Below are 57,671 nucleotides of genomic sequence, written 5' to 3' on the forward strand. Positions count from 1 at the left end.
TGGCAGTTACACAGAATCTGTTACAGGCTCGAACAGAGGTGCCGCCGCATAGGGTTTAAGCTTCTATGTCGAAGAGCGTTGGCGGCTCCTAATAGCATTTAGGTCAAGTTTTACAACAAGTGCATACGGATTGATTCTAATAAACGCAAAAAAAGGGAACCTAGCGGCTCCCCTTTTTCCTGGAATTTTGAGTATCCTTCTCCGCGATCCTTTGCGACTAAAATCTTCCCGATTAAAATCCGTATACGCCCCTTTCCATCTACTCTCGCGCCTTCCTGTGCGAGCTACACATCCATGCGTAGGTCCCTTTCCTTTTATCCTAATTTACTGTACATCCTTCATACAGTGTTCCTCTTCCTGAGGCTGTCCTTGTCAGACTCCGCTGACGTTCCCTTCCCTCATTCCATTATTTGCTGCACATCCTGCTACAGCTTTGCCAATCCCTTAGCATGTCCCTCTTTCGTCCTTGGTTTGCTCGTCCATGCAAACTAGAAATTCCTTAAAGGCTATCCTGCCGTTGGCTCCTTGCCTCTAGCTCCTTGCTAGCTCTCGTCCATTTTTCCCTGCTACATCCTGTATGCGAAGTCCTTTCACGTTTTACGTCCCTGAATCCCTTTATATCCTTTAGAATCCGTTTCTAACATCCTGTTAATGCAGTGTCCTATCTGCTTTCCTTTCCCTTTCCCCACTGCCTTGTGGGAGTCTCATCCTTAAGTTGTCCTAACTTATTCCGTTGATGATCCTTGACTCAATCCGTGACTCGTCGTGTTTCCTTGTGACATGTTCATAGTATCCCTTCCAATTATTACCGCCATATTGAATTACAGAGATTTAAGAAAGATTCTTGTACGACTTTTGACTAATTTTTAGAAACTTCAATATAATCAATGACTTTATACTTTAGTATAAATTAATCTTTCATCATTTAGGTAAGATCACTCACAGCGTTTGTAGGAAATGTCTTACAAACGCTGTAGTAAATTTGGTGTAAAAATTAGAACTGCCACTGGTGAGGTTTTGGTAGGAGTATCACATCGAATAAAAAAGCATCATTTTAATCTGAACATTACCTCACCGTTCACATGAGAGAGGCTTAATTGTCCTACAACCTGATAATTGTCATCGTTAAAGAAAGCCCGATGTTTTTCTATGGTCACGAATACCGAAACACCCTCACTTTTTTCATCTTCCTCTACCACGCTATCAATAGCGCCAAGTAAAATATGCCCAAGCCCATGATGTTGATAATCTGGATGTACTGCAATGAAACTCAGCATGTGGAAGTTATCGGCGGGAACTAATGTTCGCACTTTTTCTTCTTTTTCTAGCATTTGCTTTGTACCGAACAAACCTGCCGTCAAAAGCATCCGCAGTCTCCAGTGCCAGTAACGTCCTGAGCCAAATGCTGCATCGGGCGCGGTCAAGCATGCAACGGCAACAAGCCGCTCATCATCGAACAGGCCAATCATCGGCTGCTCTGCAACCCAAAATGCATTGAGCTCTTCACGGATAGCTGACCGTAGACGGCTCTCATAACCTTCTTTTTCTGCTTGGAAAATGTCAATGAACAATGGGTCATCTACATACGCATTGTAAAGAATAGAGGCGGCAACTTTGAGATCATCTACAGATAGATAGATGGCTTTAACCGTGTCTTGCAAGGGGGCTATTGCATTATTAATAGCATCAGTATTCATCAGGGGCTCCTTGTACGCAAAGTTATACAGCTGCTTTTACCCACTTAAATAAAATGGGAGAAGTGGACACTACCGCACAACTTTTATCATTGCGCCAACCACCCACTTAAACTGATTAAACTTTAGCCTACGCGAAAAACCCCTAAATGTTAACTTTTTATTAACATTTAGGGGTAGTAAGTAATGCCTACTTTCGTAATCAATTACCAACTAACGATTATTAGTGCATTAAGCTATAAGCACTGTCACCCCAGCCAACTAAGTTTCCATTTCTGAAAACCAACGGCGTACACTCGTCTTTTGTGGTGATACCATCGCCCATCGTTTTTTGAGTTCGGTAGTAAAGTACGCGATATGTGCCGTCTTGCTTTTCGAACAGTTCGTTGAAATCAGCAACGCCCATTTTTCTCAATACACTTTCGTAAGTAGTCCCTGTTTCAAGATTCGCAATGTGTTTACGATTGTTAAACTCTCTGTCTTCCCAATCAGCACCATAGTGACTGTCTGAACCGCCACCTACTGACACGACACAACCTGAAAGCAAAACTGAAGATGCCAAAGCTACTGAAAGAAGAACCGTTTTCATGTGAATTCCTTAATTATGTGTGTTGTTTTTATTCGATACTACGCCTACTTTGTGAACCGACACTGAATAGGACATAAATACGCTAACGTAAGCACCACTGCGTTTATGCGTGATAATGTAATTTATGATTGATAAACAAGATTAAAGCCAAAAATTAAATTATTGATTTTTATACTAATCTTAATAACACCAATCTACGCAGGCTTTGAAAAATAGTGAAATTAGTAACTTATTAGTGAAATTGACTACGTAGACAAGCTACACTGCTACTATTCATGACTTTGAACCATTTTCGTATTATGAGTAACGCTAACCTGCAGCAACTTCACGTTTTGTGCCTTCAAATGCATAAAGAAGGAAAAACACCGTCCGTAGGCATTTTACGTGCAAAAGCTCCCTTTAAGGTATCGGTAACCGAAGCTATTGAAGCGATTAAGCGATTTAACGCACACAAACCTAAGCTAGAGGTATCTAACGAAGAAAACGTAGCGCAACAAAATCCTGTCGCCACAACTGATGAGCCGTGCAATTTGCAAGCACGGGTAGAGACGTTAGAAAAAGAAGTGGCGGAATTGAAGCGGGCGCTACATCAAATTATTAACGCCCAATAGCTTTTAGTCTTGCAGGCCGGGAATTTTAGGTCTGATTGACGTCAGTCAACGCATTAACGTCATATAGCAGGTGTAAGTTGCTCAATAAACACCGCAAGAGAAGGCGCAAGAATTTTGGCAGGCTCTCTGCCAACCTGCTCGAGTGCCACTTCGCCACTTTCGTTGACAACGGTTAAAATAAAATCTTCTTCGTCGGTTAAACCAAAAAACAATGTTGGCGCTTGCCTAAGTCTTTGCTTCATCAACAAATGCCCAATCAAGTTTTGCTGAAGTCGCTCGAAATCTTCGGAATTGAAAACTTGAAGCAATTCACAGCAACCTTGCGGGGCGTTAGCCTTTAAATTATCGCTGTAGTAACGAGTAAAATACTCGCAGTAGTCAGGATTTAGCTTTAGCGATAATGCCTCTTCAACATTGCTGAAAGACTGCACAGGCGATTGAAGTGTAGGAGACCATCTAACAAGTTCACCGTCTTGCGCCGTCGTCTCATAGCACGGCGAGGGCCATTCGCTATCAAATGCTATCTTGAGCCCCTCGCCCTGTTCGACATAAGATGATACAAATTTATCTAATTGTGCTGAAATTGTTAGAGCCATAATGACGTTACCTGCGTATTTTTGGGGTACACTATACAACTAAACAGTTAAGTCAATACTGTGGTTAATTCTACTGTGCTGTAAGACTGTGTCGCTGTGCAGTTCAACAATTTAAATCCCGCGTAGATGCATAAAAGGTTCTTATGTCGACGGACAACTCACCTCAAAAAATTACTATTTCTGCACCTGATGACCTCTCTTTGGGTAAACAGGTTGACTATGAATTTGAATATAATCCTGACTTGTTGCAAGGCGTGCCGCGCAGTCTAAGTCGTGATACATTGAACTTGGCTAGCTCAGGTTTACCTTTTGATGGTATCGACACTTGGACAGGATACGAACTTTCTTGGCTTAATTTAAAGGGTAAACCTAATGTGGCAATCTTAGAATGCCACGTTCCTATTACCTCAAAGAACCTAATCGAATCAAAATCATTTAAGCTATATTTGAATAGCTTCAACCAAACAAAATTCGCTTCAGCAGAGGACGTACGACAAGTGCTTCAAGCGGATTTGTCAGCGTGCGCAGGGGAGCCTGTCGAAGTAAAACTAATTCTTCCAGAGCAGTTTTCTTCGCTACAATTCCAAGAATTTAACGGAACCTTGTTAGATAGTCTGGATGTAGAAATCGATCAATATTCCCCTAATACTCAATACTTGACTGTTGCGAAAAATGTAACAGGAGTTCAAGAGACGCTTGTTTCTCATTTACTTAAATCTAATTGTTTAATCACAAGTCAGCCAGATTGGGCTAGTATTCAAATAAGGTATGAAGGAAAAGCTATTGAACACGAAGGGCTTTTGAAATATCTAATTAGCTTTAGGCAACACAACGAGTTTCATGAGCAATGCGTTGAGCGCATTTACAACGACATCATGCAGCATTGTCAGCCAGATAAGTTAACCGTTTGTGCGCGTTACACACGACGAGGAGGTTTAGATATCAACCCTTTCCGTTCAAATTATGAAGCGCCTTATGCTAATCATCGTCAAGCACGTCAGTAATATAACGGTGAAGTACATACCAACGCTACCTGAGCCGCGGCAGTAATAGCGAATTAGAATAAAGACGAGATTATGGAAGCAAAACAACTACAAACCCTAAAACAAAATAACGCGCTTCTTTGTCAGTTTATTGTGAAACTCTCAGCATTTTATGAGGGCTTCTCGGATAAGATCGATACTGAACTTAAAGTGTTACGAGGCCACCTTTCTGGCACACCTAATTTTAGTCTTGCCGCTGTGAGCATAGAAAAACTCAACAAATCACTTCAGCATCAAGAAATAACGCTTAGAAAGTACAGTATTGATACTGTTTCATCGCTAGAAGATGCAATGAAACAACTACAGAAAATTGTATTTGAAGATACTGAATTAAAAGGGTTAACCACGCAGGAATTGATTAAGCTAAATCAACCTGTAGGTGATATTTTCAGTATTTATAAACTCTATTCAAAAGCCATCGCGCTTCACCGCATTGCGCTCAACAAGGAAATGGTTGGACTTGAGCCATCTGAAATTACAGAAACTAAGTCCACTAGCAATGAAAGCACATCGGCTCATTCGATTAAAGATGATAACCCTCACTACCGTTCTATTTTGGTTGAGCTTAATCACCTTATTGCTTCTTATGCGCAAAAAAAACCTAACGATCAGCAACTCAACGATATAAAGCAACGTCTTGATGAAGGCATGGATGAAGACCAACTGCTTAAAAGCTGCGTTGTAATTTTACGCATGATCGTTCAAGACGCTATGTCAGAGGCGAGCTTAACAGGAAGGGTGATTCAGAGTCTGCACCGTTCATTAGGTCAGGTGAGTAGCGACGTAAGCAATACGATCCAAGGTAGCCAAGCCCAGTTCGAGCAGCGCCAAGCTGGTAATGAGCAACTTAAACGTGACATTATTCACATTGAAGAAGCCGTATCGGAAAGCAGTTCTTTAGAAGCACTTAAAGAGCAGACACAGTTTCGCGTAGAAAAGCTTGTGACTACGTTAAGCGAGCAACAAAGCAACGACCAGCAAGGTCAAGAAGCGTTAATGGCACTGCTCTCCTCTATGCAATCGCGAATAAATACACTTCAGCAGCAAACCAGCGTTTATAAAAAGAAGCTGGCCGAACAAGCAATGCAAAGCCGCACTGATCCGCTCACTCGGCTTCCAAACAGACAAGCGTATAACGAGAGACTAAAAGCCGCTTTTACCAAGTTTAAAGAAAATGGTGACTTGCTTGCGGTTGCCGTTGTGGATATTGACCATTTTAAGTCAATCAACGATAGATTCGGGCACGCAGCAGGCGATAAAACCCTTCAGGTAGTGAGTAAATTCTTAAAACAAAGTTTGTCCGAAAATGATTTTATTGGTAGGTGGGGAGGAGAAGAGTTTGTAATGCTACTGCCGCAGGCGCAGATGGCAGATATAGATAAAAAGCTTAATGAAGTAAGAACTAAACTTGCTGCAATGCCGTTTAAATTCAAGCAAGAAAAAGTAAAAATCACCGCATCTTTTGGCGCAACCTGTTTCAATGACAATGATACTACCGAAACTGTGTTTGAACGCGCCGATGAGTACCTCTATAAGGCAAAACGGAACGGCCGCAACCTCGTAGTCACTGATTTAAGCACTGACTTATAGGAAGTAAAAATATGAAGAAAGTGCAGCTTAACCCTGTTGGCTGGATGAGCCAGTTATCACAAGTAGAAGTTTCTCGCCTTCAAGACGCCACTAACAGCGAGCTCTTTGCTATGTTCAGAAGCTGTTGCCTTGCAGTATTGAACAGCGGCGTTGACGAAGACAATTTCGAAGCACTTTTTGCTCCTTATGAAAATTTTGAAATAAAACTCATTCGTCGTGAGCGGGGCGTAAAAATAGAACTCGTGAACCCACCTGAAGTGGCTTTCGTTGACGAAAAACTCGTTCGTGGTGTGCACGAACATTTGTTTGCGGTCCTTCGCGACCTGCTTTATATGGGCAACAAGTACGCGTTTCTTCACCAAACTGCACCGGCTGAAGGTAGCGACATCACAGACATGGTGTTTGACATGCTACGCCACGCTAAAGCGCTTGAAGGGAACGATGGCGTAAACACAATTGTCTGCTGGGGCGGCCATTCCATTAATCAAGTTGAGTACAAATACACGAAAGAAGTGGGCTATCAGCTCGGCTTGCGTGACATGAATATTTGCACAGGATGTGGGCCTGGAGCGATGAAGGGCCCAATGAAGGGCGCCACCATCGGCCATGCAAAGCAACGCCACAAGACAGGTCGTTACATTGGCATTTCTGAGCCGAGTATTATTGCCGCCGAGCCGCCCAATGCCATTGTCAACGAGCTCATTATCATGCCTGATATTGAAAAGCGTTTAGAGGCGTTTGTTAGACTCGGACATGGCGTTATCGTGTTTCCAGGCGGTGTAGGCACTGCCGAAGAGTTACTGTATCTGCTTGGCATTTTGATGAATGAACGCAATGCGCAGCAACCTTTTCCTTTAATTCTAACAGGGCCTGCTGGTAGCGAAGAATACTTTGAAGCCATAGACGCTTTTGTTGGTGCAACACTGGGTCCAGAAGCACAATCAAAATATCAAATCATTGTAGATGACCCTGAAGAAGTAGCACGTACCATGAGTAAACAGCTTGAAAAAGTAAAGAAATTCAGAGGTGCAATGGGTGATGCATTTAGCTTTAATTGGTCATTAAAGATTGAGCAGGATTTCCAACAGCCCTTTATTCCTACCCATGAAAGTATGGCTGCGCTTCAGCTGCACTTAGACCAGAGCAAAAGTGATCTAGCGGCCAATTTGCGCAAAGCGTTTTCAGGCATTGTTGCGGGTAACGTTAAAGCGGAAGGCATTGCTCAGATCAAAAAACATGGTCCGTTTGAGCTCACCGGTGATAGTACACTGATGGGGAAGGTTGATACGCTACTTGAGTCGTTTGTAAAACAACATAGAATGAAGCTACCTGGCAGTGCTTACGAACCTTGCTATGTTGTGAAAAATGGCTAAAAAAGCAAAATCATTGGCGACGCATTTGCTTACGTTTACTACTTATGTTTAGTGGGCGTTTTAAGGTACACTTACCTAGAGTGTATTTAAACGAAAAAATGTTACATGCAGCGAACTTCCTTTGTCTAATGCTTATGCTTTTGACATTGATATCCCTCACTAACATTTGAGTATAGAAAACGAGAAGTAACGGTCATGAATACCAAGGTTATTCGTCTAATTTTAGCTGGCGTCGCTTTATATGCGGTGTTTGTTTTTATGATTATCGCTTTTTATCCCGATAAGCCTGAAAATATGGATTGGAAAGACCGTGAAGAATACAACCGCGTTCAAATCACAAAATTAAAATTGGGCAGTACCCGAGAAGAAGTGCTTGCTTTGCTAGGCTCACCTGATATTACAGAAGCCAAGCGACAAGGTACTACAGCAATTCAGGTTATGTTTTTTAGAACTCAACATGTGCGCGCAGATGGATTAACGACACAAGACGAATGCACGCCTTTATTGTTTGAGAATGACAAACTCATTGCATGGGGTGAAGGGGCTTACTCCAGCTACCAGAAAAGTTAAAAGGATGGGGAATGACAGGCATCATTTCCACACTTAAACGCCTGATACATGTAGGCGAGGCTGATTTATCGGTCGAGCAGCGTATTAATCATTGGTTAAAAAACGCAAAGCGAATATTAACCTTGGTTAACGCCAATCCAGCGCTATCTGCAGCCACCCTTCACATCGATAATGACTTGCCTAAAGGCACACAGCAACTTTTATTACTCGCACTATTCGGCAAGCTGTGTCGATTTAACGATCATTATTTACAGCACGTTCTCGCATCTATACTCGCCACCCTTTGGCTGTCAGATAGCAACACGCCGCGCGATACGATACCAGATGTACTTCGCTTTTTGCGTAAGCACAATCTGGCTGTTTGGTTAGATACAATAAAGTTACAAAAAGCGTTTCGGGGTGAGAAACATAGTCAATATATCGCCGACAGCCGGCTCAACTTAGCGCAAAGACTTTGTCTTCTGGCAGGTGTTTTCGCCAATGGAAAGAAGAAAGCTGACTACAAAATAGTGTTCTCACGCGTAGCAGTTCGCCTACCCGCGCACCATAGGCATCATTTATCTCATCTTATCCCTCTTTTCAACGGCTTACTTCCCGGCGCAAAAGTTTATGCTGAAGGAGTACCGGGCGCTTTGGTAGATATTCAGCAAAATCATGGATTTGTTTTCATGCTGAGTAAGGATGATGAGGATGGTAAGTGGCTACCTTTATCGTCTATTAGCGCTCCCGTTTCTCTCTCGCTACCTTTTGAACACTTCGTTGCGCTATATACAGACACGGCCCACGCCAGAGTAAACCAAGGCGGATCACCATTTCTACCGTCCACATTTGCAATACAGCACCCACCAAAAGCTCTCATTACTATTATTGATGAGTTGAAGAAGCGAGATGTTGTTATTGATGAGTTGTGTGAGAAGATTCAAAAAGTGCCCACTTTTAATCACTTTTTAATCCATACTGCGAGCCAAGACAACAGATTACAATTGCCGGTTAAGAGCATAAAACAGGCGGTATTAACGTATGGTATAGAGCGCGTGGGCGATATGCTCATCCAGTTTGCTCTGTTAGAACGGCTTACGCAAAATCAATTCCCTTTGATGGGAATGTGCAAACAAATCACGCTTCTTGCGTGTTCATTTGCAAGTCATTTTGCTCAAGTTGCAGATTCAAAATTTACGCCACAATCAGCGGCATTAACAATGACGTTTATTTGCACACCGCTGTTCACACTTCCCGGCTTTAAGGTGTCTCAGTCCTTGCCTGTCGACCTAACCAAAACCGTTTCAATCAACAACGCATTTAAGGTGAAAACCGACACGACGTGGCTCGCAATAGCTTCTGAACTTGCCGGAAGTTGGCATCAGAGCTCGACATGGCGTGCTGTTATACACCAATGCGGGAAGTTGAGCTCTGACGTTCCAAAATCAATCCAAAAAGAACAAGCGATTTTGGTGTTAAGTTTTGCCCTGACAAAAGCCTGTTTGTTTGATCAAAATATTTACTCTCTCCTTCAAGATACAAAGGTAAAAACGCTTTTAAATATTCTTGGTATCAAGCACGAAGATATATCTGCAGCACTCGAGTCCAATGGACACTTGCTTTTTTGCCCTCTGGCCGTCTAGCGCTTTTGGACCTTTATCACCCGCATTACTCCCAGATATCAATATTTATCCCTCACCGCTTCAATTAATCTTTACGAATGGCTATAACTTGCGCCGGCTATCATATAAAATACGGCAACTTTTGCAGTGCTTTACCCTTTTTCCCTACATTTTCCATTATAATAAGTAAGCAGGCAGAATTTGACGCTTTAAGCGTCACCCTAAAAATTGAATAAACCTAACGATTTTGACAACAGAATTACCAGAGGATCCCTCCACATGACTCAGCAACGTATTACAGTCATTCGCGGTGACGGCATTGGCCCGGACATTATCGATGCAACCACAAAAATTCTAGATAAGGTTGGCTGTGACTTTGCCTATGACTATGCCGATGCGGGCTTAGTTGCACTGGAAGAACATGGCGAGCTACTACCTCAAGAAACATTAGACCTGATCGCTAAAAACAAAGTTGCCCTAAAAGGCCCTTTAACCACCCCCGTTGGTGAAGGCTTCACATCTATCAACGTAAGTCTTCGTAAGCAGTTCAAGCTGTACGCAAACCTTCGTCCAGTAATGTCTTTCAAAGGCACTAAGGCACGTTACGAAGATATCGACATCATTACCGTTCGTGAAAACACGCAGGGTATGTATTCTGGCCTTGGCCAAGTTGTTTCAGAAGACGGTAATGAAGCTGAAGCAATGAGTAAGATTACTCGTGACGGCGCTGAAAAAATCGTAACTTTTGCTTACGAACTCGCCCGCCGCGAAGGCCGCAAGAAAGTCACTGCTGTTCATAAAGCTAACATTCTTAAATCAACTTCAGGCTTATTCCTAAAAGTTGCTCGTGAAGTTGGTGAGCGTTACCCAGACATCGAATCAGCGGAAATGATTGTTGATAACTGTTGTATGCAGCTTGTTATGAATCCGCACCAGTTTGACGTTATTGTTACAACGAATCTTTTCGGTGACATCCTATCTGACCTGTGTGCCGGTCTTGTCGGTGGTCTTGGTATGGCACCTGGCGCGAACATCGGTGAAGATTGTGCAATCTTTGAAGCGGTTCACGGCTCTGCACCAGACATCGCAGGTAAGAACCTTGCTAACCCGACGTCAGTAATCTTGGCTGCGGCACAAATGCTTGAGTACCTAAACATGGGCGATAAAGCAGAGAAAATTCGCGCAGCACTGAAAGATGTGATCGAATCTGGCGACCGCACAACTCGTGACCTTGGTGGTGAGGCTGGTACAACAGAATTCACACAAGCGCTTCTTGACCGCCTATAGGCTTCATATGCGTTCACGCAGACATTAATTCAAAACGGGCTTTTAAGCCCGTTTTTTATTTATTCTCCCGCTTTTTTTAATAAAAACTGTACTAAAACTGGACTACCGCTTTTTCAACCCGTCTTTATCATCTTATGTGTACACGCTGAAGTATGCCGAATTCTGTAACTAGGTAATTATGTGAGGCGTATGCCGTCTCGACTTAGCCTATTTGTTGTTAAGAATTAGAAAATCTGTGTGCTTCAGGTACACCTTTTAATCTCAATTAGCTAAATAGCAGCGCCGATAACGTTTATGGCGCGTTTAGCCACATACAAGGAAAGATGATGAAAAAATTAATCTCAGGTTTACTCGTACTATCTGCACTAGCCATTCAAGCGCCAGCGGTTTGTGCTCAACCAGCGGATAGCGAAAATGCTCGGTTTAATCAAGGTACGGACCAGCAACAACGTATCGATTTAAACTCAGCGACCGTAGAGCAATTGATCACCCTACCCGGCGTTGGACAATCTAAAGCGAAAGCAATTATTAAATATCGAGAAGAAGTGGGACCGTTTCTTGAAGTCGCACAGCTAACCCAGGTCAAAGGTATTGGCGAAAAAATGCTTAACAAAATTGAAAGCTATGTACAGGTAAGATAGACGAGCTAAAGCGAATAAGCGGTACGCTGGCTCCTCGCGTAAAAAATGCGCCGTAAAGGCGCATTTTTTATCGTTTTAAGCTATTTGATTGCCCTAGTCTGTTGTATCTTGATATATAGTACCGATCAACAAACTCTAATAATACTATTTTAAAACAGAAGCTAAGTACTCTTTAAATTCGTCGCCTAACGACGGGTGACGTAACGCGTATTCAACGTTAGCTTTCATGTAACCTAACTTACTGCCACAGTCGTGACTCTTACCTTTCATGTAGTAGGCATCAACTTGTTCAAGTTTCATCAGTGCATCAATAGCATCAGTCAGCTGTACTTCACCACCCGCTCCTGGAGGAGTAAACTCTAACAGATCCCAGATTTTTTCTGACAGAACGTATCGACCTACCACAGCAAGGTCAGAAGGTGCTTCGTCGCGAGGCGGCTTCTCTACCATTTTGTGTATCTTCGCTGACTGACCTGGGGCAATAGCCGCGCCGTCTAGATCTGCGATACCGAATTTAGAAATATCTTCGTCTGGGACCTGCTCAACCATAACCTGACTTACTCGGCTGGTGTTAAATTTGGCAACCATGTCTGCAAGGTTATCTTTCTTAGGATTACTTGCTGCATCATCAATAATAACGTCAGGTAGTACTACCGCAAATGGCGCATCGCCAATCAGAGGTCGAGCGCAAAGTACTGCGTGACCAAGCCCATTCGCAACGCCTTGGCGAATGTGCATGATAGTTACATCTTTTGGACAGATTGACTGTACTTCTTCTAACAGTTGGCGTTTTACACGCTTTTCTAGCGTGGCTTCTAGCTCAAAAGAGGTGTCAAAGTGGTTTTCAATGCTGTTTTTACTCGCGTGTGTTACTAGGATAATTTCTTTTAGCCCTGCGGCAACACACTCACTTACTACATATTGAATTAGCGGCTTATCAACCACTGGTAACATCTCTTTAGGGATGGCCTTTGTTGCTGGAAGCATTCTGGTCCCTAGACCTGCTACAGGGATTACCGCTTTTTTAACCTGACTCATTAGTTAATATCCTTCTTAAAATCCTAATTACACGCTCAAGTCGACATCACGTCGTCAATTCTTCCTTAAGCTGGTTATATTCGATGCTGTTATCTAGAGTAATGCAATCGATGTTCCAATTACCTTTTTAGAGCATTAATGTCTTGAAAGTGGGCATTACAGCTTTTAATCACCGTTGAACGCACAAAATTTGGGATAAATAATATCTAATGCACCAAATTAGTGAAAGGGGGACGCGAAGATTTTTCACTGTATCTGCTCGTTAACTAGCGACACGTTGCTAAATGCCGACGCTATTTAACAACTTTATCGGGTTGAATCGGGCCACTCCGATGTTTGAGGCCATCTTTTAGCCCTAAACGCATGTATTTGCCTCTCTCATGTCCCTGACCAAAACAAAATCTATTAACAATGTACCTTACGGGTATTGCACAAACATGACGAAGCTTCCAATAAAGTGGAACATAACGACGTCTTGCTAGAATTAACACATTCCGAAATTGGTAGTAGAGCCTAATGGGTGCCCCTTGCTTAAAGGTAATTCCACACACCTTTATTCTGTCATCGCCCTGCCGATGAGGCATGCAGGCGCTAAGCGACTGATAAATAGTCATGCCCTTGGCTCGTGCACGCCAGCACCATTCGTGATCGACGCCGTCAATAAATAGGCCATTCTCTTTTTCTCCTACCCGTTCAAAAGCGTGGCGAGAAAGGAGCATGCCTGAAGCTATTATTTGTTTTACTTCTTTTAAGCTCTCAGATATTTTTTTGCCTTTTTGTAAAACACCTTGGTCAACGCAATCTGAAAATTGACAGTAAATAGAGGGGCCTATGGCAGCAATGGAAGAGCTTTTCTCCATAGTTTTAAACTGCTGCAATAACTCAACGGCAATAGTGGGCGTAAATAGACTATCTTGGTCTAGCAAAAACGCATATTCAACGCCTCTATCAAAAAGCGTTTTCAAGCCAATATTTTGAGCTTTAGCAATGCCCACATTGGTACCACAATGAATGTACTTGAAACGGGGATCACTAAGGCGGTCGTCAGCACCGGCCGTGTTATCAACGACCACTAAATCCCACTCAGGCGCACTGAAAGCCTTAATGACCTCAGCGACGTGACTAAAATCCGGATTATAGAGTATTACGACAACGCCTGTTTTCAATGCTTACCAAACCTCTCTAGCAAGTGACGGTCGAGTTTATACGCTAGTTTCACAACTTTACCGGGCATTAAACGCAACGACAATACTCCGCATGCATAGAAAAAATTATAGGGAGAATATTGCTTTAGCTTGGTTATCGCGTAAATTCGCGCTTTGAATTCATTAAGGGACTTGCTCAGTCCTCGGCGCTTATAGAAGTTATTCACTCTCCTAAATTTTAACAAACGGTCCTTTAAATTCCTGAAAATATACCCTTGTGAAGCAAGAGTAATCCAGAAAAAATAATCTTGAGTGTTAAGTAAGTCATCATTGTATCTGTGCCCATCGAGAAACACATTGTACCGAATAATTACGGTAGGGTGATTGAGAGAACAACGCCTTGGTAATATGCGCGTGATCTGCTTGTGAGATGCCGGCATTACACGTGCTCCCACCTTCTTACCACTTTCGTTGATTTCAGTCAGCGCTGAGCCTAGCACAGAGATGTTGCTGTGCTTTTTAAGGTAAGTGATTTGGCGCGAAAGGCGGTGCTGTTCAGAGATATCGTCTGCGTCCATCCTAACAAAAAAAGACGGTTCAAACGCTAAACCAAAATCGATGGCTGAATTCATACTGCTTGCAAGTCCCATATTGTGACTATTTTGCGCTAGAACAATCCTATTATCACTCATAGTTGCAGTGTTGAGGACTTGAGTTATCGAGCCTGGTACAGGCCCATCAATAACTATAATAAAAAGGAAATCGGTATAACTTTGGCTGGTTATGCTCTCAATAGACTCCTCGAGCCACTTAGCATTGTCTGCTTGATAAACCGCCATTGCGACAATCGATTCAACGTGCTTTTTTTTATTTTCGTTGTGAAGAATAGAGAATTGATTTATCAAGAATATTTTTACCAGCCTAAAAGAAACAGAGAAAATAAAAGCGCTCTTACGCGCCTTTATTTAGGAAGGTATGTTACAACTATTTCGCGCAACCTGCTATGGGGCTCACCAAATTTACGACGAGAACCGCTTGATAAAGCGAAGGACGCTCCATATATGTTGGATCACTAAACTGTAAATAATCAAAAGACCAATAAAACTATAAAACATTACAGCTTCTGGCACTTGATATACTTCACCTAATATACCAATCAAGCAGTAACACGCACCAAGGCATAGTATAGCGACCAATGACTTCCTACTACTTAGTCCGGCCCGCATAAATATATTGTGAAGGTGCTGCCTGTCTGGCTTTAACATTGATTGCCCCTTTCGAGCACGGCGATACATAATTGCCGCCATGTCCATTAGAGGAAGCCCTACCAGCCACACCGCTGTTATAGGTCTAAACGCAGCGGAGCCACCTTGTGTATGATCAACAAGCAGCCACACTATCGTAAGCCCAACGAACATACTACCAGCATCGCCCATGAATATTTTATTACCTTTAAATCCTTTCCAACTTAAATTGAAAGCAAGAAAAGGAACGATTGCGGCAACGATGATAAGCGGCTCCATAATCGACGCGCCATTACCGGTAAAAATCAAAAAGCCTGCAACGGTAAGCAATATAACCAAGCTCATACCACCTGCTAGACCATCAATACCGTCGATCATATTAAATGCATTGATAACACCAACGACACAAATGATAGTGAAAAAATACCCGCCGAGGTCGAGCAGCACTTCGCCAGTGCCAAAGATGTTGCCTAATGAAGTAATATAATTTTGTGCGCTCCATGCCATGATAGCAGCCACACCAAATTGGCACATAAGGCGCCCTTTAGCACTTAAATCGAAACGGTCGTCAAGCATACCAAGCAAGACGACAAAAGCGGACGCAGTAAAGAAAAGGGGATCATTCTTCATCCATACATCTGTAGCGACACTTGCTACAAGAACAGCCATGAATATCGCTACCCCCCCGGTTAACGGGACGATTCCTGCATGGCGTTTGCGCGCAGTAGGTTGGTCAACCAAGCCGAACTGATGCGCTAATGGCGTCATCACCACTAAAAGTATTAGGGCTACGAAAAATGCAGTGAAAAGCGGGACGAACTGCAAGTACGCTAGCATAGAACACACAACCTCTCGTCATCGGACAGCGAAATATTTGGATTTTCGAACATAACCAATGCACTTTTAAATTTGTCTATAAAACTCAATGTTGATTCCATTTACATACAACTTCCATTTCTTCCAGCGCGGTGAGGGCTTGTTGTTATAACTGTGCGGGTAGAAAACCGCCATATGATATAAAACATTTGTTTAAGTAACCACCCCAATCAAAAAAATAACGTTTCAAAAAAATTTCATACAATACGCTTAGAGCCCATCTCAACGAGCCAAGCTGCCTTTAGCATTTAGAATAATGCTTAATTTTTTATTAACGAATTTCATCATCTTTTATTCCGATGAATAGTAAATTTTTTCAACACTTTTGAACTTGCTAGTAAAAAAGCGGTCTTCTTGCTTCGCCAGACCCTAGCGCCAGAGCGATAGCAAACATGCTTTTTTTAAAACTTATGTTATCCTAGCGCCAAATTGCTATATGGATATGAAAGCTAATGTTCAAACAATTCAAACGTTTTTTATTGCCGTTCGCACTAATAGTGGGCGCAACAGGGTGTACTAACTCACCTACAGTTACTGAAGCTGACATCCCTTTGGTACACTCTTCTCTTGCATATTCTTTAGCGCCGGACAAAGAGCTTGCAATAAACATTCCAAAAGCCAATATCTATTTTGATACAAAGGAATCTTTCAAGATACGCTTTGATGGTTACGATTACGAAGCATCCAAGCACTATGTTTCAGCTACCGGCAATAAATGTATCCGCTTTTCTTTACAAGATAGTGACTCGGTTCAAAATGGAGCGCAGCGCAAATTAACAACTTGTCAGCGAGATGGGCAGTGGAGAGTCGTATCTCCTCTCGTTGTTTCAGCAGCCGTGCTAGGTGAATAAAACAATGAAGTTTATGGATATGAAAGACACATTAAAAGCGCTGTCAAAAATAGCATGTACAGCAGTCATTGGCAGCATGATGTTACAACCGGTTTTTGCTCAAAGCATGGAGCAACTGCAGCAGTTACGTGAAAGAGCTCAGCAATCTCAAAGCGGCATTTCGGCCCAGTCGGTATCTCCGTTGAGCGTATCAACACAGCGAACGTTGCCAGGCGCATCAAGCTCTGCAAACACGATGGGGCAATTCTCAACCCAACCAAGAAATGGGGTTAACCTCCCTGGTGAGCCCACAATTGACACCGTGTTTCCAGCACAAGCGCCTATGGAGAACCCGCCATTTGCTGCAAACCTCTTTATTGGTGGTTTTGAATCCGAACGCAGTTCAGGGTTAAACGACAATTACTTAGTAGCACCTGGCGACAAAATAAATATTTGGCTTTGGGGAGCAGTGAATTTTTCAGACGTAGTAACCGTTGACAACCAAGGCAATATTTTTATTCCTAATATCGGTCCTATTCGAATAGCAAACACACCTGCAGGCACGGTAAACCAAACAGTTACCGCTAAAATTAGGCAGGTGTATACCAACGATGTGAATGTTTACGTAAACCTTCTTACATCGACCCCAGTGTCTATATTTGTATCAGGGCCAGTTTTGCGCCCCGGTCAATACGCCGGCCTTGCTTCAGATAGCGTACTTTATTATCTAAAACGTGCAGGCGGTATCGACTTCCAGCGTGGCAGTTTTAGGCAAATAGATGTCGTTCGCAACGGCAAGACAGTAGCCACTGCAGACTTGTATGCTTTTTTTAGAAGTGGAAAGCTTCCAGCTGTATCCTTCAAAGACGGCGACACTATTTTAGTGCACCCAATTGGCAACACAATTGTTGTTGAAACCGGAGCCCGTAATAGCTTTACCTTTGAATTTCTAAATGAAGAATTAAATGGCGGCGTAGTTAACTACTTTGCACGCCCCGGTGAATTCGCTTCTCATGCCTCAGTATCGGGTGTTCGCAATAATAAACAGTTCGCACGTTACTTAGATTTAAAAGCGTTCGCTTCTTTAGAACTAAGCGCGGGCGATACGGTAGAGTACATTGCAGATCACGAACCGCAAATATATCGCATCAATGTTGCAGGAGCCTTCGCAGGCGCATCACAAATTATGGTTGATAAAGGTGCGCGCTTACTTGACGTGCTAGACCATATTGAAGCTGATACCACGCTCTCTGATACGCAAAACATTTATTTACTGAGAGAAAGTGTAGCAATAAAGCAAAAGCAAATTATTGAAGAGGGTTTACAGCGTCTTGAAAGAAGCATGTATACCGCCCCAATAAGCTCTACTGGTGAAGGTGCGATTCGAGCTCAAGAGGCGCAGCTTGTCGCAGACTTTATTGCACGAGCAAGGCAAGTAGAACCGCAAGGCCGTGTCGTTGTCTCTGAAAACGGCGACATAGCTAATATTTTGTTAGAACCCAACGATACCATCGTCATTCCTGAAGTAACTGACTTGATTCACGTTGGCGGGGAAGTATTGCTGCCTCAGTCTGTGGTGTTTAACCCAGATGCAACTACCGAAGATTACGTTGCATGGGCTGGCGGTTTCACTGAACGCGCTGAAGACGAACGTATACTAATTGTTCGCAAAAACGGTAACGTTACTTTTTCAAGCGTGAACGACTCATTCCTTTCAAGTGACGAAAGCAAGCTTGAGCCAGGGGACCAGATTATCGTTCTGCCTGCAATTGATACCAAAGTACTGCAAGCTGTCAAAGATATCACTCAAATCGTCTATCAAATTGCTATTGCAGCTAACGTAGCTACTAATTAAGCATGGTAACCTTTAAAGACCAGCTCTACGCATGGAGAGGCGTGATATTCGCGCTTTTCCTGCGTGAGCTTCAAAGTAAATTTAACGATAAATTTGGCTTAGGCTGGGCATTTTTAGAGCCCTTTGCATTTATCTTCGCGCTGTCATATTTGCGTGGACTGATCAGTGGCGATGATATCCATTCTATTCCTCTCTTTCTTTTTATGATGATCGGAATGGTCGGCCTGCAGTCTTTAACTACATGCCTACAGTCAGTTTCAACTTCTGTGCGAAGAAATAAGCCGCTCTATGCGTTTAGGCAGGTTCAACCTATTTCAGCGATACTCACAGCGGGCTTCCTCGAGTTTTCAGTCAAAGTTGTGGTTGTCGCATTACTATGTCTCGCGCTTTACCTTATGGGCGAGACCTTTACGGTAAATGACCCGTTGCTGCTGATATCTCTGTTTCTTCTTTTATGGGTATTTTCAATATCCATTGGGATGATTTTTGCTATTGCTGCTGCATTCGTGCCGGAAGTAGATAAGATAAAATCAATGCTTACCCGCCCACTAATGTTTATTTCATGCGTTTTTTTCAGCCTTCAAGACTTACCCGAAGAATATTGGCCGTACTTAACTTGGAACCCTCTTGTTCATTTTAATGAACTAGCTCGTTACGCTTGTTTCGAATCCTATGGCACTAATGGTGTTTCATTGGGTTTTGTAATTGAGATTACCATTATTTTTCTCTTTCTAAGTCTTTCGATGTATCACATCACATGGAAGAAGGTGTTGTCACGATGATAAGAATTGAGAATCTTACTAAGAGCTACCCCAGTAAAATGGGCCCTCAATATATTTTCAAAAATTTGAATTTTGATTTCCCAACGGAAAATAATGTCGCAATTTTAGGTAAAAACGGTGCAGGTAAATCCACCCTTTTCCGAATGCTAGCGAAAAGTGAATATCCTGACAAAGGGCGTGTTTTAACAAATAAGTCCATGTCTTGGCCGGTTGCCCTTCAAACAGGTGTACACCCGCAAATGACAGGGCGTGAAAATACGCGATTCGTGGGGCGAATTAATAACGTCAAGTCGCTCCCAGAATACGAAGAAAAAGTGCAGGAGTTTGCCGAGTTAGGTAAACGCTTCGATCTTCCTGTGCGCACCTACTCGTCTGGCATGCGCGCAAAACTGGTGTTTGCGTGCTGCATGAATATCAATTTTGATATTTATCTTATCGATGAAGCGACATCAGTAGGCGATCCGCTTTTCAGAAAAAAAGCGCGTTTGTCGCTTAAGGAAAAAAGTGAGCAGGCCGGCGTTATCATGGTTAGTCACGAACTCGACCAAATCCGCGAATTCTGTACGTCTGCCGTAATCATTGATGAAGGCAAGCTTACTTACTATCACGATCTCGAAGAAGGCATCGACGTTTATACGCAGGATGCAGACAATAAGAAATCACTTAAATAGGTTCAAATCACAGTGGAAAAATCTCTTACACAGCTCAATGCCCTTCTCAGCAAGCACAAAATGCTCTTGCTTGTACTTCCATGGGTACTTTACGCCGTATACCTTGTTTTATGGGCTGCGCCACAGTACGAAAGTAAAAGCCAACTTATTGTTAAGTCAAGTGACGGCGGCAGCAGCTTCGACCCTTCATCCCTGCTTATGGCAGCCGGTGTTTCAGGCGCGTCAGGTGGTACAGAAAGTCAACTTGTTGAAGCTTACATTCAATCTGCCGACATGATTAAGTATCTCGATAAAACCATAGGGCTTCGTGAGCACTACATGTCGGACAAAGCTGATATGTTTAGCGGTTTGTCGTCTTCACATAAGCAAGAAGACTTTTACCAGTTCTATCTAGACCATATTGACGTTAGCGTGGATTCGGCATCTTCAGTCATTAGTTTGCGAACTCGCGCTTTCGACGCTGAATATGCGCAAATAATAAACCAAGCTATTGTTGATAAAGCGGAAGAGTTTATTAATAACATCAATAACAACTTAGCGAAGTCAAAGCTTACTTTTGCTAAAGGTGAACATGAGATTGTTGAACAAAAGCTTCAACAAGCAAAAACTGAAATTTTAGCCTTTCAATCCAAATACAACGTGCTCGACCCTACTGCTGAAGGTGCAGCGTTTCAGCAAATCGCTTTTTCATTAGAGGCAACCCTCGCCCAGAAAAAAGCTGAGCTGAGCACTATGTCGACCATGATGTCTAACGTCGCCCCAGAAGTGATTAACATTAAGCGTGAAATAGCTGCTCTACAAAAAGAAGTAGAAAAACAGAAGGAGCGAATTAGTACTGCTGAAGGAGAAAGTGAAGCACTGTCTGTGAGTGAGCTTATGGCGCAATACAGTAACCTTCAGGTTCAGCTTCAATTGGCCATTCAAGCGTACTCTTCATCGCTGATTACTTTAGAAAATGCGCGAGTAGAGGCATATCAAAAACTACAACATTTGGTAACAGTAGAATCGCCTACCCTTCCAGATGACAATGCTTACCCCACCGTAATTTACAACCTTGTACTTTTTGGTGTTTCATTGTTGCTTATCTATGGGATAGTGCGAATTATAGTAGCTACTATCCGCGAGCTTTAGTGCTTCCATCTCTTTAGCAAATCATTATTCAATCGGCTAAGTCGTACAAGACTTAGCCGATTGACACAGCTTTAATGAAGTTTGTCGCCCAAATCTTGTGTCTTTAAGCAAGCTCTAGTATAAGAAGCTATCCGCCTTACGGACTACTATCAAAGAGCCTATCCTATAAGTGCTCTACAATAACAACCATAAGCAATATGGAATTAAAATATAATTATGAAACCATCTAACGATACTAGCTTTTTCGGCCATCCAGGGGGCCTAAGAACGCTATTCTTTACAGAAATGTGGGAGCGCATGAGTTATTACGGAATGCGCGCGCTACTCGTTCTTTTCATGACCGCGAGCTTACAGACACAAGGCTTAGGTTTTACTGTTGCAACCGCTGGCGCTATCTACGGCCTATACACAGGTGCGGTATATTTCCTAGGTTTACCGGGCGGCTGGTTAGCGGACCGCTTAATCGGTGGTAAGAACGCCGTATGGTATGGCGGTATTATCATCTTCGCAGGCCACGTGGTACTCGCCATAGACTTGCAAAACCTTTTCTTCGTTGGCCTTATCCTTGTTGCTTCAGGTACTGGCTTACTTAAACCTAACATTTCAGCAATGGTTGGCCAGCAATATGGTGACGACGACGGCCGTCGTGACAGTGGTTATGCGCTGTATTACATGGGCATAAACATCGGTTCACTCATCGCCTACCTAGTTACCGGTTATTTACAGGAAAACTGGGGCTGGCACTATGCATTTGGTGCAGCTGCCATCGGTATGGCAATCGGCCTAATTCAATATTACTTCAGCAACCGTTCGTTATCGGCTGATTCTGTTGCTCCTGCAAACCCATATCAAGGTGCGGCTAAACAGCGCGCATGGATGGGCGTATGGGCAGTGATTGCACTTGCTGTTGTGGTAATTGTGCTTGCACACATGGGCACTATCGTTATTGAGCCAGTTGCCCTTGCTCAACAAGTTGCCATCGTATTTACCGCAATCTTCTTCCTTTACTTCGGGTTCATTTATTTCAAAGGCCAGCTAAGCGACAACGAGAAGAAGCGCATGTGGGCGCTGTTTTTAGTGTGTGTCGCTTCAGCATGTTTCTGGTCTGGTTTCGAACAGGCTGGCTCTTCACTCAACCTATTCGCACAGAACTATACCGACCGCGTACTTGAAAGCGGCTCGCTACTTACATCTTGGTTCGGGATGGACGCTATCCCAACAGTATGGTTCCAGCTTTCAAACTCGCTATTTATAATCATCCTGTCGCCTTTCTTCGCTGCCCTTTGGATTAACCTTGCTAAAAGAATGATTGACCCGTCGTACACGATTAAGTGTGCCGTAGGTATCGTTATTATGGCGTCGGGCTTCTTGGTAATGTTTATGGCGTCTCAATATGCTGCACAAGGCCTTAAAGTTGCGCCTATGTGGCTTGTTACTACCTACTTCTTACACACTGTTGGTGAGCTGTGCCTAAGCCCTGTTGCACTAAGTGCAGTAAGTAAGCTATCGCCTAAGCGTTTCGCAGGGCAAATGATGGGGGTATTCGTACTGACTTACTCTATTGGTAACATCATTGCTGGCTTACTTTCAGGTAACTTCGACCCAGAAAACGTAGAGCAAATGCCAGACCTGTATCTTCAGATTGCCCTATTTAGCATCGCCATTGCCATCGTGATTGGTTTAATGAGCTTTAAATCTCGTTTCTGGGAAAAAGCAGGTATTGAACAAAAAGCGTAATTTATTGTTAGCATGTTTTAAGTGCTGACCAATTACCCTACAATAACCGCCGCAACGTAACGTTCCGGCGGTTTTTTATTAAGGGCATTTGCATAAACCTATGAAGTTTTATTTTTCTACCAGAGACATTCCTGCCTTAAAAGGTCTTCCACTGACAGAGCGCGTTAAGTTGCTTGATCAGGCCGCAAAGCGGCTATCTGTCCCTGAGAAGACTTTACTGAATGTGCTAAAGTTACTCGTCATTGTCCCCGTATTCGCATTTATTCTTCAAACCGCGTCAAATTGGACCTCGTTACTGTGGGCTTTTGTGGTATTTTTAATTTATCCATTGGTTGTAAAACCTATTCAATATTCCATCTGCGCTAAATACATTGCGCAACCGTCTAGCAAGGAGAATGCATGAAGACCATCTTAGTCACTGGTGGTGCAGGCTATATAGGTAGTCACACAGTTTTACAGTTACTTGAACAAAACTACGGTGTTGTAGTGCTGGATAACCTTGCAAACGCAAGTGCTGAATCACTTCGTCGCGTAGAAGCGTTAACAGGCAAGTCGGTTACTTTTGTTCAAGGTGACATTCGCGATACCGCCGTGTTAGATGACATATTCAGCGAGCATAACATTTATGCCGTTATTCACTTTGCCGGTTTAAAAGCCGTCGGCGAGTCTGTGCAAAAGCCACTTTCATACTATGAAAACAACGTGTACGGCACGCTAACGCTATGTAAAGCTATGCAGAAGCACAATGTAAAGAATATTGTGTTTAGCTCATCTGCAACGGTTTACGGCGATCCAGCATCGCTACCGCTACGTGAAGATATGGCCACAGGCCACCCGACAAACCCTTACGGTATGTCGAAGCTTATGGTTGAGCATATGCTTAGCGATCTTTACGTATCGGACAACGAGTGGAACATTGTATTGCTTCGCTACTTCAATCCAGTTGGCGCACACGAATCTGGCCAGATCGGTGAAGATCCCAACGGTATTCCGAACAACTTAATGCCTTATATCTCTCAGGTTGCTACCGGTAAGCTAGAGCAGCTAAGCGTGTTCGGTGACGACTACGATACCGTTGATGGCACAGGCGTTCGCGACTATATCCATGTTGTTGATCTAGCCAACGGTCACTTGAAAGCACTCGATCGCTTGAACCTCAATATGGGCTTAGATAAGTACAACCTTGGAACAGGTCAGGGCTATTCAGTAATCGAAATGATCAAAGCTTTCGAAAAAGGCTCGGGTAAAACTGTACCTTATAAAATTGCTCCGCGTAGAAGCGGTGATGTGGCAGCCTGTTACGCCGATCCTACTAAGGCAGCCACAGAACTCAATTGGCATGCAGAAAAAGGCTTGGAAGACATGTGTGCCGACACATGGAACTGGCAGTCACAAAACCCGATGGGCTATCCAAAGGATTAGCTTGTCGTTTGAACGCTGCCAATAGGCTTGTTCACATACCTAGAACTAAAAAGCCATGCTGTTGAGCATGGCTTTTTTTGTGCGGGCATTTATAGCTAGAGTGACGTTGAAGTTGAGGTTAGATAACAATAACTAAACCCTGCCCCCGAACTTTATCCAACATCGTTTTATTTATTACTCTTGCTCTATTTGCCGTCTTTCGACTTGGCGTCTTTTTCTTTTAGCTTAGCTTTCTCACTGTCATCAACTGACGAATCTTCTGAATCTGTCGACTCATCAACACCTTCTTCCGACGTTTCTTCATAGCTATCAAAATCATTGCCTTCCAACATTGCTTCAAAATCAGCAAAGTCATCTAGCTGCTCATCATCAATGGCTTTATCGCCGCTTTTACCGTCGGTAACGCGAAACTCCAAGTTTTCAAAGTAAGCATTTTTCACAAAAGCATAGTCATCAACAGACTGCTCAAGCTGCGCCTCTTGATCAAGTAATTGAGCTCGTGTTTCAAGTACCGAAATGCCAATACGCGCTAAGTTTACAGACCCTTCAAGTAACGACATTGGAAACGCAAAACCGTCAACATAATCCCCTGTGAAGCTTCGCGGATCGCTTGGGCCTAAAAAGGGCAGCATTAAGAAAGGCCCAGTATCTAATCCCCACACAGCCAGAGTTTCACCAAACTGCTCGCGTTTACGCTCAATGCCAATTTTTGACGCAACGTCAAACGTGCCAACTAACCCTACCGTGGTGTTAATTAAAAAACGAGCCAAGCTATCTAAGCCATCATCAACCTTGCCTTGAAACATATTATTCAAAAAGTTCGCAGGCTCTTGTAGGTTGTCCGTGATGTTCACCAAACCAGTTCGCGCAGGCTGAGGCATCACAGTCACGTAGGTAACGGTTATTGGGCGTAAGATGTAGGCATCCAACACATCCCAGTTAAAATCCCAGATTTCACGGTTAACTGGCTCGAACGGGTCACGGGGGTCTGAAGTATCCACTACGGGCGCGTTCGACCCATTGTCTTGAGAATACGCTTGAGCTTGATCTTGCGTATGGTTACTCGCACAGCCACCTAAAAGACTTGCGGCAATAATCAACCCGGTTACGAGTGATTTAGACAGTTCCATACTTATAATTCCTTATCAATAATAACGCTTAGTGAAGATATTTCGTTGGCCGTAACGCTTGCGCTCACACTGCCTTGCCATTCGCCTTTTGAAACTGCCACATTACCATCTTTGGATAGTCTTGCGGTAACCACCACATCAGAAAGTGTTGCTAGCGTGAATTGTGGCATCATTGCGTTTTCTGTGGTTAGAGTAACGGAAACAGGGAAGTCTTCTATCGGCAGTTTAACCACAGCGGCAGGCATTTTGTTGTCAGAGTTCGCATCTTGAGCGAACACTATCAAGAAACCGTCTTTAGGCGCTTCTATGCTAGCGTCGTCAGATAAATTCACCGTGATATTAAAGCCAGTTTGTGCTTCGCTATTAGTATTTTTCGCTTCGCTACTGGCATCTTGCGCTATTGATGTATCAGTAATTTCAGCGGCTGTATTTTGTAGCGCTGCCATTTCACTGGTATTCCCTTGTAGCTCTTTTATACGCGCAACTAAACGCTGCGCCATATCGCTATCTACTGGTAACTTACCTTCAACTTGCTTATAAAAACGCTGAGTATTTTCAAGATCGCCAAGTTGAGCAGAGACCACCGCCATCATCAGCGCAAGATTATCATTCGCTGGATTGTCGTTAAGCAAGCCCAACAAGATAGATTGCGCTCGTTCAAGATTATTGACATCCCCTGTGGTCATCAAGGCTTGAGCAAGCGTAATGCGATTAGCAGAGTTAGACGGTGCCAAACTTACCGCTTTATCAATAGCTTCAATGGCCTGCACTTCTTGACCGATACTCAGCATCAATCTGCCAAAATACATCCATCCCGTGTCGTCTTCGGGCTCTTCTCTCAAACGCTGGCGTATAGCAAGAGCAAGGCTAGCAATGTCTTGTTGGGTCAGGTTGTTCGCATTACCGCTGGCAAGCTGTTGACTCAATTCGGGCAACGCTTCAATGGCTTGGCTTGCCTGGGTAACTCGACCCATTTGGTTTACCTGCGCATATACAATCACTCCGCAGGCTATCGCAAGCACGGCGCCAATCGCGAGCGGAAGTTTTGCATTACCCGTTTTATGAGATTGAAATGCGCTTTCATCTACAAGCGCTAGTTTTAGTTCGTCAACGGCTTGTCGTTTGTCATGCTCACTAATGAGCCCTTCTTGCACTTCACGATCAAGTTCGGCAAGGCGCTGCTTAACAATTTGCGTATTGCTTAAACTGTCTTGTTTCGCGTGATTTTTATTACGCAGCCACGGGAAAGCGACAATTAAAAGAACAAGCGTAATTAAGCCTGAAACGATAATATAAAACTCAGACCAACTCATTCTTTCTCTCGCTCCAACATTTCATCTGCTTTAGCTAACTTAGCGGCCATATCTTCTGGTGGTGTTACCGATTTTCGTCGAATCACCACAATTAGGGCAATAAAAATAAACAAAACAGGGCCAGCCCAAAGCCACAAGGTCGCAGCTGTAATCGGCGGTTGATAGTGCACAAAATCGCCATAGCGCGACTTCATAAAATCAATCACCTCCTGTTCTGTTTTGCCTTGTTTTAACAACGCGTAAACTTTTCGGCGCATGTCGTGAGCAATCATGGCGTCGCTATCAGCAATATTCTGGTTTTGACACATAGGGCAACGTAATTCGGCGGTAAGCTTTAAAAAGCTTTCACGCTGAGCTGGCGTGTCGAAAGAAAACTTATCTTCAGCCGCACTTACTGAAAAAGCGCTAAACACAAACAGCAGTGCGAAAACGTTAAGCACAATGGCTCTAGCGTTTGCGAATCTGTGGATAGAGGTCGTCAACAACATAATCATTTCCCTCCCTGTGCACTTGCGGAGCTCTGATTATTCTTTTCATTAAGCGTGTTCGACAATGTAGGCTCTGAGGCCATAACTGCATCTACATCTACCTTTTTGCCATTGCCTGTTTTGCCAGATGCTTCTGCCACCAACTTGTTATATAGCGGGCCAACTTTGGAGTTCCAAACACGCTCGTTAATATCGCCTATGTGGTGCATACGAATAATGCCTTCAGCGTCGATAACAAAGTGCTCTGGCGCTCCTGTTACGCCAAGGTCGAGCGACGTATCGCGATAGACATCAAAAATATTATACGCGTAAGGGTTACCGTAACGGCTGAGCATGTCGGTAACTTCTTGCTGAACACGGCTCAGTGTTTTTGTGCCAAAGTCTGGGTCTAAGTCCTGATCAAAATACAATCCTACAATGTGGACGTTTTGTTCGTTCTTTAGCTGAGTAAGGTACGGCATTTCAACAGCGCAGGTCACGCACCATACACCCCATACATTTAATATGGTTACTTTGCCTTTTAAATCTTCAGGTGTATAGGTAATGTCTGGCTGCATCAGGTCTGGCAGTGAGAATGCAGGTAACGTCTTATCCTGAACCTGAGAATCTAACTCTCTGGGGTCAGAAAAAAGCCCTTTAAACAGAAAAATGACCAGCAAAGAAAATAACACTAACGGAATAGCAACGAGTGATGCTTTTTTCATTATGCGCCTCCTTTCACTGACGTATTTGATGGAGTGGATACTTGACCATGAGATTGCTCTGCGTCGTTCTCACTTTTCCCACCAAATACACGTTTTATCTTCTTAACCTTAGCCATGCGGTAACGTTTGTCGCTAATAGAAAAGATACCGCCTATAGCCATAACCACTGCACCCGCCCATAGCCAGATAACAAACGGTTTAATGTAAATACGGATGGCCCATGCGCCATTGTCCAAAGGCTCACCCATAGCGATAAACAAATCCCTTGCGAGATTTGAGTGAATAGCGGCTTCAGTCATCGGCATACGCTGTACGATATACAAACGCTTTTCTGGCTCTAGATGCGCGATTAATTCACCGTCTTGATAAACGTCGAATACGCCTTTGTCCGCCTCAAAGTTCGGACCTTGAACTTTGACGACATCTCTAAAGCTAAAGTCATAACCGCCAAGAGAAACGGTATCGCCAATGTCCATGCGAACATCCCGCTCCATTTCGTAGTTTGAAACAAGGGTAATACCGATAATGCAGATAGCAAAACCCACATGGCCCAGCACCATTCCCCAGTGACTTGGCGTAAGCTTGCGAAGTTTAGATAGCACCGATGTATTGTCACTGTTACTTGATGGCATTGCCGATAGACGCTGCATCACCTCTTGCACCGTAGTGACTAGGATCCAAAACACTAACATCATACCTAAAACGCCCATATAGGTTGGTTCATCATAGGCAAAGTTCACTAACACACCTGCACTTAGCGCAATACCGCCAGCAATTAATAGCTGTTTTTGTAATTCACTAGCTTTTTGCTGTTTCCAGCGCGTAAGCGGGCCAAGACCTAGCATTAGTACGAATGGCACAATCAATAACGTGAACATTTGATTGAAGAACGGAGCGCCTACCGAAATACTGCCTAGACCTAACTCTTTATGTACAAGAGGCAGTAGTGTACCCAACAATACAACCAGTGTTGCTGCGCACAAGAAGACGTTATTACCCATTAACAACACTTCACGGGAAAACGCTTGATAGCGGCCTGGGCTTTTAAGTGAAGCTGCACGCATAGCGTAAAGCAGCAAGCCAAAGCCACTAAGAACAATCAATATTCCCAGTATAAATAAGCCTCGGGTAGGATCGCTTGCAAACGAGTGTACCGAAACAATCACTCCAGAACGTACTAAGAAGGTGCCAAGTAAACTCAAACTAAATGCGGCAATAGCCAGCAGTACGGTCCACGACTTAAACGCCTTTCGCTTTTCGGTTACGGCTAGCGAGTGCATTAGCGCAGTACCGACCAGCCAAGGCATGAAAGAGGCGTTCTCTACTGGGTCCCAGAACCACCAGCCACCCCAGCCAAGTTCGTAATACGCCCACCAGCTACCTAGCGCAATGCCCACGGTGAGAAACGCCCAAGCAGAAATGACCCAGGGCCTTGACCAGCGTGCCCAGGTTGAGTCTAGCTGACCTGAAATTAGTGCTGAAATTGCAAAAGCAAACGCGACAGAAAAGCCAACATAGCCCATATAAAGCATAGGCGGGTGAATGATCATGCCAAAATCTTGCAGCAGTGGATTAAGATCTCGTCCATCTACCGGGAAAAACGGCAGCATGCTGTTAAACGGGTTTGAGGTAAGCAGCATGAATAAGTAAAAACCGATGCCCACCATTCCCAACACCGACAGCACCCTTGCAACCATAGCAAGAGGAATACCCTTGCTGAATATCGCCACTGCTACTGTCCATATGGAAAGCATCAACACCCACAGAAGAAATGAGCCTTCGTGGCCGCCCCACACGGCGGTAATTTTATAATAAATAGGAAGTCGACTATTTGAATGCTGGGCAACATACGCCACACTGAAATCGTCAGTCACAAAGGCGTAGGTTAAGCATACATAGGCGATAAGCGTGAAGGTAAATAAGCCGATTGCCAGTGGTTTGGCGGTTGCCATTAACGCTTCGTGCTGACGGTGAGCCCCCCATAGCGGATAAACGGCCAATAATATAGAGAGCACTAGCGCAAGCGTCAGCGCAATATTTCCAATTTCAGGTACCATAGATTATTTGCTCCCGGCGCCGTTTGACGACTCATACGTTGGCATATTTTCAGGTTTTACATGCTTAATGCCTTTCATTTTTTCAGCAAGTTCTGGCGGCATGTACTCTTCGTCATGCTTAGCTAGCACTTCCTGCGCTTTTATGTTGCTCGCGCCAGTGAGTACACCCGTTGCTACAATGCCCTGACCTTCGCGGAATAAATCAGGAAGGATACCGGTATAAGTCACGGTAACCGTTGGGCCAGTATCGATAAGGTCAAAGCTGACGGCTAAGCTTTCTTGATCCCTTTTCACACTACCAGGCACTACCATACCGCCTATACGAAGACGCTGGCCAACCTGCGGTTTCTGGCCGTTTTTACCTTCAATGATTTCGCTTGGCGTATAGAAAAGGTCAATACTGTCGTTAAGCGCGTAAAGCATCAGTCCAATTGCACTTACTATTAAAAAACCGATAATTCCCACTACGGCTAGTCGCTGCTTTCGTCTCGGGTTCATGCAACTCTCACTTCGAAAAAACTAATAAACAATAAAAACGCGAATGAATGCTAAGTTCACTTTTCACATTAACACTAGGTGTTGTCTTGCTGTTGCTGTCGCGCTTTTTTAATACGCGCTTTTCGTTCTTTTTCCACCACTACCTGCTTTAAAAGGTCGCGATGTTTACTAAAACTCTGAATAGCGATAATGCCCATTGCTAAGAACGTAACGCCAAACGACAGCCATACATAAAATGCATAGCCTCCCATATTTAAAAAATCGGCAAAGGATTCAAACTGCATCTTAACTGCCCTCTTTTAAACTAGCAGTAGCCGCATCACCAGGTTGTTGATTTAATGCTTTATTCATTGCTAGCGCTTGTACCCAAGGTCGGTGCATTTCTCTAAGCACAATCTCATTACGTAATCGTACAGTGGTCACAGCCCCAATAAAAAAAGCGAAGCCCAGCAGGTTAATTAACAACGGCCACAGCATTTCAGGGGCAATTGAAGGGTTGTCGAATTTACTGATAGTCGCCCCTTGATGCAACGTATTCCACCACTCTACCGAGTAGTGAATAATGGGGATATTTACTACACCTACAAGCGCCATTACGCCTGCGGCTTTGCCCGCCTGTTGCTTATCTTCAAACGCACCGTAGAGCGCAATCACGCCCATGTACAAGAAAAGCAGAATAAGCTCGGACGTCAGGCGTGCATCCCACACCCACCAAGCGCCCCACATTGGCTTGCCCCAAGCGGCGCCGGTGAACAAAGCGATAAACGTCATTACTGCGCCGATAGGCGCCATAGCAATCATGCTCATATAAGCGGTGCGCCACTGCCAAACCATACCCACCAAGGCCGCAATCGCCATGGCCACATAGGTGCCCATAGACAAAATGGCGCTAGGTACGTGGATATAGATGATTCTAAATGAATCGCCCTGCTGATAATCTTGAGGCGCAAAGGCCAGCCCCCACACGGTGCCTACGCTTAAACACGCTAGAGCGCCAACCCAAAACCAAGGCTGTAAAGTTAAACAAAGCTGATAGGCTCGCTCTGTTTTTGCGTAGGGATGTAACCACTTCCACATTAGTTTTGACTCACTTTTAAAGAATATGCGATGGCAAACGGTGCCAATGCCGCAGCCAATAAAAGCATGGCGGCAATAATAGCAAGTTGCGCATGATAAGGTAATTGCAGTGCGGCAGAATCCACAGCCGACGTGGCAAATATCAGTAACGGAATAAAGACAGGGATAAGTAGCAGTGCCAACAGCACTCCGCCTTTTTGCAATCCAACGGTAAGCCCTACTGCGATGGCACCAATTAAGGACAGTAATGGCGTGCCCAATAACAAAGTTAAGACAAGGGCGATATACATATCGACCGTTAAATTCAAAAACATGGCTAGTAGCGGAGACAACAGTAATAATGGTACAAAGCTAACCAGCCAGTGGGTAACCACTTTTACCGCACTCACCGCTGGTAATGGCATACCAGATAACATGTACTGCTCTAACGACCCGTCTTGAAAGTCATCGCGAAAAAGCCTTTCCATCGCCATAAGCGATGACAAAATTGCCGCAATCCATATTACCCCTGGCCCAATGCGTTGAAGGGTGTCGGGAGACGGACTAACGCCTAAGGGAAATAAGGTCACCACCATCAGCAAAAACATCAGAGGTTGCACTAATTCTGCTTTTTGCTTGAACGCAACCTGCATGTCGCGCTTAAAAATTCCTTGGTAAAGTGACATTAAAAGCGGTACTCCAAATCGAATACACGGTGTTCCCCTGCAGTTTCTGATAGGTGTTGATGCGAAGTAGTAATGATGAGACCGCCGCGACCAACGTGCTCTTTCATACTTTTTTCAAGCATGTGAATCCCTTTCACATCAAGCGCTGTAAACGGTTCGTCCAGTATCCACACCTTTGCTGGCTTTAGCCACAGTCTCGATAGTGCAACGCGACGTTGTTGACCGGCCGATAAATACCTTACGGGCACATCTTCAAGTCCAACTAATCCCACTTTCTCTAATACATCAAAAAGCGTGTTAACAGGCACCGATACATTATGTTGAGCTAGCCAGAACGATAGATTGTCTAGGGCAGAGAGACTGCCGTTAGTTCCGCTTTTATGGCCAAGATAAAAAAGGTCTTGGTAATAACCTGTCTTGTCCGCTGAAATGTCCATGCCGTTGTACAATACTGCACCTGAATCAGGTGAACTCAGTCCTGTTAAAATGCGCAGCAAGCTGGTTTTCCCTGCACCGTTAGGACCGCGTAAATACAGCAACTCACCGGGTTCGACAACCAGTGAAAGCCCTTCAAAAAGGGTTCTGTCTCGTTTGCTGCAGGTTAATTCGCGCGCCTCTAACACTACCTGGCTACTCCAACCTTAAAAAGAGGTTCTAAAAAATGGCGCTAGTCTACCACATGAACGCTTTTTCGCAGTCGCGAATTCCAATTAAATATGATTTACTTCAATGACAAAGGTATTTTTCCTAAGAGCCATCCGTCGTGAGTAAGTGTTATCCCTCCGCCTTAAGGATGAATTCTTTTGCTTCATCTTATCAACTGGTCAATAACGAAACTGCCAAACAGAGCTTTGCTATACTTAAATAAGTAAGGAAAAGCGCGACATTGCCGATATCTCAATTATGACAACACCACTATCATCTCTATTGGCAGCCGCTCTAAATCAAACAACTGGCCCGACGTCGCCTGTCTCGGCCGCTTTATCGTCTACAGATGCCGCTACTCAAGGATCTAGTCGAGGAGCAACGCCTGTGATTGCCAACGCTGCGCTTTCGCAGGCTACCGTTTTAGACAATGCGGCGAAAGTGATAGTTGAACGCTTGCCTGAACGAGTGCTATCGATAACGGTTACACCAAATAATATATCGTCAGCAGCTCAAGTACTTAACGTTGTCTTACCCGCAGAAGTTAGCGCTAAACTCTCCAAACACGCTATTCATAATGCGCAAATTGCTCTTCTGCCCCAAACTTCAGACCAGATTTCAAACCCAGAAACGAAAAGTGTTCAAAATGCTTCTCAAAGTCAGTTAAGCGCTCAATCTGCAATACTCCTTTCTACAAGTTTGTCTCAACAAGGCGCGTCATTGTCTGCGCCTGATAAAGCTGAATTACTGAAAGCTGTGGCACAAGCGCTTGCTGCAAATAACGCCGCCGTTACCCTGAAAGGTCAACTTTCTATTTCTACAAAAAATGAAAGCTTCGGGCAGCTCTTGCTCACTACGGCTAAAAACGAGGTTGTTGCTCTTACAGACATAAACACTGAAAAGCTGGATAGCACGGCGAAAGCAGCGCTTCAAAAGCTGGTCGGCCAGCAGGTCGTTATAGGACTAAGCCGAGCTAGCAACGGTGGAATCGCGCTGCAAATCTCTCAAGGTTTTTCCAATGAAAGCGCCACTCCAAGGGCCAACCACAATAACTTCGCCGTTATAACCCATAAAAACGTAAGTACCAACTTACAGCAACAGCTTATTTCCAGCGCTCTTACGCAAGGTGGCGTAGCCGTAGAGCATAACTTGAGCAACCCGCCTCGCCTAAGCGCGCTGTTACAAAGTTCAGGTGCAGACACCAGCGCGTTAAAAGTGCTTTCTGCGTTAACCTTAATGGGTAGCAAACTCTCAATTCGCACTGCGCAACAAAGTGCGTTATTACAAATAAGTTTACCGCAGAGCAAGGCCCCTTCCCTTTCGGCTCCAACTTTGAATCTGGAGCAGGTAAATAAACTTAACCTTTCACAATTACCAAAAGTGACGGCGAAAGGGCTCGATGCCGTCACGGGAAATCGCTCGCTCGAAGCCTCTTCATCCATTACAAACCTAAAAGCAGCGGCTCCCACATCGCTTAAAGGAACGGACGTACACAACGCGATTAGTACACTTTCTCGGGTATTACTGAGCCAAACAGGCAGTACCAGCCAAGCATTAAGCCAACTCGTTGCTATTGTTGAGAATGGAAAGTTACCGCCCGGCAGCGGCGCTACTCAAGCACATGGAGCCCAGCATTTCGATAAAATTTTGCAGCTCCTAAAAGGTCTTGATGCACTCAACGCGAAACCTTCGCAAGTTAAAATATCTAATGGAGAGTTTGTCGGCCCGCCTAAGCCTTCCAGTGAACAACTGCTAGCAACGGCAAAAGCTTCTCTGACTGACGGAAAAGATACCATGTCATCCGAGACTATTGGCATGCAAGGAAAAGACAGTGGAAGTAAGCCTTCACTTGTGTCATTTACCTCTCTCGCGCAAGCATTAAGCACACAGGCCAAAGGCTTATCAAATAGCTTACTGAGTAATATTGCAGCGCAACTTGCGGCTACACAAAGTAAAGGCGCAGAGATGTCATCTGTGATTTCAGATAGCCCCACCAGTCTAGCCGGCTCAAAAACAAACGAAAGTGTAGCTGGTGAGAACGTAGGCGCTGTCGGCGAATTAAAAAACGGCGCGAAAAAACTAGCGCTCGATATGAACGAGCAAGGATTGTCGCAACGCTTGCAGCAGCTGATATCCTCACAGGCGCTGGTTACCTCACCAATAAACTTAACCTCGCCCGTCAACGCTTCCAGCTTTGTTCAAGGGTTGGTTGCTTTGGTTCAATTAGCACTAGCGGGGCGTGCCATGCAGCGCCAGCCTGGCTTAAAAACGCAAATAGATGCGCCTGACTCTATCGTTTCAAAAACGTTAGCGAATATGGGGGTAACGACTCAACCAAGTCGCGTTAGCCAAGACATGAACCAGCTAGACGGCCGACAACAGCTGCTTTCTCAACTTAAAACGCTGCTAAGTAGCCACCAGCAAAACAAAATTGCTAATGTAGATAACCGTATTCAAGGGCAAGATAGTTTCTTTTATATATTGCCATCACTTTCACAACATCAAAGTCCACCAGAACTCTTGATAAAACGAGAGCAGGGTGGCCAGAACAATAAGCACGCACAAGCAGGCCAACGTTCTCTTTGGAATATCACGATGAAACTGGATATTGGTGACAGCGGACAAGTGTTGGCAAAATCTAAAATTGATAAAAGCACCATTACTTTAGACTTATATGCATCGAACGATGAAGTACTTAAACGTATCGGAGACACCCTACCCTATTTGCAAAAACGTCTTACTTCCCTCGGCCTGGTTGTTGAAAACACCAGCTACCAGCGAGGCCACATACCGGACACATTAAATTCGCGCCCTCATCAAATCTTTGAAACTAGGGTTTAGGTAAAGCGTTTATGACTGATTCGCAAAAGACAAAACGTGCCATCGGCCTAAAATATGACGGCGGCGATAAGAAAAACGCACCTAAAGTGGTTGCGAAAGGCTATGGAGATTTGGCGGAAGCCATTATAGCCATGGCTGAAGAAACCGGGATATTAATTCACGAAGACCCTTACTTAAGCGAAGTCCTCGCTACCCTCGATGTGGGGCAAGATATCCCTGAATCGCTATATTATGTAATTGCCGAGTTACTCGCCTATTCTTATGTCCTTCAAGGAAAAATCCCTCCCGGTTGGGAGGGAATTATCAAGCGTATCGACTTTGAAGTGTAGTAAACACAAAACTAAAGCGTATTGAACCTGCACTTCGAGTATCAATTTTGTCCACCACATAAAAAGCCTTGCTCAAATAAATAATAAGCCCGCGTTTAGCGGGCTTGTTACAAGAATGCTAGGTAAGCAGCTTTGTTATCTAAACAGAACCTTTTCTTTGTTAAACCAATGGATGCAGAAGAAAATAAGTCCGGTTGCAATCACTGCGGTAGACGTAAATATGCCAAACAGCGCAAAGTAGTCCATGGTACCTTTGAACAGCTCTTTCATCGCCAAAGCAACGTTAGTCAGCGGTACCCAAACCCAGCCACCTTTAAGCTCTACACCCGGCATCATGGCTATAATTACAGGGAAAATAACCACCATAATTAACGACCCCATGTAGCTTTGCGCCTCTTTAAATGAACGAGCATAAATTGAAAGTGAAAGCAGAATAGCGGCGAACACTGCCACAACCGGCACCAACATTAGGAAGATCAGCAAGAAGTCTACAAGACCAATCATCGACATGATCTTAACCACAAACTCGACGGCCATGCCTTGCGATAACACCAGCCCCCATATGGCCATGGAAGAAACGGTAATAAGCGCTGTAATTATACCCGCAGTAGCGATAGTAAAGAATTTACCCAGTACCAGCTTATGACGGTCCATCGGCGATATAAGTAATGTTTCTAACGTACCCCGCTCTTTCTCACCAGCACCTAAGTCAGCCGCTGGGGCCATGGCGCCTTGAAGGCACAAGATGAAGATGAAATATGGCAGCATACCGCCTAAGCGTTCACCCCACACTTCGCGGTCGTCGGCGACATTTTGCTTTTCTATCTTGATAGGCTTTAGCAAGGCCTCTTGCTGAGTTTCATCTAGATTAAGCTGCGCAAAGGCGGTCTGCTGGAAAGCATCGGTATATTCATCAATGATGTCGGATACACGCCCCATCACCTTATTAAGACCAGCATCGTTGAGATAAAGCTCAATCTTATGCTGACCTGAACGCAAAACATCGCTATCAAAGGTTTCGGGAATAACCAAAACAAAATCTAGTGTTTCGTTTTTGATGAGTTTGGCGTAGTCAGTCTCATCGCCAATCGCAACCGATTCGAACTTATCAGATGCGTCATTAAAAGACTGCACAATTGCAGGCGCGTAAGATTCACCCACTATCGCGTATTTCAGTACTTTGTTTTCCGCTTTATCCGCCGCTGAACTCATGAAAAAGAACGCGACACCAAAAATCGCTGGGAATAACAAAAGCGGCAAACCAATCATGAATATGATGGTTTTCTTATCCCGTAATAGCTCTTTGAATTCCTTTTTAAAGATTAACCACATTGCCCATCTCCTCAGAATCCATTGATAGTGTTTTTAGGAAGCTCTTATGCATTTGCCCGCCAGCCCCGTCATTACCAGACAAAGCGCTGAAGGCAGCTAGCGAGTCGTTAAATACCGTTTCACCTTGGTTAATCACGGTCACCTTGTCACAAAGGGTTTGCACCTCATCAAGATGGTGAGTAGAGAAAATAACTGGGGTACCTTTATCTTTAAGGCGTTGAATAAATTCCATCACGGTACTGGTTGCCATAATATCAAGGCCGGTAGTAGGTTCATCAAGTACCACTAGTTCAGGCTCGTGTATAACAGCGCGAGCAATAGAAACTTTTTGCTTCATCCCTGATGAGAAATTCTCGGCTCGTCTATCAAGGAAGGTTTGCATATCGAGTAAATCAGCTAACTCTTCAATACGCGCGTTAATCACATTTTTTGGAATACCATGCAACCCACCGAAGTAGCTAATATTCTCTCGGCCACTCAAACGACCGTAAAGGCCCGTTGAGCTAGATAAAAAGCCAATTTTTTTACGTGCAATATTAGGGTTAGAAAGCACATCCTCACCACCAATAATAACTTTCCCGCTATCAGGCTTTAGTGCTGTTGAAAGCATGCGAAGTGTGGTTGTTTTGCCTGCTCCATTTGGCCCTAACAGCCCAAGTACTTGGCCTTTTTCGCAAGTAAACGACACATCCCTTACCGATTGGAAATAGCGTCCTTTTAGTCGCGGGTCCTTTTTTTCCTGTTCGCTAAGCTTTTTCGGGTTCTCCACCTCAAAGCGCTTAGCAAGGCCTGATATTTCAATCATTTCCCTTCCCTCTTCTCACGTGTGAACAGTAGCACCGTTCATTATTGCTGTAGGCTTGCTTTGCTGTAGCCGCAAATTATGCCGTTTTAATTGTTTAAAATTGTTTTAGCGTACTTAACCAGCTTAGGCTGCGATAGCCATTGCATCCTAGTAGTCTGTATTTACAAAAATTTATTACAGCATTCCTTGTTTTTATTTGTTGTACAAGTTTCAGCCACACATTAAGTGTTAGTAAATATTTCTTAATATACCCCTTGATGAAGCCATAAAAAAACCCACCTAGCGGTGGGTTCTTAGTATGCAGTTAAGCGTTAATTTTACTCAGGGAGCACATCGTCTTCTTGCTGAGGTATCGCTTCCTCTGCTTTCATTGTTTTAGAAAGCAAAAGTTCTTGGCGGATCTTGGTTTCAATCTCGTTTGCGATCTCAGGGTTCTCTTTCAAGAACTTCATTACGTTCGCTTTACCTTGACCAATGCGGTCGCCCTTGTAGCTATACCAAGCACCCGCTTTATCAACTAGCTTTTGCTTAACACCAAGGTCGATAAGCTCAGCTTCTTTGCTGATACCTTCACCGTAGCGGATCATAAATTCAGCTTGCTTAAACGGAGGTGCAACTTTGTTCTTCACTACCTTAACGCGAGTTTCGTTACCGACTACCTCGTCGCCTTCTTTAACTGCACCAATTCGGCGAATGTCTAGACGAACAGAAGAGTAGAACTTAAGCGCGTTACCACCGGTTGTAGTTTCTGGGTTACCAAACATAACACCAATCTTCATACGAATTTGGTTAATGAAGATACACAGTGTATTTGAACGCTTAATGTTTGCAGTTAGCTTACGCAATGCTTGCGACATTAGACGTGCCTGCAAATTTTTCTACATAGCACATCCATCATTAAATATATCAGGTAAAAATAAATCCAATAAAATTATGAAATTAAACAAAACACGGAAACAGCAAAACTGTAGACTCTACTTGACACATGTCACAAAGAAGCCAATAATCAGCTCTCAAATTAAGGAATAAGAAATTGGCAAAATTTGAACGTATATTTGACTCCTACAACGAAAAGATCGATGTTGTTCTTGAGCGCCTGAAAAATAAAAACAGTTACTCTTACCGCCAACGTAAACGAAAGGTGTTTTCAGATTATTCCAGCTTTTCCTTAGAGCATTACCAAAAAATCAACGCAGGTAATTTAGTGAGTTCATTTGTTCACTTTCGAGATTTTACGTTTCGCCAACAAACAAAAGAAGTTAGCAGTATTAACGATGATATGAGAGCTTTACGTGGGCTATTAAGAACTTTAATGTCAGCGCGAGCGCTTCCCAAAGTACACCTCCCCCCAAACCTTAAAATTTCCAAAGAGTTACTCAGAGACATCGAAGTCAATCCAGTTTTAGGTGCACTAAACCCAAAAAAATGGAAGTCAGATTTAGCAAAAAAATCACTACCATTAATCCAAAACATAGATGATAAGGATTACTTATCTGTATTCATTGAACACGTAAGATCCAATCGAAATTTACTGTTAAAGATCGCTAGAAACTACGTAGCAAGCGCTTACAAAAGATTTACTAATGGCGAAGGCTTTATAGCATCAGCTGATAGTAGCATATTTGATGATCCAGACCTATTAGACAGATCACAAGAACATAAGCGAGGGCAGACGCCAAGCCTATTTTCAGACAAGTTAGCTGATAACGAAGGGCTTAAAAATCTGGTTTCGTATTTACACTTCAAGCACAACGGAATGCTGAGTAGACAGTTTCCCGGTGCGAATAACCATTTGTATCGATTCGAAGGCAGAACAAGCTTATCAGAATACCTAGGGATATCGTCAGATCTAGCTGCTGCCTGCGCGATCATTATAGTTATTGAAACAGGCGTTAACCCTGAAAGCCTCTATAAACTCAAAATAAAAGACTCTCGTAATAACGTCACCTTCTACCTAACGTCAGACAAAAATGATAACGCTTTTATCTTTAGTTATGACAAACCGAGGGCTAAAAAGAGAATACAAAAATTTATTAAATCAGACTCCCATAAAATAAATGCTGAGTTTTGTTTCTTGTACCTATTAGAGGCGACACTGCATCACAGAACGTTAATAGAGCCAGACAAAGCAGACCTCTTATTTATTCACGATTCAACCAGCAAGCAGGGAGAAGTCCACCCTGTCTCAGCTACGGCTTTCAAACAAGGATTTCATCGTGTTATTCAAAATGCGCTTTCTAAAGCTGAGTCTGAAGAGAATGAAGAAGAGATTGATAATTTAACTATGCTCATCAGTACACAACCAAACCTTGCTAAGGTAAGAAAAACAGAAGGCGTTTTAAAATGGTTTGATTCTGGTGGAGATCCTCGTGCAGCAGCATTGTATTTGGGTAATACAACTAAGGTAGCCATAAAGAACTACCTACCATTTGAATTACAAGTTATGCTCTATACAAAGCATATCAGAGCCTTTCAGCATATACTTATTACGGTAGCGACAGATAGCTCCAGTTATCAACAGCAAGCTCTGGGCCTGAAAAACCCTAGAGAGTTGAGTGAGTATTTAGAACAACTCAAAGAGCAAGACTTAAATTGGTCGATATTAGGAGAAAACATCAATAACGATCAGGCGGATGAAGAGCAAACTACCTACACTGTTATACTTACAGAATCCAATATAGCGTTACTTTATGCAGCCTACAGCGCACACAACTCTATATTATCAGACGGGAAACAGCCACTAGATAAGCTCACGAAATGGGCATCAGTGGCTACATCTTTGTTTAATAAAATTAAGGCTTCCGGCACGCGTGGACAAAAGCTGGTAATAAAGAAAGGAATTGATCTTTATAACCGGACACCAGCGGAGTTTAAGGTATGATCAACGAATACCTCTTTGAAAAGCACTTTCCCGATTTGGCGGAACATCCGTTTTCTGAATGGCAAGCAGACTGGCTGCTGTCAAAAACTAGTGATGATGTATGGCGAATTAGAACAGATAAGAGTAAACCAAAAACAATCTGCTTCGACGACATATTGCCTGACGGTTATAAGCTATCAGATGATAAGTATAAACTCGTTTCAGAGTCGGTTAAAAAGTTAGTATTTCTGATGCGTACAGGAGCGTATGCTGAATATACAACCGACACTGTAATCACTAGATTTCAACAACAATACGATCTCGCTCGCAGCTTAAAGATCATTGTAAAGTTTGCTGTATCACACAACATCGACTTAACGGTAATGGGTTTTAGTGCCTTAAGTGAATTAGACTTCGATATTTACAATTCACTAGCAATATTCGGCGCTGAGCACGTCGATGGAAGAGTAAGACTAGCAAAAGACTTTCTCGCCAGACAGCAGAAAAAAGGCAACTTGAAAAATTATCACAAAAAAAAAGACGGCTCGATTGATTTCCAAAAGGTCTTCGCAGAATTAACCAAAAAAAATGATTATCTAAAAAGCCACCGTGCGATTTATTCACTCAAAGACTTTAGAGCAAAACCACTTGAGCAATATGCAAATAATAATCGTGCAGGTGAATTTACAGATACTGAAGCCGTGCTATATGAAGAAGCTGCTAATAAACCAGTATCTGAATCTACATTATCCGCACTTCATGCCGGTTGGAAAACACTAGGAAAGTTCTCTCACCTGCTACCAGAACTGAAAGGGCTTGAATGGGCGGCTAATTTTAAAACCAATAAGATTGCAGAGTCTCTAAGTGCAACTCCCAAAGGAAGAACTAAGACAATACCTGTACAAACCGCTCTAGAGTATTTGAATCATTCGATTCAGTATATTGTAGATTTTGGTAGTGACATTGTTTGCCTTAAAAAAGATTGTGACCAACAATTGCTAAGAATGTTTGAAAAGACAACAGGCAGAAAAGATCACTACTGTAAACAAATCAAAATTCCAGATAATAAAACAGCCCAAGAGCTCAATATTAAACGCTACAACCGCAACGCTACTAACAAACCTATATCATTCAAACGCAAAAATTTTACTGTAGAAGAGGCCGTTGATTGCCTTACAGCAGCTTGTTACATAGTAATAGGTACATTTGCCTGCAAGCGGATTGACGAGGTTCTTTCGCTCACAGATGAGTGTATCCGCCCTTCCTTTGATGGTGGCTGGGAGCTGGTTTTTGGATTGGAAAAAGCTAGTCCGGCAGAACGTTTAGCATTAATAGGCCGACCAGTTCCTGACGTAGTAAAGATGGCGACAGACTTACTAACGGATATTACCCCTGAATATCTAATAGGAAATAGTAGCAATGATTTCATACCACTATTTAAATCTTCAGTCGATGTATCCAGAGCAAGTAACAAATTGAGAAACATGTCTGAGAGTACATTATATAAACTACTCACGTTTTTCGCAGACATTGTTCAGATAACACCAATAGAAAGCGGTTATCCTGAAACTCGCCGCTGGTATCTGCGCACACACCAGTTAAGACGATTCTTCGCCATCACTTATTTTTGGCACAATAAATTTTCAAACCTTGCTGCACTGTCATGGTTTATGGGACATGTCTCTCCCGAAGAAACAATGCGATATATATCAGAAGATATTTCTGGTTCAGAAATGTCAGAGGAAGAAGCCAGATACACAACTACAGTAATGTCTGATGACAATAACGAAGACCAATTGCCAGAGCTTCGTCAAAAAGTTAAGCAACACTTTCAAGTTGATGATTTAAAAATCATTCCCAAGCCACAACTGGAAAATTACCTAACTCAGATTTTCGAATCTGGTGCCCGAATTACAAAGCACTTTACTGATCACGAGGAACTGCTCTTTTTGGAGGTAGATGATGCGTAAAATAACCAACCTTCATGTTTCCCAGCGAGGTAAATATAGAACAATCAAGCAATTGGAATTACGACTAAGGTTACTGAAGCGCCTAGAAACAAGGGGGATTGCACCAGAACGGTTCATTGCTTATCACAGCGATAAAAAAATGTGTAATTACACCTCAGGGATATTCGAAAAGATCTCACTAAATGCGGCAAAAAAACAGAAAGAGCTTTGGGAAGAGCTAAAAAAACAAATGAAGCTCTACGCTGCTCACCAAAGGCAGGTAGTTCAAGGTTTAGCAAAAAAAGAAAATACTCACACTGGCTTACCTGAGTCAAATAGCAACAAATCACCAAAATCACGTACAAAAGCGAAGTTGGAACAGGAAAATAGGCACTTAAACCGTCAAATACAAGTTCTCACCAATGACCTTATTCAACTAAGAGGAATGTACTTAGATTTACTCAACAAAACCAAGGACGCTGAGCATTTAGCTCAGCGACATCGAGATGCAATTCAAAGACATAAAGATCACTTTGGATTAACTCTAGTCTCGGACAAGAACTAGATATGCCATTTCAAAACATACTGAAAACAGACTCTTCATGTCGCCATGATTATCGCTCTGGTTACACTCCCCATAACTTTAAGACAGCAGACGCATATAAAGGGATGCCTCTTGTACTACATAGCAACGGTAGTGTATGTTGGTACGTTACTGATTATTGTATTGAGCGCTATTTATCTAAAGAGAACAAAATAAAACCATCAACATTAATGGATGAAGCAAGATCTCTCAGTAGATTCATCCAATACCTCGACGGTTTAAACACACCTATTATACTCAGCGAATGTACCGATCAAACAATCTTTGATTATGTAGAATATCTTTTAGATAAGAAAAAAAATCGCAATCCACCGCAGAATAATCAGATAAACAAGCTAATAATTCGTGCTTTAAAACTATTACTCTGGTTACAAGAAAGCCACTTTATACCTGCGGGAGTCATCAGTGATGATGAAGAAAAAGAAGCAAAAATTAACGTTACCTATCGCGAATTTACTCAGTCTTTCAGTGGGAAAAAGCGCACATTTAAGACTGTTGATCACCCTGCATTACTGCCCTATCAAAATTACGTACCCAGAAGGCCAATTTCTGACGCTGTAATAGATAAACTTTACGAAGCTGGCTATGCATACAGCGACAACCCATTTATTCATGATCGTTGGGAGACCATACTGGAAGTACTGGAACAAACAGGCGTGCGTGTTAGCGAACTAGCGACAATAACAACAGGCTTTGTTATTGAAGCATACAATAAACTACAACAAAGCAAAGTGGCTCGTTTAAAAGTCATAACAACAAAAGGTAAAAATGATGGTACTTCTAGAGAAATTCCCGTACCAGACAGTACCATTGAGCAACTATTTAATTTCATGCAAAACACACGAAATCCTTTGGTGGAAAAAAAAATTGCTGAAGGAAGCTTAAGCTATGAGCATAAAAAAATATTTATCAATGAAAATGGCAAACCAATGACTCCCAAAGGCATATCTCGCCTCTTCAGTGAAATTAAAAAGAAAGCGAAGATAACTGAGCCAGCATCGCCTCATCTATTCCGTCACAGATATATCACTAAACAAGTGAAATCACGTTTAGCAAAACTGCTGGAAAGTACCAGCAACTACAATGTAGGGCTAGACGCATTCGTTACGAAAAAAGTAATTAAACTAACTGGTCACGCACATCACGACTCACTGCTAGGTTATGTTGACTTCGCAATGGAGGAAATGGGCGTTCTTCAGGATGTTGAGGAGCAAGTGAAGAAGGATTTTGAAGACACTAGCCTAATACGAGAAATCAATAAGATTTTAAGCAAAGCAAAGCTCAGACACAGCCCTAGTAGTAAACTGAAAGAACTACTATCTGCTGTAAAAAAGTATAGCGAATAGCTTTAAATTTTTATGCTCTGAAAAACAGATAGATTTTATTCACCTAAGGAAGGCACGAATAGGTCCTGCAATCTACGCCTAATGCAGCAGGTTGTTTTATCTGGATTGGCATTGAAATCGTTATTGCCTATTGGCGAACCACCAACGTTTACTTTACAGCTCTGTAGATAATTATGTTACCAGTTCAAGCAATGGTGAAAGTATGAAAGAAGTTTCTTCACTGGAGCTTGAAGTGTAGTAGCCTGAAGTGTAGTAGCTCATATCTGATCTGAAAGTTTCGATGAATAGGTTTAGACTCTAACTGACAGGTAGCTATGAGCGTGAAGCGGACATTTGACAAAGCTATTGTGCTGGTCAGTTTCAGACAAGGAGCGGACATTCAATGATTAGTTTAGTACTCTGATTTCAAATGACGCTTTCGCCGCAAAGCCACCTTTGTGCAGCAAATAAAAAGCTCATGCCGTTCTTGTTTCTTCGAGCATACGGCAGATCTGTGGCTTCAATCTGACTGTCAGAATTTTTTATACAAGCTCCACATAATACGTAACCATTAGTCGACAGAGCTACAGAACAATATCTTGCATTCAGCAAAACGCAGACGTTATCGCTGTTAAGGTGGCTTTTGATTAGTCTTTAAACCTTATTCAGCTAGCTGATACACTCTCACATAATCAACTTCCATTTGAACAGGAAATATATTGTCGTCAATTGGCCCGCCTGCTCTTCCCCAGTTTCCACCGATAGCTAAGTTTAAAATAAGGTGATATGGATGGTCGTAAGGCCAAGCCTTCCAACTAGTTCCCTCGTTTATGTAAGTGAAATATAGCTTGTTATCTAGAAATATATGTATATGGTCCGGTGTCCATTCAACTGAATAGAGGTGAAATCTTTTATCCAAATCCTCTTGAATAATACTGCCCTTTCTCTGTTCCCAGTTTATCCAATAATAGGCCTTGTTATGAACAGTTCCCCATACTGTTCCCATGTCATGGCCAACATGCTCCATGATATCTATCTCCCCAGAATTTGGCCACGCATCACAGGTTCTGCTTCCCTGCCAATCCTCATTGGGTCTGCATGTAGTAGAATATTTGTAAGGATCGCTTGGTAGCATCCATATCGCAGCCCAAGTGCCTTGCCCAAGGGGAAGTTTGGCGCGGATGTCGGCTTTGCCGTAGAGAAAGTCACCTTTGCCTTTTGAATGAATGCGGCCTGAGGTATATGCAGCGCCTTCGAAGTCCTCTTTGTGAGCTTCAATAATCAACTTGCCATCAGCAAGTCTGATATTTTTCGCTCTAGCAGTATAAGCTTGGTCTTCGCTATTAACTTTGAATGCTGGCCAAACATCTATCGACCACTTGCTCTCATCGAGACTATTACCTTCAAACTCATCGTACCAAATCAAGTTCCATTTTCTGGTGTCATCATTTGTTTTGCGCACAACGAGCGCACTCAAAATTGGCTTTCCTGTCGTTGCTTCAAACCTTATTTTTAATCTTCCGTCAGTCACTTTTACGTTTGAAACAGCAGTGACCAAACCTGACTTATGCTTGCCATCCCGTGCAAGGCGAACATTCAAATCATTTATTACCAGCTCGTCTTGCGCAATTACATCGAACAAACGTCCGTCCATGTCAATATCGAAGGGCTCTGCGAAATGAAAAACTATATTGTATTCACCATTTTCGAGAGGATAGTCGATAGCGACATCACCCTCTCTATATGATTGATACAAAACGCTATCCTGAGAGCCTAAAATTTTATCTATTTCACCCCGAATTCCACCACTAACATACTGTTCAGCTTTATAGTGTATACCGTCTAGCCCAATGTAATCCTTACCACCTACATTTACCGCCCACACAACATCTGAATTATGAAAAGTATTGGTTTGCTTGTAAGTCTGAGATTCAGATTCATTCAGAAATTCGCCGTTTAGACCAGTTTGGTACTGACCAAACGTTTCTACGGCAAAGAATAGACAACAAAAAACGGCAGACCAGCTTGTTAGTTTCATAAAAATCACCTTAGAAACAGTTTTCGCTAATGCTAGTGGTTCATCGAATAGTCAGCAAGATTAAAATAAAAGTCTAGAAAAGAAAAACAACTGGACTACTGTTGCTTATTATCAGTGGGCTTATAAATTGATTTACAATAAATCCCCTAATATCCCTTACTTGCCACCTAGCGCCACCAAAAAGCGACCGTCCGAAATACGTACGCAACTGCCACTAACGAAATGAGTTACCATCGGCAGTATTTTCCAAAAAGTACCGACTTATCAGTACACATCCAACAAAAACTTAGCAGTGTAGCGAGACAACTTAACGAAAGACCAAGAAAAACGTTAGACTATGAAACACCAGCAGAGAAATTTAACCGATGTGTTGCGCCCATTGATTGAACTCAAGGCGTAAAGCGGACGTTATAGCTTTTGCGTTTAACGATTATTCTACATAATTTGCAGCAGGTTGAGTGAGCGCCATAGGACACTCAACCAATAAGTTATTTGCAGATCGCATGTTTGTACACCCAAGCGCTGTTATGACTATAAGACTCCACTCCTGATGTCACAATATACCTTTTACAGCGCCCGTACTCGTCCCAATATCTAAGTGGTTGGCGAGAGGTGGCCACATAATCGAGTACCTCCTCTAGTTTTTCTTCACCGACGCTTGTGCACTGCACCGGCCCACAGCCAAACCAACTCCCACGGGAGTTTTGCCAAGCCAAAACTATTCCACTATCGTTAACTAGCTCTTCATTTTTCGGTGGCGGGTTACCGTTTCCGCGTTTAGTTTGTTGCTTGTTATTCGTATATTGCTGCCTGTTTGTCTTTTTACTCGTAGGGGCGTCTTGATTATTCAGTTGCTTGAGCAATTTATTTCTCAACTGATTTTCAGCAACACATTTTTGCTCGAGCCTGTCATAAACAAGGTGCCCCCTGCATTGTGGATTATTATTGCGTGCGGTTCGGATTTCTTGGTCGACATCATATTCATTGAATGTCTTACAGCGCCCATCATAACTATCTAGTCGCTTACCTGACGGACAAGTCATTTTTCGAGGTTTATTTGTTGGTCCGCTCTGAGAATTTCGGTTGGTGTTTTGATTATGATTCGCCATTTCATCTGCCCTAGGAACAGGCATCATCTCTTTAGTGTCATCATTTCTTACTATCGTGGCACACGGATTTCTTCCATACATTCGCCCGTCAATCTTATCACAATCCCTAAGTTTAGGCTGATAGACCACGCACTGTCCGTATTCTTGATTCCAAACAGTACCTGCCTTACATCCATATGCACCCGGTTTTTGTCGTTGCTGAGATGCATTAAAGTCAGCAATCATTTGATTTGTGTTAGCGTCTAGATCACTAATTACTTTGAACGGATTATATTGCCCTGTACTTTTGCTTAACTGTTCAATCTTCGTTTGCCCTTCATCAAAATTTTTCTTTGAAATGCCAAAAGCGTCGTACAAATTCTGAGATTTTGAAGAATATTTACGTCGAAGGGATTGTAAATTAGATGTTGTACCGCCCATGACATCTTTTGTGTAAGAACTTAAAAATTCAGCTTTTCTATCCGAACTTAGGTCGGAGGTTGAGGCTATGGTGACTCCAACAGCTAATGAAAAAATTTTACCCCATGGTATGTCAATGCTTCTGTTTTGCTCTCGCTGCCTCTCTCTCTCTTTCTTATGGTTAAATACTAAAAATTTTTGTCGGACCTGATTACTTTCAGTCAAAAAAAGCTCAATAGTATCTTCATTTGCTGTTCTAAGTTTCAATCTTTGTCCGAGTCCAAGATCTTCCTGTGCGAAAAAACCGATCTCAGTTTGCCCCTTGTACTCAATTTTTCCAACAAAAACTAAATTAACCTTTATACAACCTGTTCTCTCAGTCGGGACTGAATGTTGTATATGGAAATTCAAGACAGAGACGTAAACATCCTCCTTAAACTCTTCATGAGTATCGAATAAAAGACAACCATTTCCACTTTTCAAATCCATAGTTGGTATCATGAAAAACTGGCCTGTGTACTTAGCCCCTACGGCAGCGGTATAGGTTCCCTCATCAAATCCATAGAAATGAGTTTTCCAAAGAGGGTCATATATTCTTTTTAACTGCCCCTCAAATTTATCAACTTGCGTTGAGTAGGAGTCAAACAAAAAGGTAGGGGAAGATGTGAAAATGCCATTATCTAATATTGCATTATATTGTCTGCCTTCATAGTATATCGTACCCCTGCCAGTTAAATTACCATCGTTTAGAATAAATTCTCTAAATTCAATTTTTCCTCCTAATGCTTTTAGTGCACCTTTTGGGCAAGAGGGATTGCACTCATTCTTTAAAAGCACATTACCAATTGAAAAGAAGTTATTTTTCTCTTCAGAATATTTTCCATTTTGTGCCCCCTCAGAAACACGAGGCATCAGCACACAAGTAACAAGTGCAGCGATAATAATAAGCGGGTTTGCAAACATGTTGTTTAACTACACTTATCCATTGTCATTTCTTGTCCATTTACGAAGCACTTTGTATAGTGTGGTTCATCAGCATACATGTACTTTTGAATGCCATGATTTTTTCCTTCGGAATTTAAATTACCAATAACATTTAATGCATCACCGTTGTATTTTCTGAATGTAACTGCCCCATCATCATCATAGTTAAACAGAACTACTTGATATAATCCCTCCAGCTGTGGAGTTGCTGTCATTTTCAAAGACATCCCATTAGACCTACCTGTAAATACTTCAACGGTTCTAGCTTTGTATGAATCAATTTGAAAAGGTTGTCTTGCGTAGTCTAGACGGGCGACGTGGTCAATTAACGACACAGGATCTCCATCCTCGTTCATTTCCCCTACGAACAAAGCGGAGGTCTCGTAAACACCACTACGAATGACGTTATCACCCATAATAGTGTCCGTCTGTAACAAGTCTGACGGCTGAATGTCAAAACCAAACGCTGATTTGGGAACACTAATCTTTTTGACATATTCGCCCGATGTAAAGAAAACATCCTCGCGACCTTGCTTAAAGTCGTCCCTAGAAAAGTTGCAGTGTTTGTTACTCATCACTCTTTGAGATTTAACACTCCAGCCGAGTTCTTTAATACCTATTTCGTCGTTTTGTTGATTAATAGAGTCGTTTGAGATTTGCTCTAACAATGACCCGCCTGAATTGTCATTTTGATCTGCAAACAAATCTGACACTCCATTTTTTTTCATCATCTTTTCTTCAGTCAAATTACAAATAGCAAGTCCCAACGATGCCGGAGGATAAAGGCGCCATTGATTGTTTTGGACTTCATCAGCAATAGCTTTTAACTCAATAAGACGATCGTTTAACTTTTGACTACCCAGATCAGGGAGCACTCCCGGAGTTCCTCCTGTAGTGGCTATCCAAGATTTTTGGACATTGTGAACGTACATTTCAGGTGTAGAACCACAACCCGCAACACTCAGGCCTAAGAGAAATATAACTAGATTTTTCATTTCAATCCTTGTTCTTCATGAGATCTTTATTAAAGCACTGAAAAACATAGCACGAAAAATAAACGATTTTTTTGCTACTTTAGTATAGAGTTATTGTTTTGCTCATAACTAATATCCCGGCAATTTACAAATATTTGAACGGCAGCTCATGGCACATGTGCGACTGTCAAATTTGATTTAGTCCTATTATTAGAATCTGATAGATCAAATTGAGACTGATTCACTTGAAGTCACCTTCAAATAAAGTTCTTCAATTTGTTTTATCACATAGTCTTTAGTAGTGGCTTGCAAATCATATGCTCCTAACGGTCTATTGAACCATTCATTACAGTAAAGTTAAGGTGCCGTTAATGTATTTGGGAAAATCTTAGGCAGCGTATGGTGGAACAGCCTCTATCAGACCATTTAGGGATCCTTGCTAACCACTCTTGCAATCGTCATTCGTGACACTCCAAATTTCTTACTTAATGCATTTTTACTCAACCCGTTACCTTTATTAAATAGCTTCCTAACTTCAGTGATCTCTTGCTCAGTCAGCTTAGTCGGTCTGCCGAACTTCACTCCAGAGGATTTCGCTCGCAGTCGGCCTTCTGATGTCCTAGCCACAATCAGATCTCGTTCAAGCTGCGAAAACGTGCCAATTAAACTAAGTTGTGCTTTTGCGAACGGAGAGTCATTAGTTGTGTCGATTGCGCCGTCAAGTGTTTTAAGAGAAGCTTTTTCCGCATGAATACTGTCTATTGTTTTTAAAATAGATCTCAATGATCGTCCTAACCTGTCTAATTTCGTAACGAGCACGATATCACCATCTCTGATGTAACTAACTAGCTCTCGAAGTTTTTCATCATTTTCCTCAGATGCCCCGGACTGTTTTCCGTGAAAAATTTTTATACAGCCAGCTTCTTTCAACGTAGATAACTGATAAGAGAGATCTTGCTCCCGAGTGCTAACACGCGCAAAGCCAATTAAAGCCATTTTAAGTTCCCTCTTCAGTTCTCATGGTCTTAAGATCATTCGCAAGGCTTGGTTCATGCTGTACTAATATACGAGGTAATTTGCGGTGATAAAATGAATGCTGTGGGCCAAGCTCTATCTTTTCTATCGGTCCAGAACTTTCTTCATCTAGCCATGGCATAATCTGTTCTTCAAACCATTTAGTTTCTCCGTTCATGATGAAAACATCATAATTATCTGTATCGGCAAAAATAGTCTGGTTAAGTGGCCCAAACTCCTTGTGCAACTTGATTAGATACTGAAAGTCTGTACCACGCTCAATCACAAAGAAACTTGATGAATCAGGATCCAATGCATCATTGATCAGCTCGTCCGTCATCTTTATCGTGCTCATCTTTTCCTCTTTAACTAGGTCAGCTTCGTTGCGCTGTTCAAATCTATTAACTTATGAACATAGCTTGCCATACATGAACAAAATATTGAATTTTAATTATTGAACATTGTTCACAATGTCAGACAATATTTTGAACACAAAGGCCATTGATAGCGAAATGTATAGATGCTCTTCTCCCGTTTCGAATTGACGTCCGTATCATTTTGAGACACACTCAGTCTACTATTTGGAATGGGTGGGTTATGATGAGTTGGCAAGACTTGAACTTTGCTCAAAAGCAAAGACTTGCATATATCGACTTCAAACTTCTTTTTATCGGACATGTTACGAGGTCCGAAGTCGTCAATTACTTCGGACAAGGTTTATCGTCCGCTTCACGCGATATTACTTTGTACAAAGAGCTATGCCCGCAAAACATGGAGTATGACTCGCGCGATAAAAGATATTATCAAACGCCTGAGTTTACCCCGTTGGTCGAGCACGATGCGAAGAAGACCCTCGCCAAGTTGGCAAATCACATATCAGATGGGTTTGACGCGATAAGTGATATCGATTTCCCGGTAGAAGCACCCAGCCAGCTCAACGTACCAGATATCTTTATTGTTGCCCGTTTAGTACAAGCAACAGTTAATAAAAAGGCCGTCAGTATTATTTATACCTCGCTCAGTAGCGGGTCGGGTGCAAGGGAAATCGTACCCCATAGTATCGTTGATAACGGATTGCGATGGCACGTTCGAGCGTTCGACCGAAAATCTTCAAGCTTTCGAGATTTTGTTATCACACGTATCTCAAAGGTTACTCTTATCGATGCAGAGGTTAACCGAGGTGAGGATAAGCTAGACGATCATCAGTGGATGCGAATGATGCCGCTGCGATTGGTGCCTCATCCAGAAAATATTAAGCACCCGACGGCCATTGAGCTGGATTATTCGATGAATGACGGCATGTTAGAACTCAACGTTAGAGCCGCTATGGCAGGATATCTGCTACGCCGTTGGAATGTCGACTGCACGGCAAATGCCTCGTTGCGAGGCTCAGAATACCAACTTAGGCTGAAGAACAGACAAACACTCTACGGTGCTGAAAATTTAGCAATCGCACCGGGATATGAACCCGATAATGAGAATAAATAAATGAATGCTCAGGCCAAAATTAAAAACCATAAAGCCTATTTAGGTGACCTTATCGGTGGCAGCCTGATGCTACGCGAATCACAGACAATTGCGGAGATCTTATTAACATCACCGTCGGCAGATGATTGGCATGATGCCATTGTAAATCGAAACGTTTTACAAAAACGCTCTGATGCATCGGCCAAGCGCAATGCGGCCACAATCAAAAAGAGATTGGAGGGGCTGAGCAACGCCTACTTAGAGAAGCTGGCATTTGGTGGTACTGAACTCGCTACCCAATTGATGTTTGCGGCAACGCTTATTAATTCGCCCATACTGGCGGATTTCATGCGTAATGTCGTTATCGATGCAAAACGAGTCTTTCGTGAATACATCGATCAGAAAGATTGGGAAAGTTTTTGGGATGACAGTGTTCGCATTTATCCCGAACTAGGCTCGATGTCAGAAACTTCCACATACAAGATAGCTCAGGTTGCGTTTAAGTTATTGGCGGACGCGGGTTATATCGACTCCACTCGAACCAAAAAGCTACAAAACATCTTCTTATTACCTGAAGTACGGTCGCTACTTGCACATATGGAAAGAGAAGATGTCATTGCGGCAATGGAGGCCTAATCAGATGTCGTCGTATAAGCAATTAAAGACATTACGCGAGCGGTTAGACCAAATTCTGCAAAAAATTGAAAGTGCAGAGTTTTTGGAAAACAAAGGTCTGGGAAATGAAATTGGTTTCTACATATTCGACTATCCAGCGGATGCAGAATTGGAGGTTCGTGAACATCTCAGCTTTATTACCGGAAAGCTTAAGAACCGTGGACGGAAGTTCGCAAGCATCAATTTGTTTGAAGTGATTATTGATATTTTAGATAGTCGAAATCTGACAGAGCGTGCATTCAAGTTACAGCAAGATAGAGGTGATGATGCGCTTTTTAATGCACTCAAAGGCCCGCTGGAGCAAAACAGAGTAGCTGAGTTTATCGTTGAGAAAGCCAATCTTGAGCAAAGCGAATTTATCCTGCTGCATGGCCTAGGAAGCGCATGGCCCATCGTTCGCGGCCACGGTTTACTCAATGCACTTCACGCCAAAGTTGGCAGCGTACCCACCGTATTGTTCTATCCGGGCGAATACGATGGGGCGAGGTTAAAACCTTTCGGGACAATTGACTCAAATAACTATTACAGAGCATTTAAGTTAGTGCCATAAACGGATTTAGGGGAAATTAATGCAGATTAAACAACTATTTACCAAAGATATTGAGCGCAAAATTAATGGTGTTGTAAAAGCGGACCAAACGGAAAATGATATCGTGTTCACCGAATTGGATGAATATGTCATTACCAAAGAATTGGCCCAACACTTTGAGAAATTCTTTGATGCCTACATGCCTTCCGTTAGAGATCCGAAAGCCAAGGCGGCATCTGGAAAACTAGGTATTTGGGTAAGTGGCTTCTTCGGTTCAGGTAAATCCCATTTCATCAAGATCCTCTCTTACCTGTTAAAGAATATTCGGGCTAATAACGGCGCAATTGACCGAACTGCTATCGAGTTTTTCAAAAATAAAGGCCTCGATGGTTTCCTACTGGGTGAAATTGATACTGCTATCAATAAAGACAACACCGTCATTCTGTTCAACATTGATAGCCGCGCCAACACGGACGATGGTGACAACGCTATTTTAAAGGTATTTCTGAAGGTCTTTAACGAAGAAATGGGCTTCAGTGGCGATCATCCGCACATTGCCCACCTAGAGAGAGAGCTCGCCAGCAAAGGGGTATTTGAGAAGTTTAAAGACGTTTTCAATGAGCTTACTTCCGTCGATTGGGTTGCAGAGCGGGATGCTTATGATTTCTATCGCGATGATCTAGCCGAAGCGTTGGCAAAGGTCACTGAGCAGTCTGTGGAATCTGCTAGGCAGTGGGTGGATAATCTAGAAAGAAACTTCTCCCTCGATGTAGCCAACTTCTGTAAATGGGTGAAGGAATATCTGGATCAGGATATCAATCGCCGCGTACTGTTCTTCGTGGATGAAGTGGGTCAGTTCATCGGTAACAACACCCAAATGATGCTGAAGCTACAAACCATTACCGAAAACTTAGGCACTATCTGTGAAGGTAGAGCATGGGTAGTGGTCACGTCTCAGGAAGATATTGATGCTGTTATTGGCCAGATGTCTGGTTCTAAAGGGCATGACTTTTCGAAGATCCAAGGGCGTTTTGAGCGACTGTCATTATCCAGCTCGAATACCAGTGAGGTAATTGAGAAGCGCTTGCTAGAAAAGGACAATACTGCACGTGACGCACTGCAATCGCTTTACGACCAGAAAGGCGATATTCTGCGCAACCAGCTTGCGTTTGATGCAACGACCACAGCGGAACTGGCTAACTACAAAGACGCCACGAGCTTTGTGCATGCGTATCCATTTGTGCCATATCACTACATTTTGGTGCAGAAGATTTTCGAGGCGATTCGCAAAGCCGGAGCTACAGGTTTGCACTTAAGCAGGGGCGAACGTTCATTACTAGATGCGTTCCAAAGCGCGGCCCAGCAAATCAGCAACGAAGAAATTGGTGCTTTAATCCCGCTTTATCGCTTTTACCCAGCCATTGAGAGCTTCCTAGACACAGCGGTCAAGCGCGATATCGACAATGCCTCTGACAAAGACTCCATTTCCGATTTTGCCGTCAATATACTTAAAACCCTTTTCCTCATTCGCTATGTGGATGTTATCAAGTCCACTTTAGACAACTTAGTTACGCTTTGCGTTAGTAAGGTTGATGAAGACAGGCTTACTCTGCGCCGTCAAATAGAGCATGCACTTAACGTGCTGGAGCAAAACCTGCTGATTGCTCGTCAGGGTGATGAGTACATCTTTTTGACCAATGAAGAAAAAGAAATTGAGAAGGAAATCCAGCATACCGAGATTGAAGTCTCAGATGAAACTGCTGAACTTAGCAACATTATTTTTGAAGAGGTACTGCGCCGCAAAAACCAGTATACCTACCCCGAAAACAACCAACTGTTCCCGGTTAGTCGTTTTTGCAATGGTATTCCCAGAGATGGTGCGGTTGAAAACGACTTGGTTGTTAAGGTGATTTCACCGATAGATGCCAACTTTGCAGAGTACATTCACACAGTATGCATGAATAACTCGGCTGAAGGTAACGGTGCCATCCTGATCAAGTTGGACGATGACAAACAGCTTTTCGATGAGCTAAGAACCTTCATAAAGACCCGTAAGTTTCTGCGCATGACAGGGGGTAACCGCCCTGAACAAGAACAGTTGCTTCGCGACAAAGCTTCTGAAAACCACTCTCGTCACAAACGTCTAATTACGGCGTTTGAAGAGTTGGTCAAAGATGCGTATTACTACGCGCTTGGCTCTCAGCTTAATCCAAAAGGCAATTCGGTCTCAATGATATTGGATGATGCTTATCGCTACGTGATTGAGAATACGTTCAGCAAGCTCAAACTTGTGCGGCGTTTTCCCGGAGACATACGCCGTGAAATACAGCAAACATTGGTCGCTGATGACGCCAGTCAAATCGGTCTGGATCTGAAAGACGATGAGGTTAATCCAGAAGCCACATTAGAAGTGGAGAAATACATCACACTGGCAGATGATACGGGCCGTTTAACCACCGCAGAGGATGTTGTGAAGCGGTTTTCTAAACGTCCGTTTGGCTGGAATGATGAAGAAATTCTGTTGATCATGGCGCGATTAGCCCTTGCTAACAAAATCTGTTTCCACATGCGCCAACAGGAAGTACCACTCAAGAGTGTGTACGACAACCTGATTCAGGTGCGCAAGCGGGCTGAACTTCGTGTACGTAAAATAAAGCAGCAGTCAGAAGCGAACTTAAAACGAGCAGCCAAGTTGTATCGCGATGTGTTTTCGGTAAACGCACCTGAGACTGAAAAAGAGCTGTTTAACGCCGCGCAAGACAAGTTGCGTACAATGAAATCCAAGCTTGATGGCTTTGCGCAAAAGGCCTCTACGGGCCAGTACCCCGGCAAGAGTGAAATAGAGCATGGTCGCCTGCTTTTAGCAGGGTTAATTGAAACCCAATCCAGCTTTCAGTTTATCGACCAGTTCTTGGACGCCAGCAACGATTTGCTCGATTTCGAAGAAGACTTTGAAGATCTGGAAAACTTCTACGAAACCCAATTTAACACGTGGCAGCGGTTAGCCAGTGCATTGACGATTGAATTTGAGCGTAACCGGAAAGCACTGGAAAGTGATGAGCAAGCCGCCAAAGCGCTAAAAGAACTTCAGGCAATTTATGACAGTGTTCGTCCTTATCGAGACATTCGCAATATAGAACCATTGATTGAGCAAGTGGATAAGGTCAACTCGCAGTTACTTGATAAAAAACGCCAACATGCCAAAGAGCGTATCGAACATCGCATTAGTCTGGTACAAGAGCAAATCAAACAGGCACAGGCACCAGATGAACTAAGTAACCGAGTACTGATGCCATTACAAAACGCTATTAAGCGTTTAGAGAAGTTGCAAGCCATCGCTGATATTTTGCAAGAGCAAAGCGAATCTCAGGCACTAGAAGAAGATGCCTACATCGCCATCAACGAATTCATCGAACAACAGGAAGCAGAGCGACAAAAACAACCGAAGCTCTATCCAAGCCCCGATGGCGACGGACTGGGGGATGGTAAAAATGCCGCCAAGGTCGCAGAAAAGCCGGTAACACCTCTTCCCAA

The 57,671-nt window shown here is 43.1% G+C and carries 50 protein-coding genes and 2 pseudogenes (1 of these 52 running past the window's edge); 27 read left to right on the forward strand and 25 right to left on the reverse strand.

Annotated elements, in window-relative coordinates:
* Positions 1–1,049: 1,049 nt before the first annotated feature.
* Together ACX5KA_RS03050 and ACX5KA_RS03055 are read right to left on the reverse strand one after the other, a co-directional pair.
* Entirely contained in the window at positions 1,050–1,697 is a 648-nt protein-coding gene (locus ACX5KA_RS03050; protein WP_458730368.1) for a GNAT family N-acetyltransferase, read from the reverse strand.
* A gap of 220 nt (positions 1,698–1,917) precedes the next feature.
* Positions 1,918–2,283: a DUF3192 domain-containing protein gene (locus ACX5KA_RS03055; protein ID WP_014948542.1), complete on the reverse strand. Its 366-nt coding sequence runs from the start codon at positions 2,281–2,283 to the stop codon at positions 1,918–1,920.
* Positions 2,284–2,627: 344 nt separating this feature from the next.
* Between ACX5KA_RS03055 and ACX5KA_RS03060 the strand changes: the two genes are divergently transcribed.
* Positions 2,628–2,894 carry a hypothetical protein gene (locus ACX5KA_RS03060; RefSeq protein WP_458730369.1) on the forward strand — a complete coding sequence of 89 codons (267 nt, stop codon included), beginning with the start codon at positions 2,628–2,630 and terminating at the stop codon, positions 2,892–2,894.
* A gap of 59 nt (positions 2,895–2,953) precedes the next feature.
* Here the strand turns inward: ACX5KA_RS03060 and syd are convergent, their stop codons facing one another.
* Positions 2,954–3,490, reverse strand: a complete 537-nt coding sequence (gene syd, locus ACX5KA_RS03065; protein WP_458730370.1) for a SecY-interacting protein — start codon at positions 3,488–3,490, stop codon at positions 2,954–2,956.
* A 143-nt stretch (positions 3,491–3,633) separates the two neighbouring features.
* Here syd and queF point away from each other — a divergent pair, with 143 nt between their 5' ends.
* The 7 genes from queF to ACX5KA_RS03100 all read left to right on the forward strand — a co-directional run bounded on the left by queF (position 3,634) and on the right by ACX5KA_RS03100 (position 11,595).
* A complete protein-coding gene (gene queF, locus ACX5KA_RS03070; protein WP_458730371.1) occupies positions 3,634–4,494 on the forward strand; it encodes an NADPH-dependent 7-cyano-7-deazaguanine reductase QueF in 861 nt (286 codons plus the stop codon).
* 72 nt (positions 4,495–4,566) lie between these two features.
* Positions 4,567–6,123 (forward strand): GGDEF domain-containing protein, encoded by a 1,557-nt coding sequence (locus tag ACX5KA_RS03075; protein ID WP_458730372.1) that lies wholly within the window; start codon positions 4,567–4,569, stop codon positions 6,121–6,123.
* Positions 6,124–6,134: 11 nt separating this feature from the next.
* On the forward strand, positions 6,135–7,496 hold the full coding sequence (gene ppnN / locus ACX5KA_RS03080; RefSeq protein WP_458730373.1) for a nucleotide 5'-monophosphate nucleosidase PpnN: 1,362 nt from the start codon (positions 6,135–6,137) through the stop codon (positions 7,494–7,496).
* Positions 7,497–7,691: 195 nt separating this feature from the next.
* Positions 7,692–8,066, forward strand: a complete 375-nt coding sequence (locus ACX5KA_RS03085; RefSeq protein ID WP_039223283.1) for a DUF3192 domain-containing protein — start codon at positions 7,692–7,694, stop codon at positions 8,064–8,066.
* Between the two features lie 11 nt (positions 8,067–8,077).
* A complete protein-coding gene (locus ACX5KA_RS03090) occupies positions 8,078–9,688 on the forward strand; it encodes a histidine kinase (RefSeq protein ID WP_458730374.1) in 1,611 nt (536 codons plus the stop codon).
* Positions 9,689–9,946: 258 nt separating this feature from the next.
* Entirely contained in the window at positions 9,947–10,954 is a 1,008-nt protein-coding gene (locus ACX5KA_RS03095) for an isocitrate dehydrogenase (protein WP_039223286.1), read from the forward strand.
* 326 nt (positions 10,955–11,280) lie between these two features.
* Positions 11,281–11,595: a ComEA family DNA-binding protein gene (locus ACX5KA_RS03100; protein WP_458730375.1), complete on the forward strand. Its 315-nt coding sequence runs from the start codon at positions 11,281–11,283 to the stop codon at positions 11,593–11,595.
* A gap of 144 nt (positions 11,596–11,739) precedes the next feature.
* On the opposite strand, the gene galU is transcribed toward ACX5KA_RS03100, so the two are convergent.
* The 4 genes from galU to wecA all read right to left on the reverse strand — a co-directional run bounded on the left by galU (position 11,740) and on the right by wecA (position 15,859).
* The gene (gene galU, locus ACX5KA_RS03105; protein ID WP_039223290.1) at positions 11,740–12,633 is read right to left on the reverse strand and encodes a UTP--glucose-1-phosphate uridylyltransferase GalU; all 894 of its coding nucleotides are present in this window, start codon (positions 12,631–12,633) and stop codon (positions 11,740–11,742) included.
* Positions 12,634–12,926: 293 nt separating this feature from the next.
* On the reverse strand, positions 12,927–13,799 hold the full coding sequence (locus ACX5KA_RS03110) for a glycosyltransferase family 2 protein (protein ID WP_458730376.1): 873 nt from the start codon (positions 13,797–13,799) through the stop codon (positions 12,927–12,929).
* Entirely contained in the window at positions 13,796–14,683 is an 888-nt protein-coding gene (locus ACX5KA_RS03115) for a glycosyltransferase (protein WP_039223293.1), read from the reverse strand. Before ACX5KA_RS03115 ends, ACX5KA_RS03110 begins: the two co-directional genes overlap by 4 nt.
* A gap of 114 nt (positions 14,684–14,797) precedes the next feature.
* Positions 14,798–15,859, reverse strand: coding sequence for a UDP-N-acetylglucosamine--undecaprenyl-phosphate N-acetylglucosaminephosphotransferase (wecA, locus tag ACX5KA_RS03120; RefSeq protein ID WP_039223295.1), 1,062 nt, complete (start codon positions 15,857–15,859; stop codon positions 14,798–14,800).
* A gap of 491 nt (positions 15,860–16,350) precedes the next feature.
* Between wecA and ACX5KA_RS03125 the strand changes: the two genes are divergently transcribed.
* The 8 genes from ACX5KA_RS03125 to galE all read left to right on the forward strand — a co-directional run bounded on the left by ACX5KA_RS03125 (position 16,351) and on the right by galE (position 24,326).
* Positions 16,351–16,749 (forward strand): hypothetical protein, encoded by a 399-nt coding sequence (locus ACX5KA_RS03125; protein ID WP_039223297.1) that lies wholly within the window; start codon positions 16,351–16,353, stop codon positions 16,747–16,749.
* Between the two features lie 4 nt (positions 16,750–16,753).
* Complete coding sequence (locus tag ACX5KA_RS03130; protein ID WP_458730377.1) at positions 16,754–18,583, forward strand: polysaccharide biosynthesis/export family protein; 1,830 nt, start codon at positions 16,754–16,756, stop codon at positions 18,581–18,583.
* 2 nt (positions 18,584–18,585) lie between these two features.
* On the forward strand, positions 18,586–19,365 hold the full coding sequence (locus tag ACX5KA_RS03135) for an ABC transporter permease (protein ID WP_014997541.1): 780 nt from the start codon (positions 18,586–18,588) through the stop codon (positions 19,363–19,365).
* Positions 19,362–20,036, forward strand: coding sequence for an ABC transporter ATP-binding protein (locus ACX5KA_RS03140; protein ID WP_334036486.1), 675 nt, complete (start codon positions 19,362–19,364; stop codon positions 20,034–20,036). The genes ACX5KA_RS03135 and ACX5KA_RS03140 overlap by 4 nt, the downstream gene beginning before the upstream one ends.
* Positions 20,037–20,048: 12 nt before the next feature.
* Entirely contained in the window at positions 20,049–21,167 is a 1,119-nt protein-coding gene (locus ACX5KA_RS03145) for a capsule biosynthesis protein (protein ID WP_421712157.1), read from the forward strand.
* Positions 21,168–21,383: 216 nt separating this feature from the next.
* Positions 21,384–22,904 (forward strand): peptide MFS transporter, encoded by a 1,521-nt coding sequence (locus ACX5KA_RS03150; RefSeq protein WP_014975839.1) that lies wholly within the window; start codon positions 21,384–21,386, stop codon positions 22,902–22,904.
* A gap of 100 nt (positions 22,905–23,004) precedes the next feature.
* Entirely contained in the window at positions 23,005–23,307 is a 303-nt protein-coding gene (locus tag ACX5KA_RS03155) for a DUF6170 family protein (protein ID WP_014975838.1), read from the forward strand.
* Entirely contained in the window at positions 23,304–24,326 is a 1,023-nt protein-coding gene (galE, locus tag ACX5KA_RS03160; protein WP_283629972.1) for a UDP-glucose 4-epimerase GalE, read from the forward strand. The genes ACX5KA_RS03155 and galE overlap by 4 nt, the downstream gene beginning before the upstream one ends.
* A 185-nt stretch (positions 24,327–24,511) precedes the next feature.
* Here galE and ACX5KA_RS03165 read toward each other — a convergent pair whose 3' ends face one another.
* The 10 genes from ACX5KA_RS03165 to ccmA form a co-directional block, all read right to left on the reverse strand.
* Positions 24,512–25,456, reverse strand: coding sequence for an MlaA family lipoprotein (locus ACX5KA_RS03165; protein ID WP_458730378.1), 945 nt, complete (start codon positions 25,454–25,456; stop codon positions 24,512–24,514).
* A 2-nt stretch (positions 25,457–25,458) separates the two neighbouring features.
* Positions 25,459–26,769, reverse strand: a complete 1,311-nt coding sequence (ccmI, locus tag ACX5KA_RS03170; protein WP_049585965.1) for a c-type cytochrome biogenesis protein CcmI — start codon at positions 26,767–26,769, stop codon at positions 25,459–25,461.
* Positions 26,766–27,263, reverse strand: a complete 498-nt coding sequence (locus tag ACX5KA_RS03175) for a cytochrome c-type biogenesis protein (protein ID WP_338853145.1) — start codon at positions 27,261–27,263, stop codon at positions 26,766–26,768. Before ACX5KA_RS03175 ends, ccmI begins: the two co-directional genes overlap by 4 nt.
* Positions 27,260–27,961: a redoxin family protein gene (locus ACX5KA_RS03180; protein ID WP_338853143.1), complete on the reverse strand. Its 702-nt coding sequence runs from the start codon at positions 27,959–27,961 to the stop codon at positions 27,260–27,262. The genes ACX5KA_RS03175 and ACX5KA_RS03180 overlap by 4 nt, the downstream gene beginning before the upstream one ends.
* On the reverse strand, positions 27,961–30,018 hold the full coding sequence (locus ACX5KA_RS03185) for a heme lyase CcmF/NrfE family subunit (protein WP_061484957.1): 2,058 nt from the start codon (positions 30,016–30,018) through the stop codon (positions 27,961–27,963). Before ACX5KA_RS03185 ends, ACX5KA_RS03180 begins: the two co-directional genes overlap by 1 nt.
* A 3-nt stretch (positions 30,019–30,021) precedes the next feature.
* Positions 30,022–30,516, reverse strand: coding sequence for a cytochrome c maturation protein CcmE (gene ccmE, locus ACX5KA_RS03190; protein ID WP_156086026.1), 495 nt, complete (start codon positions 30,514–30,516; stop codon positions 30,022–30,024).
* A gap of 74 nt (positions 30,517–30,590) precedes the next feature.
* Positions 30,591–30,800 (reverse strand): heme exporter protein CcmD, encoded by a 210-nt coding sequence (gene ccmD, locus ACX5KA_RS03195; protein WP_014975830.1) that lies wholly within the window; start codon positions 30,798–30,800, stop codon positions 30,591–30,593.
* 1 nt (position 30,801) lies between these two features.
* Entirely contained in the window at positions 30,802–31,593 is a 792-nt protein-coding gene (locus ACX5KA_RS03200) for a heme ABC transporter permease (protein ID WP_014948513.1), read from the reverse strand.
* Complete coding sequence (ccmB, locus tag ACX5KA_RS03205; RefSeq protein WP_338853140.1) at positions 31,593–32,258, reverse strand: heme exporter protein CcmB; 666 nt, start codon at positions 32,256–32,258, stop codon at positions 31,593–31,595. The genes ACX5KA_RS03200 and ccmB overlap by 1 nt, the downstream gene beginning before the upstream one ends.
* Positions 32,258–32,881, reverse strand: a complete 624-nt coding sequence (ccmA, locus tag ACX5KA_RS03210) for a cytochrome c biogenesis heme-transporting ATPase CcmA (RefSeq protein ID WP_338853139.1) — start codon at positions 32,879–32,881, stop codon at positions 32,258–32,260. Before ccmA ends, ccmB begins: the two co-directional genes overlap by 1 nt.
* A gap of 280 nt (positions 32,882–33,161) precedes the next feature.
* Here ccmA and ACX5KA_RS03215 point away from each other — a divergent pair, with 280 nt between their 5' ends.
* A complete protein-coding gene (locus tag ACX5KA_RS03215) occupies positions 33,162–35,744 on the forward strand; it encodes a flagellar hook-length control protein FliK (RefSeq protein WP_458730379.1) in 2,583 nt (860 codons plus the stop codon).
* A gap of 11 nt (positions 35,745–35,755) precedes the next feature.
* Positions 35,756–36,073: an EscU/YscU/HrcU family type III secretion system export apparatus switch protein gene (locus ACX5KA_RS03220; protein ID WP_014948509.1), complete on the forward strand. Its 318-nt coding sequence runs from the start codon at positions 35,756–35,758 to the stop codon at positions 36,071–36,073.
* 135 nt (positions 36,074–36,208) lie between these two features.
* Here ACX5KA_RS03220 and ACX5KA_RS03225 read toward each other — a convergent pair whose 3' ends face one another.
* The 3 genes and pseudogenes from ACX5KA_RS03225 to ACX5KA_RS03235 form a co-directional block, all read right to left on the reverse strand.
* Positions 36,209–37,405 carry an ABC transporter permease gene (locus ACX5KA_RS03225; protein WP_283626512.1) on the reverse strand — a complete coding sequence of 399 codons (1,197 nt, stop codon included), beginning with the start codon at positions 37,403–37,405 and terminating at the stop codon, positions 36,209–36,211.
* Positions 37,389–38,210: an ATP-binding cassette domain-containing protein gene (locus ACX5KA_RS03230; RefSeq protein WP_458730380.1), complete on the reverse strand. Its 822-nt coding sequence runs from the start codon at positions 38,208–38,210 to the stop codon at positions 37,389–37,391. Before ACX5KA_RS03230 ends, ACX5KA_RS03225 begins: the two co-directional genes overlap by 17 nt.
* Before the next feature lie 317 nt (positions 38,211–38,527).
* Positions 38,528–39,082: pseudogene (locus ACX5KA_RS03235) on the reverse strand (recombinase RecA family protein); the annotation flags it as partial.
* Between the two features lie 161 nt (positions 39,083–39,243).
* On the opposite strand from ACX5KA_RS03235, the gene ACX5KA_RS03240 reads away from it, so the two are divergent.
* From ACX5KA_RS03240 to ACX5KA_RS03255, 4 genes are read left to right on the forward strand one after another with little or no spacing between them, the layout of a single operon-like run.
* A complete protein-coding gene (locus ACX5KA_RS03240; protein WP_458730381.1) occupies positions 39,244–41,091 on the forward strand; it encodes a hypothetical protein in 1,848 nt (615 codons plus the stop codon).
* A complete protein-coding gene (locus tag ACX5KA_RS03245) occupies positions 41,088–43,040 on the forward strand; it encodes a hypothetical protein (RefSeq protein ID WP_458730382.1) in 1,953 nt (650 codons plus the stop codon). Before ACX5KA_RS03240 ends, ACX5KA_RS03245 begins: the two co-directional genes overlap by 4 nt.
* Positions 43,030–43,584: a hypothetical protein gene (locus ACX5KA_RS03250; protein ID WP_458730383.1), complete on the forward strand. Its 555-nt coding sequence runs from the start codon at positions 43,030–43,032 to the stop codon at positions 43,582–43,584. The genes ACX5KA_RS03245 and ACX5KA_RS03250 overlap by 11 nt, the downstream gene beginning before the upstream one ends.
* Positions 43,585–43,586: 2 nt before the next feature.
* On the forward strand, positions 43,587–44,969 hold the full coding sequence (locus ACX5KA_RS03255) for a tyrosine-type recombinase/integrase (RefSeq protein WP_458730384.1): 1,383 nt from the start codon (positions 43,587–43,589) through the stop codon (positions 44,967–44,969).
* A 640-nt stretch (positions 44,970–45,609) separates the two neighbouring features.
* Here the strand turns inward: ACX5KA_RS03255 and ACX5KA_RS03260 are convergent.
* Complete coding sequence (locus ACX5KA_RS03260) at positions 45,610–46,986, reverse strand: family 16 glycosylhydrolase (RefSeq protein ID WP_458730385.1); 1,377 nt, start codon at positions 46,984–46,986, stop codon at positions 45,610–45,612.
* Positions 46,987–47,220: 234 nt separating this feature from the next.
* On the opposite strand from ACX5KA_RS03260, the pseudogene ACX5KA_RS03265 reads away from it, so the two are divergent.
* Positions 47,221–47,373: pseudogene (locus ACX5KA_RS03265) on the forward strand (IS30 family transposase); the annotation flags it as partial.
* A gap of 101 nt (positions 47,374–47,474) precedes the next feature.
* Here the strand turns inward: ACX5KA_RS03265 and ACX5KA_RS03270 are convergent.
* The 4 genes from ACX5KA_RS03270 to ACX5KA_RS03285 form a co-directional block, all read right to left on the reverse strand.
* Positions 47,475–49,457 (reverse strand): hypothetical protein, encoded by a 1,983-nt coding sequence (locus ACX5KA_RS03270; protein WP_458730386.1) that lies wholly within the window; start codon positions 49,455–49,457, stop codon positions 47,475–47,477.
* Positions 49,458–49,462: 5 nt separating this feature from the next.
* Entirely contained in the window at positions 49,463–50,473 is a 1,011-nt protein-coding gene (locus tag ACX5KA_RS03275) for a hypothetical protein (RefSeq protein ID WP_458730387.1), read from the reverse strand.
* 405 nt (positions 50,474–50,878) lie between these two features.
* The gene (locus tag ACX5KA_RS03280) at positions 50,879–51,448 is read right to left on the reverse strand and encodes a recombinase family protein (RefSeq protein ID WP_458730388.1); all 570 of its coding nucleotides are present in this window, start codon (positions 51,446–51,448) and stop codon (positions 50,879–50,881) included.
* 1 nt (position 51,449) lies between these two features.
* Positions 51,450–51,821: a hypothetical protein gene (locus tag ACX5KA_RS03285; protein WP_458730389.1), complete on the reverse strand. Its 372-nt coding sequence runs from the start codon at positions 51,819–51,821 to the stop codon at positions 51,450–51,452.
* A gap of 242 nt (positions 51,822–52,063) precedes the next feature.
* Between ACX5KA_RS03285 and ACX5KA_RS03290 the strand changes: the two genes are divergently transcribed.
* The 4 genes in view from ACX5KA_RS03290 to brxC are tightly spaced (at most 19 nt apart) and all read left to right on the forward strand, a layout consistent with a single transcriptional unit that may run on beyond the window.
* Positions 52,064–52,954 (forward strand): WYL domain-containing protein, encoded by an 891-nt coding sequence (locus ACX5KA_RS03290; RefSeq protein ID WP_458730390.1) that lies wholly within the window; start codon positions 52,064–52,066, stop codon positions 52,952–52,954.
* The gene (locus ACX5KA_RS03295; RefSeq protein WP_458730391.1) at positions 52,955–53,569 is read left to right on the forward strand and encodes a DUF1819 family protein; all 615 of its coding nucleotides are present in this window, start codon (positions 52,955–52,957) and stop codon (positions 53,567–53,569) included.
* A gap of 4 nt (positions 53,570–53,573) precedes the next feature.
* Positions 53,574–54,158, forward strand: a complete 585-nt coding sequence (locus tag ACX5KA_RS03300; RefSeq protein ID WP_458730392.1) for a DUF1788 domain-containing protein — start codon at positions 53,574–53,576, stop codon at positions 54,156–54,158.
* A 19-nt stretch (positions 54,159–54,177) separates the two neighbouring features.
* On the forward strand, positions 54,178–57,671 hold the 5' portion of the coding sequence (brxC, locus tag ACX5KA_RS03305; protein WP_458730393.1) for a BREX system P-loop protein BrxC. The gene runs 154 nt beyond the window's last position; the window shows 3,494 of its 3,648 coding nt (coding positions 1–3,494); it begins with the start codon at positions 54,178–54,180; its stop codon lies beyond the right edge, outside the window.

Source organism: Alteromonas alvinellae, assembly GCF_902705805.1.

Bases quoted from the DNA above. Each gene is read 5' to 3' on its own strand.
- ACX5KA_RS03050 (WP_458730368.1), bottom strand. From the start codon at position 1,697: ATGAATACTGATGCTATTAATAATGCAATAGCCCCCTTGCAAGACACG.
- ACX5KA_RS03055 (WP_014948542.1), bottom strand. From the start codon at position 2,283: ATGAAAACGGTTCTTCTTTCAGTAGCTTTGGCATCTTCAGTTTTGCTT.
- ACX5KA_RS03060 (WP_458730369.1), top strand. From the start codon at position 2,628: ATGCATAAAGAAGGAAAAACACCGTCCGTAGGCATTTTACGTGCAAAA.
- syd (WP_458730370.1), bottom strand. From the start codon at position 3,490: ATGGCTCTAACAATTTCAGCACAATTAGATAAATTTGTATCATCTTAT.
- queF (WP_458730371.1), top strand. From the start codon at position 3,634: ATGTCGACGGACAACTCACCTCAAAAAATTACTATTTCTGCACCTGAT.
- ACX5KA_RS03075 (WP_458730372.1), top strand. From the start codon at position 4,567: ATGGAAGCAAAACAACTACAAACCCTAAAACAAAATAACGCGCTTCTT.
- ppnN (WP_458730373.1), top strand. From the start codon at position 6,135: ATGAAGAAAGTGCAGCTTAACCCTGTTGGCTGGATGAGCCAGTTATCA.
- ACX5KA_RS03085 (WP_039223283.1), top strand. From the start codon at position 7,692: ATGAATACCAAGGTTATTCGTCTAATTTTAGCTGGCGTCGCTTTATAT.
- ACX5KA_RS03090 (WP_458730374.1), top strand. From the start codon at position 8,078: ATGACAGGCATCATTTCCACACTTAAACGCCTGATACATGTAGGCGAG.
- ACX5KA_RS03095 (WP_039223286.1), top strand. From the start codon at position 9,947: ATGACTCAGCAACGTATTACAGTCATTCGCGGTGACGGCATTGGCCCG.
- ACX5KA_RS03100 (WP_458730375.1), top strand. From the start codon at position 11,281: ATGAAAAAATTAATCTCAGGTTTACTCGTACTATCTGCACTAGCCATT.
- galU (WP_039223290.1), bottom strand. From the start codon at position 12,633: ATGAGTCAGGTTAAAAAAGCGGTAATCCCTGTAGCAGGTCTAGGGACC.
- wecA (WP_039223295.1), bottom strand. From the start codon at position 15,859: ATGCTAGCGTACTTGCAGTTCGTCCCGCTTTTCACTGCATTTTTCGTA.
- ACX5KA_RS03125 (WP_039223297.1), top strand. From the start codon at position 16,351: ATGTTCAAACAATTCAAACGTTTTTTATTGCCGTTCGCACTAATAGTG.
- ACX5KA_RS03130 (WP_458730377.1), top strand. From the start codon at position 16,754: ATGAAGTTTATGGATATGAAAGACACATTAAAAGCGCTGTCAAAAATA.
- ACX5KA_RS03135 (WP_014997541.1), top strand. From the start codon at position 18,586: ATGGTAACCTTTAAAGACCAGCTCTACGCATGGAGAGGCGTGATATTC.
- ACX5KA_RS03140 (WP_334036486.1), top strand. From the start codon at position 19,362: ATGATAAGAATTGAGAATCTTACTAAGAGCTACCCCAGTAAAATGGGC.
- ACX5KA_RS03150 (WP_014975839.1), top strand. From the start codon at position 21,384: ATGAAACCATCTAACGATACTAGCTTTTTCGGCCATCCAGGGGGCCTA.
- ACX5KA_RS03155 (WP_014975838.1), top strand. From the start codon at position 23,005: ATGAAGTTTTATTTTTCTACCAGAGACATTCCTGCCTTAAAAGGTCTT.
- galE (WP_283629972.1), top strand. From the start codon at position 23,304: ATGAAGACCATCTTAGTCACTGGTGGTGCAGGCTATATAGGTAGTCAC.
- ACX5KA_RS03165 (WP_458730378.1), bottom strand. From the start codon at position 25,456: ATGGAACTGTCTAAATCACTCGTAACCGGGTTGATTATTGCCGCAAGT.
- ccmI (WP_049585965.1), bottom strand. From the start codon at position 26,769: ATGAGTTGGTCTGAGTTTTATATTATCGTTTCAGGCTTAATTACGCTT.
- ACX5KA_RS03175 (WP_338853145.1), bottom strand. From the start codon at position 27,263: ATGATTATGTTGTTGACGACCTCTATCCACAGATTCGCAAACGCTAGA.
- ACX5KA_RS03180 (WP_338853143.1), bottom strand. From the start codon at position 27,961: ATGAAAAAAGCATCACTCGTTGCTATTCCGTTAGTGTTATTTTCTTTG.
- ACX5KA_RS03185 (WP_061484957.1), bottom strand. From the start codon at position 30,018: ATGGTACCTGAAATTGGAAATATTGCGCTGACGCTTGCGCTAGTGCTC.
- ccmE (WP_156086026.1), bottom strand. From the start codon at position 30,516: ATGAACCCGAGACGAAAGCAGCGACTAGCCGTAGTGGGAATTATCGGT.
- ccmD (WP_014975830.1), bottom strand. From the start codon at position 30,800: ATGCAGTTTGAATCCTTTGCCGATTTTTTAAATATGGGAGGCTATGCA.
- ACX5KA_RS03200 (WP_014948513.1), bottom strand. From the start codon at position 31,593: ATGTGGAAGTGGTTACATCCCTACGCAAAAACAGAGCGAGCCTATCAG.
- ccmB (WP_338853140.1), bottom strand. From the start codon at position 32,258: ATGTCACTTTACCAAGGAATTTTTAAGCGCGACATGCAGGTTGCGTTC.
- ACX5KA_RS03215 (WP_458730379.1), top strand. From the start codon at position 33,162: ATGACAACACCACTATCATCTCTATTGGCAGCCGCTCTAAATCAAACA.
- ACX5KA_RS03220 (WP_014948509.1), top strand. From the start codon at position 35,756: ATGACTGATTCGCAAAAGACAAAACGTGCCATCGGCCTAAAATATGAC.
- ACX5KA_RS03225 (WP_283626512.1), bottom strand. From the start codon at position 37,405: ATGTGGTTAATCTTTAAAAAGGAATTCAAAGAGCTATTACGGGATAAG.
- ACX5KA_RS03230 (WP_458730380.1), bottom strand. From the start codon at position 38,210: ATGATTGAAATATCAGGCCTTGCTAAGCGCTTTGAGGTGGAGAACCCG.
- ACX5KA_RS03245 (WP_458730382.1), top strand. From the start codon at position 41,088: ATGATCAACGAATACCTCTTTGAAAAGCACTTTCCCGATTTGGCGGAA.
- ACX5KA_RS03250 (WP_458730383.1), top strand. From the start codon at position 43,030: ATGATGCGTAAAATAACCAACCTTCATGTTTCCCAGCGAGGTAAATAT.
- ACX5KA_RS03255 (WP_458730384.1), top strand. From the start codon at position 43,587: ATGCCATTTCAAAACATACTGAAAACAGACTCTTCATGTCGCCATGAT.
- ACX5KA_RS03260 (WP_458730385.1), bottom strand. From the start codon at position 46,986: ATGAAACTAACAAGCTGGTCTGCCGTTTTTTGTTGTCTATTCTTTGCC.
- ACX5KA_RS03270 (WP_458730386.1), bottom strand. From the start codon at position 49,457: ATGTTTGCAAACCCGCTTATTATTATCGCTGCACTTGTTACTTGTGTG.
- ACX5KA_RS03275 (WP_458730387.1), bottom strand. From the start codon at position 50,473: ATGAAAAATCTAGTTATATTTCTCTTAGGCCTGAGTGTTGCGGGTTGT.
- ACX5KA_RS03280 (WP_458730388.1), bottom strand. From the start codon at position 51,448: ATGGCTTTAATTGGCTTTGCGCGTGTTAGCACTCGGGAGCAAGATCTC.
- ACX5KA_RS03285 (WP_458730389.1), bottom strand. From the start codon at position 51,821: ATGAGCACGATAAAGATGACGGACGAGCTGATCAATGATGCATTGGAT.
- ACX5KA_RS03290 (WP_458730390.1), top strand. From the start codon at position 52,064: ATGATGAGTTGGCAAGACTTGAACTTTGCTCAAAAGCAAAGACTTGCA.
- ACX5KA_RS03295 (WP_458730391.1), top strand. From the start codon at position 52,955: ATGAATGCTCAGGCCAAAATTAAAAACCATAAAGCCTATTTAGGTGAC.
- ACX5KA_RS03300 (WP_458730392.1), top strand. From the start codon at position 53,574: ATGTCGTCGTATAAGCAATTAAAGACATTACGCGAGCGGTTAGACCAA.